We start from the raw sequence: 57,671 nt of genomic DNA on the forward strand, positions 1-57,671 counted from the left end.
AAGTGCGGGGTAGTTCTTTTAAATGATTTTTATTTAAGAAAATGGAACAAGCTGATTTCGCACGGCATATATGACTGCTTGTGAACGGCTTTTTACATTCAGTTTTCTGAAAATCTTATTAATATGGATTTTAACTGTCTTATCACTGATATATAGAGCTTCAGCAATTTCCTTATTGCTAAGACCTTTAACCAATTCAAACAGTATTTCTTTTTCACGCTCTGTTAGTTCATTTTCATTTGATTCTGATTTCGTTTGCTGATGATATGTAATCAACTTTTTAGTCATACGCGGATGAATCACAGAATCTCCTTGTAATACCATTCGGATTGCCGCCACTACCTGCTCGGATGATGAATCCTTCAGTAAATAACCGTCTGCACCTGCCCGAAGAGCAGCCATCAAGTATTCATCATGTTCATACATAGTCAATACGAGAACACGGCAGTTCGGATACTGATCTTTCACGAGTGCTGTAGCCTCAATACCATTTTTTCCTGGTAAATTAATATCCATTAAGATACAATCAGGCCTACACTCTTCCACTTTTTTTACTACTTCATCCCCGGAAACAGCTTCTCCAACTACTCGCATATCAGATTCGAGTTCCAATATACTTCGAATTCCATCACGCAAAACAGTATGATCATCCACTACTAATATTCGAATCATGATAATCCTCCCCCATTTCTGAATCTGGAATTAACAATGTGATTTCTGTCCCTTTTCCTGCTGAACTATCAATCTGAAGGACAGCCCCTAGCTGTTCAGCCTGTTCATTCATATGTAATATACCATAGTGCGGCTCATGCTTTGCTTTAATCATCGATTCAAAAAGAGAAAAACCAATTCCGTTATCCTTTACCTTTAAAAGTACATGTTCCCGTTGATAGCTTAATAAAATGTCAACTTTATCTGCCTTTGCATGCTTTATAATGTTCTGCAAGCTCTCCTGCAAAGTATCGAAGATAACTCGTTCTTTCGTAAAACTAAGTTTTCGAGAACGGCCTCTTTCATGATATGTAATGGCTAGACCATATTCTTGTTTTAAGGATTGAACTTTATTTATAATTGCTTGTTTTAGTCCTAATCTTTGTGTTGGATATGGCTTTAAAGCATAAATAGAATAACGAACTTCACTTAAACTCTTCCGTAATTTTTTTATGCTTGTATCTACCACTTGCTGCATGTCTTTTGGTCGATCTGCATATTTTTTCTGAGCTGACTCCATCTGAAATATCACTCCGGCCAATGCTTGTGCGATTCCATCGTGGATTTCACGAGCAATTCGATTTCTTTCTTCTAAAATCGTTCTTTTTTCCTGTTCAGAAATGAGTGTCCGTGTTTTAAGCAAGCTACCTAATTGATTGGCAAACGTAGCTAAAGTTTGCACATCTTCAGTAATAAAACTCGCACTCCTGCTTTTCCCTGCCACAAACATTCCAACTAATTCATGATTTACCTTAAGAGGTAAATACACAAGAGAGCGCATCGTATTTTCAAACACTTCATCTCCCGGAGCCATACCTGTTTTCCAATCAGTAACAACAACAGTTTCTGATATCTCTTCAAACTCCTTATGTAGGTCAGAATAATTAGAAATATCACGATGTACTTTTCCATCCTTTAATAAAAGTGTCCATTTCTCTTCATCTTTCGCCCATAAAACATATGCCTGTATTCCTAGAAATCCTTTCAGTGATTGTTTCATCTGCTGTAAGTTGCCGGCAGATAGTCCACGACTTAATTCCGTCGTAATGGAAAAAAGCTTATATAATCGTTCTTTTTCCACCCGTATTTGTCTAACGAAAGAGCTAATGATACAGATTGCCACAAGCGGGAAAAAGAAGAACAGGACCATAATTTCATCCATCACTCCGCGATATCGGTAATCTAACATGTGTATCAGTGAAGAATAAAATAAACAAAAACTCAAACTCAAGAGTACTAACATATTCTTTTTACGCCACTCTTCTAGTGGATAGGGCTGAGGAAGCAGTATGATTAAAAGATCGTAAAATAAACTGTTAAAAAGGCAAAGGAATGCGCTGAATAAAAACAAAATTATGAATTTTTCATATAAAAATGAAAGATTCATTCCAGAAATAAACAATGAGAAACATCCACTGGAAAACCATTCTGCCAATACGATACTAAGAGCAAGTTGCGCACAATTAAATACCGTCCTTTGCATAGGTAATCGGCGCAACAATTGGATACATAACATCACACCCACACACGAAACAACAGTTATATGTATTCCAAACTGCCAATTCATTGTATAAATAAGCGTAAGACTGAGTGTGATCCCCCCTCTCCAAATGCGGATAGGAAAATACTCAGTAATTCCCATAAACATAATTAACAACAAAAGTAGTATAAAATGGGAAGGCATTTCACTTAAAAATAAGGAAATGACAACAGCAATTAAACCAAGAAAAGAGATAGAATAAATATAAAAACTAGCTACTTTCTCTCTCATAGAAGTAAAATCTATCTTTTTCAAAACGATCCCTCCCTCAAAAAATTTATTACCATCATTATCTAATAAAAAACCGGCACTGGCAAAATGAGAATGTTCCCATTAGCCAATCACCGGTTGTGCACTGTCCCTTAGAAGGGGTGACACAATATTAGTATAAAACAGGACTCTCCATTCAGCTACCCATCAAATGTTATATTTGTAAATATATTCTATGTCTATCGTATAGAACTAAAGATGTATATGAATCAATTTCATAACAAAAAACTCCCTTCAACTAGACAGAGGGAGTTGATTACACACTTATAAAATTTCGTTTACTAAATGATACATAAGGTGAAATATCGCTTTATTTCTATATTCATTATATCAAAAAGACATATAAACAAACAGACTTGTAATAAAAACCCATAAAAATTAATATATGGTTATACAGTAATTTTTACTGTACGATGATTTTAAGAAATTCCCCTTAAAATCAACTTACTCACATACCTTTATACAGTAATTGTTCCCCAATTTCTGTATATCAAAAAAACCTTTCATTCATTTAAAAGGTTTTTTTGAGCCTGTACATACTCTTCTTTCGTATTCACATTCATAAACCAATCTGCATTCGCTTGTACATCTTCTCCAGCAACATATTTCACATTACATTGTGATAAAAGCTGCCCCATACTTCTTTTCTCTTCTTGAAGTAAAGTGTAAATCTTCTCTTTCACACGGTTATGATACGCTGCAAGTAACGGCTGTTTTCTTCCATTAATAATAGGTACAACCGCATCATACTCATCACTCGTTTGCTTTAATAAAATAGGAAACCACTCTTTTGAAACATTTGGCGCATCGCAAGGCATAATCACGTACCAATCTGCTTCGATATATTCCATTCCTGATACAATTCCAGCAAGTGGACCGTTTCCTTTATAATGCGGAATATCTTCTATAACAGGAACTTGTACGAATTGCTCTACTCGCTCTTTTATATCGGAGTGACTAATGACTACAACTTCTTGCATCGCAGTTATCATCCCTTTTAAAATATGCTCAATAAAAGTACTCCCTTGCCAGCTCGCCAACGCTTTCGGTTCACCGAATCTACTCGACATACCACCCGCTAATACAATTCCAGCAAACTTACTCATTGGCGATGCAACTCAAATGTAATATGACCTAATTCCGGTAAAATTAACTTATTCATTGCAAGACGAACTGCTCCGCTAGACCCTGGCATTGAGAAGACTACTTTGCGTCCAATTGTGCCGCCGATTGCTCTACTTAACATGGCGCTACTTCCGATATCTTCCAAATAACTAATCATGCGGAACAACTCACCAAATCCGACAATTTCTTTATCTAATAGAACTGATACTGCTTCAATTGTGACATCACGCTTCGTAATACCAGTACCGCCATTCGTTAATACAACATCTACATCTTCCTTATGATAGCCAGCTAACACTGCTTGCTGAATGCTTTCTTTATCATCTTTTACAATTTCATAAGAAGTCACTGTATGGCCTGCTTCTTTTAACAATTCATGTAATAATTGTCCACTCTTATCTGTCTCTTCCGTACGCGTATCAGAAATCGTAACGATCTTGCAGCGCACTTCTTTTGGCGCTTGTTTTTTATGTTCGGTTACGCTCATTTTTCATCTTTCCTTTCATTTAACTTTGTAAAATTATGTATAAATTAAAGAATTCAATATGATACAATATAAGTATATTTATCCATATAAAGGAGTTTTTTTATGTTTTATAACATAAAACGATATGTACCTATTATACCATTCCTTATTATTTTATCCCTGTTTCAATGCATCGCTTACGGATTTGATATAAATTTCTTAAAATTGTATGTACTGATGCCTGATGGTGGTATTCGTTACTATTTGACTAGCACGGCCATTCCACTTGCCCTTGCCTATATAGTAGATTTTATTTTTAAGCGTTCTATTTCTAAATAAGGAGGTCTACCTATTATGGAACTTTATAAAAAATTAACAACAACATTCATCCTCTTATTCGTCGCTTCCATTACTGTTGGCTTTTCTCTAAAAGGAGCAATTCCATACGCCACATTAGTGAGCATTATATTCGCAACACTCTTCTTACTGAGCAGTGCATTTTGCGCGGGCAAAGCACGTCAAATGAAAGGTTGATCTCACATGTTTCAAAAAAAGCCAACTGTTTGTAAATCATGTGAAAAAGAAATACAAACGTACGAAAAAGCATGGATTCATATGCCCTTTCCAGGAAGCGGCATGACGAATATGAAAAAGTATATTGAGCTAGAAGGAAAAACATATTGTAATTCATGTATCCAAATAATAAGTAAAACAAAATAAAAAAAGCTTTGCGCTCACCGCGCAAAGCTTTTTTTCATATATTATAGACCAGCTTGCTCTTTTAAAGCTGCAGCTTTGTCTGTACGTTCCCATGATAGATCTACATCAGTACGTCCGAAGTGGCCGTAAGCTGCTGTTTGCTTGTAAATTGGGCGACGTAAGTCTAGCATTTTAATAATACCAGCTGGGCGAAGATCGAAGTTGTTACGAACTAGTTCTACTAGTACGTCTTCAGATACTTTACCAGTGCCAAATGTATCAACTGAAATTGATACTGGTTGTGCTACGCCGATTGCGTATGCAAGTTGTACTTCTGCTTTTTCAGCAAGACCAGCTGCTACGATGTTTTTCGCAACATAACGAGCTGCATATGCTGCAGAACGGTCAACTTTCGTTGCATCTTTACCAGAGAATGCACCGCCACCGTGGCGAGCGTATCCACCGTAAGTATCAACGATGATTTTACGTCCTGTTAAACCAGCATCACCTTGAGGTCCACCAATTACGAAGCGACCAGTTGGGTTAATGAAGAATTTCGTTTCTCCATCCATTAATTCAGCTGGAACTACAGCTTTAATTACATGTTCTTTTAAATCGCGATCGATTTCTTCCCATGTAACATCTGGATGATGTTGTGTAGAAATTACAATTGTATCTACACGTACAGGTTTACCATTTTCATCATACTCAACTGTAACTTGCGTTTTTCCATCCGGACGTAAGTATGATAATGTGTCATCTTTACGTACTTCAGTTAAACGGCGAGCTAATTTGTGAGCAAGCGAGATTGGAAGTGGCATTAATTCTTGTGTTTCATTACATGCGAAGCCAAACATTAAACCTTGGTCTCCCGCACCAATTGCCTCAATCTCAGCGTCAGTCATTAGACCTTCGCGTGCTTCTAGCGCTTGGTCAACACCCATAGCGATGTCAGCAGATTGCTCATCGATAGATGTTAAAACTGCACAAGTTTCTGCATCGAATCCATATTTTGCGCGTGTGTAACCAATGCCTTGAATTGTTTCACGAACGATTTTCGGAATATCTACATAAGTAGAAGTCGTAATTTCCCCCGCTACCAATACTAAACCAGTTGTTACAGTTGTTTCACAAGCTACACGTGCATTTGCGTCCTTTGATAAGATCGCATCTAAAATTGAATCAGAAATTTGGTCACAAATTTTATCTGGATGTCCTTCAGTTACAGACTCAGATGTGAACAGATGACGTTTTTTTGTCATGTGGTAAACCTCCCTACAGTAATTGTATATATTGTACGGAACTCATCCTTAATTTGCCACAAACTGCGACATACATTTATTCTCCCACACAAGCATACAGAAAAACCTTTCCCACTTAACATAGAGGAAAGGTTTAATTTGCTACTTGCATACTGCTTTTTGCCCTTTGCTCTTATCGTTCGAGACCATTAGCCTCGCACAGGTTTTAGCACCTATTCACCTGTATTTACCACTACAAGTGAGGTTGCTGGGCTTCATCGGGCCTGTCCCTCCGCCAGCTCGGGATAAGAGAGTATCCGTCCCAACCTATACTAAAGAAATGATATTCATTTGTCAATTAATATTCACATTTTCCTAAAAGTTTTTCTCCATAAGTATAGAATGAAATATAAATAAGGAAATAATACATTCACACAAACAAAAATAAATAAATAGTATACATTATTTATATAATTGTGTTATACTCTTGCTAGGGATTACGAGAGAAATATTTCATTAAATGAAAAGGATGGTATATAAATATGAGTACTGTGAATGTCCAAATTGGTTTACATGAATTATTGAACGGAAGCAATGCACAGATTCAATTAAGTGTTCCGCAATTAGTGGAAAAAGTATTAATGCGAAATGAAGGGAAATTAACTTCTACTGGTGCAGTTTCTGCTTCAACAGGAAAATACACAGGACGTTCTCCTAAAGATAAATTTATTGTGAAAGAAGCATCGGTTGCTGACAAAATTGCTTGGGGTGCAGTGAACCAACCGATTTCTGAAGAACATTTTAATAAATTATATACGAAAGTTTTAGAATACTTAAAGGAAAAAGAAGAGTTATTCGTCTTCAAAGGATTTGCCGGCGCTGACCGTAACTATCGCCTACCAATTCAAGTTGTTAACGAATACGCATGGCATAATTTGTTCGTACACCAATTATTTATTCGTCCAACTGAAGAAGAATTAACAAATCATGAATCAGAATTTACAATTGTTTCTGCACCGAACTTTAAAGCAGATCCAGCAATTGACGGTACAAATTCTGAAGCATTCATTATGGTTTCATTCGAAAAACGTATCGTACTGATCGGTGGTACAGAATACGCTGGTGAAATGAAAAAATCAATCTTCTCTATCATGAACTTCTTACTACCTGAACAAGATATTCTTTCTATGCATTGCTCTGCAAACGTAGGCGAAGAAGGCGACGTAGCACTATTCTTCGGTTTATCTGGAACAGGTAAAACAACATTATCTGCTGATCCAAACCGTAAATTAATCGGGGATGATGAGCATGGCTGGTCTGATAACGGCGTATTCAATATTGAAGGCGGTTGCTATGCGAAATGTGTAAACCTTTCTCATGAGAAAGAACCACAAATCTTCGATGCAATCAAATTCGGTTCAGTTTTAGAAAACGTTGTCATTAATGACCAAACACGTATCGCTGACTATAACGATACTACTTTAACAGAAAATACACGTGCTGCATACCCTATGCATGCGATTGACAATATCGTACTGCCAAGTGTTGCAGGACATCCAAATACAATTATTTTCTTAACTGCTGATGCATCTGGCGTATTGCCTCCAATCAGTAAGTTATCAAAAGAGCAAGCTATGTACCACTTCTTAAGCGGTTATACTAGTAAATTAGCGGGAACAGAGCGCGGTGTTACATCTCCGCAAGCTACATTCTCAACTTGCTTCGGTTCACCATTCTTACCACTTGATGCATCTCGCTATGCTGAAATGCTTGGTGAAAAAATCGAGAAACATGATGCGAAAGTATTCTTAGTAAACACTGGCTGGACTGGTGGCGAATACGGCATTGGTAAGCGTATGAACTTAGGTTACACTCGTGCAATGATTCAAGCAGCGCTAAGCGGCGAACTTGCAAAAGCTGAAACAGCTAAACATGACATCTTCGGTCTTGAAGTTCCACTTCACGTACCAGGCGTACCTGACGAAGTGTTAATGCCTGAACAAACTTGGGATGATAAAGCTGCTTACAAAGTAAAAGCACTTGAACTTGCAAATGAATTCAAAGAGAACTTCAAAAAGTTCGAAAGCGTTTCTGAAGACATTATTAACTTAGGCGGTCCAATCGCTTAATTACAAGTTTTCTGTTGAAATAACCCTTTACTCATATGAATAAGTGTCGTGTAACCGTAAAGTTTCGCGTACTCACCGACAAAACCCAATGCGGCTTAACGGTTACACACACTTACATAAAAAAGAAGCTTACGTTTGCACGTAAGCTTCTTTCTTTATATTTTTCATATTATATACTTAGATTTTCACACATACAAATCACAGCTTCAGACATATAAACTATCTTCCCACTCACTACATCCTTCCGGTTTTACACGGCATGGGGCGAAAATAAGCCCTAACCGCTTCTACCCATCGCTGGATCATCCCGTCTACAAAACCCAATTTATATACTCGGATTTTCAAACATACAAATCACAGCTTCGAACACATAAATTATTTTCCTACTCACTACATCCCTCTGGTCTCACACCGCATGAGGCTAAAATAAGCCCTAACCGCTTCTACCCATCGCTGGATCATCCCATCTACAAAAAACCAATTTATATACTTAGATTTCCACACATGCAAATCATGGCTTCGAACATATAAACTATTTTCCCACTCACTACATCCTTCTGGTTTTACGCCGCATGGGAACAAAAAAGGCTCTGACCGCTTCTATCCAACGCTGGATCCTCTGTTCCATCTAAAAAAGAAGCTCTTTTAGCTCTTCGTTAATTCCTTCTCATCCTTCATGCTGTAGTAACCTAAATTAACAACGATTAAGAAATAACCGCCCATAATCCCTACTGCGAATGCCCACATAACCATATGGTGCTCAATTTCGTACATAATCACAGCGCCCAAAATGGCAGCTGCAAAACGATTGAACATACCGAGCGTCGGTGCTTTCGTCTTCTTTACAATACTATCTCCAAGCTTCTCAATCCGTCTTCCTAAAAGCCAAACACAGTACATACTTACAATAAGTCCAATTCCAGCACCTAAAAAATGCGCTGAAAATGGTGTTAACATCCAGCCTAGTAATAGAATAGCTAGTAAATAATACGATTGAATTTTAAACGATTTTAATGACATACTAATCATGCTGTACTCCTCTTCAGTAGTTTTCATCTATCCAACAAAAGCTGTATAACTCATTTTTTCGAGCTCATACTACTTAAAAATCCATTTCACTCAAATTAAAAACAACATAAACACGCTGTTTATGTTGTTTAAATGTTTTTATGAAATAATATTATACAAGATTTTAAACATCATACCCTCATAATTTGTGACGTTTTTCCAAACATTTTTCGTCCATTTATGAAAAAAGTGATATCAATCTATGAAAATACGGATATGATGTAATAAGCACACAAATAAAGGGGGCGTCTAATGACTTATTTTTTAATGGCTCTCATTCACCTCATTGTCCCTGCACTTATTGGACTTTCATTGTATTGGTACACAAAAAAACATAGTATTTTCTACGCTGTCCTCGGTGTCCTTCTTCCAGGCATTATTCTTATTACACTCTTCCGTCTTCCATTTTTAAACTTAATTCCACTTATTACTGCGATCTTATTTCTTATCTTCTTACCAAAAATAAAAAAATAGGAAAGCAGATCATTGGTGATCTGTTTTCCTATTTTGATATAGGTTCCCCCGCAGTAGCATGTACTTGTACCCTCTCTGATTTCACAAACCATAGACCGAAGAAAATGATAATTCCACCGATTATTTGTTGTAACGATACATATTCTTTTGTCCATACTGCAGCAAATAAAACAGCTACAAGCGGTGTAATATACATATATACCATCGTATGTGATGCTCCAATTTTTTGGATACCAACATACCACATCACTAAACCGAATACTGTTACAAAGAAAATAGAATATAGTAAGGCAAATAGTGTCATTCCGTGTGTAATGTGAAATGGCATGACAAATACATGTGGACCACTTAACAATACAAGCGGAATCGCTCCAACTAATGCCGACCATGCTGTAACACGAAGTGCTGAATATTTTTCAATTAATGGCCCTGCTAAAACGGGATAAAGCCCCCAACATATCGATGTAATTAGCCCAATTCCATTTCCGTAAAAAGAACTAGCGAGTGAATGCCCGGCTACTAAAACTAATGCAGCACCGGCAAAGGCAATGATAGAACCAATGAACTTTCGAGAAGAAAACTTTTCTTGTTTCAAGAAAATCGCAAATACAGTTGTAAAAATTGGTGAAATAGAAATGAGTAAAGAGGCATTTGTAGCGGATGTATATTTAACAGTTTCCATAAATAGCGTTTGATACAGTACAATCCCTACAACGCTAACAATGATTAATCTTGGTATATCTTTTCGCTCCATGTAAAGCGACTTTTCAATAAAAAATGTAAGTAATAACAGTAGTGGTGCCGCAGCCATCATTCGAAGCGCGGTAAACTCAATTGCGGTAAATTCTAAAAGTCCGTATTTTGCAATCGTATAGTTAATGCCCCAAATAATAACAACACTTAAAATTAATAATTCAATTCCCCATCTTCTCATGCGTATCCCCTCCGCAAAGAGTATTATACAGAAAATTCAATCATATGTACATTTCATTGTATTAAGTAGCTCATTTGGTAAACGAAATTATATCGGCGATTCAAAAAGGAATATCGATTTATCAACAAAAAAGAAAATAGTAACACCTTATATAATTAAAGAAGACCGCTTCAAAAATATTTTTGAACGGTCTTTTCTTTGTTACACTCGAACGTGTAACTTCATATTTGGATTATAAAACTGGCTCGGGCTTTTCAGCTGAAAAGTCCCTCCACCTTCATGCCAATCAACCGTTAACTTATCATCCATAAATACAAGCTTTGTACGATCTGCGATAAAGCTAAGTGTACTTGATTCAATATCTACATCACGCTCATCTTTTTCTGCTACAGCTACTAAATCGATAATTCCGCTCATAACACAACCGCAACCTTCATTATCGTAAAATAACTTTATATATTTCGCTTCGCTTGGAATCGTATCCATAATCTTTTTATATGCTGCTTCTGTTACAGTAACGTACATACGTCAATCTTCATCCTCTCTTCTCTTATCATTCATATATTGTACCATCATTTTTCTCGAAAATTATATAAAGTGAGCCTTCAATCAGTGACTCCCACATCACTCTCTCGTATCCACAAAGTTTGAAGATGGTCCGCAAATAGCGGGATAAAAAAAGGCCTCGCTACCGAGGCCAAAAAAATTACAAATAAATTAAAACAAATAACAGACAACTTTATTATACACTCTCATCATTATAATGCCGCACTTCCATCTACAAAAAAGAAAACACTCTCAAATAAGTGATTTCCCTTTTTAAATATTTTATCATTATGTCGGCAACATGATCTCAACAGTCGTTCCAACTCCAACTTCACTTTCAAAACTCATCTTACCGTTGTGGTCTTTAATAATTTTCTCTGTAACTACCAATCCTAAGCCTGTTCCAGTTTCTTTCGTTGTATAAAAAGCTTCATAGAGCTTTGGAATTTTATCTTTAGGAATGCCGCAGCCCTCATCTTTTATTTGAATGATAATAACATCTTCTACTAATACTTTTACAGTAATATTCCCACCAACTGGCATTGCTTCAATAGCATTTTTTATTAAATTAAAAAATACTTGTTTCAATCGTTTTTCATCGCATGTAATTGGAGGGATATCTTTACTATAAATAGCCTGTATGTGTACGCCTTGTTCTACTGCTGGCTTTTCCATAACTCGGATAACATACGAGATAATTTCTTTTATATTATAAGTTTCTGCTTCAATTGATTTAGATTTCTCAAATCCACTTAGCTCTGTAGCAATGGTATAAATTCGCTCTATTTCTTGCTTCATAATATCACTATAAATCTTATCTTCTGGATGCTTTTTTGCTTGCTTATCCACTAGTTTTTTCATTTTTTCTAGAGGTCTTCTAATTTTATAGCCAATTACTGTCGCCATTTGTCCAACTGTCGCTAGTTTTTTTACATTTTGTATTTCTTTATCCATCATTTCAAGTGTGCGAACATAGGACTGGAATCTTAAAAATATAATCCAGCATATAATAACAAACCCACTGCATAATGCCATTGGAATAAGAACAATAAAAGATTGAACAACAAATCCCATCAGTGCATATTTTCCAACAATAATTCCGGCAACTAACCAAAAGTATCTTTTATTCACAAAGATTGGTGCAAATAAAATAAAGAAGCCTTCTACTAGATTACCGCTATCAAATTCCGCATCACTTCCGTAATAAATAATGAAGTTATTAATAAAATCCAATATATTATAGCCAATTAAAATAATATACTTCACAACATACGGATTTTTCCATTTCAAAAAATAAAGTCCGATAAAGAATAATCCAACCATCAAACTATATAGCCCTACACCTAATCCTTCTCCTAAAACATCTGCTAGTTTTTGATTTTCATCGGATAAAAGGACAACAGCCTTTGCAGCAAAATCGTACACAAAAAATATAACAAAGAATAAGCTTAAAAATATTTTTAACGCCTTTATTTCTTCTTTTTTAAATATATAGCCTTCATTCATATGATAGCTCCTTTAACAACACCTCTTAATCTTGTATCCTATTATCCTCAAGTTTTTTCGGAAGCAGTATTTCTACCCTCGTTCCTTTCTGTACTTGACTAGAAATATGTAATTCTCCAAGATGTTCTTTAATAATTCGCTCCGCTACTGTAAGACCTAATCCAACTTTATCTTGCTTTGTTGTATAAAAGGCTTCTGTAACTCTTCCTAAATTCTCTTTTTTTATCCCGAAACCACTATCTACTATACTAACTAGTACGTAATCCATTTTTTTATCTTCAACTTGTATTTGTAATACTCCGCCATGTTCCATTGCCTCTAAGGCATTTTTGATAATGTATAAAAAGACACCTTTTAACTTCCTTTTATCACATTCTATTTCACTTTTATTATGCTCTTCATCAAAAGTTAAATTTATATGTGACTCTTTCATTTTTTCATGCATATGTTCTACTGCCTGCACTAAAACATCACTTACAATATGTTTTTCATATACAGAAGGTTTACATGTAGCAACCTCCATTAATTCACTAACCATATTATTCATATTTTCTATTTCAGTAATCATTTGTCCATAGGTTGCATCTTTTTCATGTTTCTCTTTTTGTAATTGTGTAAAGCCTTTTAATGAAGCAAGTGGATTTTTAATTTCATGTCCCACTGTCGCTGCCATTTTTCCGACAACCGCCAACTTTTGTGCCTGACTAGCCTCTGCAATACTTTTCTTTACCGCTGAAAAATATTGTAAAAAACGGTTTAACATAATATACGCTACAAAAAGCAACACTATATTTATAATTAGCGCAATAAACAAATTAAGTTCATCAAATACAAATAGGTATATCATATATTTTCCTATAAGAAACGGAGCTAACATAAATACATATCGTTTACTTAAAAATATCGGCACGAAGAAAATGAAAACAAATTCGATTATATTCCCTTCATCAAAAGCTATTTTATTATTAAAAGCATACCATCCAATATTAAAACTCTCTGCAATCACGTACGCAAATAAATATATATATTTAACTAAATGTGCTTTTCCTTGCTCAAATACGTACACACCTATACCTAATATTGTCATAATATATGTAATCTTCCAGAGTCCTTTATGCCAATCTCCTAACGGGATTGTGTCTTCTAACATAAATGCATATGAAACCTCGTAAACAATTAAAATAACATGCAATGTCCACAAGAAAATTTTAGCATTTTTCTTTTCTTCTTTAGCTGTTAAAAAGCTTTCTTTCACCTCAACACCCCTTCAAAATGATATTTCGAAGAATATACCATTGAATATACCATTGAATATACCATTATTATAATAAATGATTTTTCATAGACACACAAAAATAAATCGTACAATTAAGGAAAATCTCCCCAACACTGTAATATCACCATGCTATATGTACGCATAAAACTAACAAAATATAATACGTATATTATGGGAGGTGTTTTATATGGACGGTAAAAAAATAAAAAGACAGAACAACTCCAATCCTTTACACGTGAAAATGAAGGAAAAGAGATGACAACAAATACAGGTGTTAAAATTTCAAATGATGAAAACTCTTTAACCGTCGGCGATTGTGGACCTACCCTTCTAGAAGATTTCCTTATGCGAGAAAAGCTTGCTCATTTTGACCGTGAACGAATTCCTGAAAGAGTCGTTCATGCACGTGGATACGGAGCACATGGCGTTTTCTAACTATATGAATCCTTAGAAGAGCTAACCATGGCCCACTTTTTACAAGATCCTTCAAAAGAAACACCGCTTTTGGGATAGAGCATTTTAATACACAAAAGGGGGATACTTCATGTTTGTTACCGTCGAAAAAGATGTGCATATTTTCGTGCAAGATGTTAATCCTGGTCCTGGTAGTAAGACTGTTTTCTTCGTCCATGGATGGCCTTTAAATCACCAAATGTACCAATATCAACTCAATGTTTTACCAGAGCGCGGTTTTCGCTGCATCGCCATGGATATACGCGGAAATGGGCAATCTGATAAACCATGGACTGGTTACACATATGATCGATTAGCCGATGATATCGCAATTGTTCTAGAAGCACTCCAAGTAGATAACGCCACGTTAGTCGGTTTCTCAGTCGGCGGTGCTCTTTCCATTCGATACATGTCTCGCTATAACGGTCGCCGCATTTCTAAGCTTGCTTTAATTGATGCTGTCTCCCCCTCTTTCGTTAAAAATCAAGAATCTCCTTACGGTGTATCAAAAGAACAAGCAGACACCCTTATTAATCAAATGTATGCAAATTTACCTAAATTTTTAAATGATGTATCCTTATCATTTTTTAATAGAAACTTAGGCTCTGCTACGTTAGAATGGTTTTCTTATCTCGGTATGCAGTCTGCTTCTTATGCTCTCATCAAAATCTTACAAGCAGCCGCAAGCGAAGACGTAACGAAAGATTTAAGTAAAATTAACGTCCCAACAAAAATATTCCACGGTGTTCATGATCAACTGATTCCCTACAAAAGTGCCGAACTCACGCAACAAAGGATTAAAAATTCTCAGCTATATGCTCTTACAAATAGTGGTCATGGCTCCCCAATCGATCAAGCAGATGAATTAAATAAAGAACTTATAAAATTTTTAAATTCATAGTTCCTTTACATAAAAAAAGAATTTGCCCTTACGGCAAATTCTTTTTTTCTAGCTACCTTTTTCTATCGGTTTGGAAGTTACTGGAATGAATAATGATTTATCGATTTCCTTCTTCTCCTCTTTTAATTCATATCGCGTCTTCTTTTTCTTCCTATCCATAGAGTAGAGCTTTCCTTCCTGCTCTTTCTTTATCCCTTTAATCATCAAATGTAAAACGAATATCGAAACAGTAAAAAATAATAGTGGCGCAATGACAATCCACGGCGCTGTTAGCAGTTCGTTTTTGTTTAGTCCAATTAAACCTGCCCATTCATTCGTAAGCGAGAATGGCTTCTGTGTTTCATAATCTACACCTCTTCCGCCAATTAAAATCCCGAAAAATGCCAAATGAATTAATAGCGTAAATAATTGAACAAACTGCTGTAAAAAAAGAACGAGAAGAATTTCTTTTAAATACAACCATATATGTTTTCTAATAATACGAAACCTTGAAGCACCTAATATTCTCGACGTTGTAACAAACTCATTTTTCATAAATAAATTAATTTCTTGATTCACATAAAGAATAACAGCTGGTAACAGTGCAAAACAAAGAACAGCAAACTGCTTTATAATGATATCCATATTAAAACCCGTTAGTTGACTGTGAAACATGAGTGGGAACATCCACAAAATTGCCCATAACACTGTCGGAATAAAGAAATATACTTTACATACTTTTTGAAAGAAACTTTGAACTATAGATGGTGTATGCGATAATGCTACACCTAATATCGTACCGAGAAATACTTGTACAACACATATGCCAAATACAAATAAAATGGTAAACTTTGCCCCTACTAATAATTGAAAAAATAAATTAAAACCGTTACGATCTGTACCGAGTGGTGGTATTGTTAGTGGGCTAAACGGCGCTGCAGCAACAACATCCCCATTCGCATCTTTTAACCAGATTGTCTTACTCATATATAAGTCCTTACCAAACCACGTAATAAGATAACTAATTACAACGATCCCTACAAAGTAAAGGACACCAAACCAAAAACGTTTGGAGCGAAATTTTCTATATATCATGAGAAGCTCCTCCTGTAATACGATTCACCCTGTAATGCACAATAGTAAATAGAATATAAAATGGAACAAATAATAAAAGAATCCACCATGCCATCGTTAAAGGATTTAAGGAACCCGGCTTTAACAAGAAAGACATATATCCCGAAATATTAAATGCCCCCTCTACCATTAAGAGACTTGAAATCATGAACAAGAACAGCGGCTGCAAGTGATTTAATAGATGATACATGATATTACGTAATAAATGCACGTAGAGTATATACTTATCACTCAATCCTTTCGCACGGGCGAATTCCACATACGGCTTATTCTTTTCTTCCATTAAAAATAAAACGATAATACGGAAAAAATGAAGGGTTGGAACGATTGTCATACAAATAATAGGTAAGAAATAGGCACGTTCATCATTAAACGCATAAATGGTAATAATGCGATATCCTGTCTGTTTATAAATCCATACAACAAATAATTGTAAACTAAAAATTAATAATAAATCCGGAACTGATTCTATTAAAATTAAACAACGCTCAATCCAATTTTTAATTTTAGAAGAAACTAATAAGTACACGAATGAAAGTCCAACCGAAAGAACAATTGTTAAAGCTGTAGCGATAAAAAGAATGCTCATCGAATACTTATAAGGTTCAATAATACCTTCAAAAAAAGGAGCTGGGCGCATCGTAGTCATATTAATATGTGCAATGTCCTTTGGGGAGGCTAATTTCTCTAAATATGTAATAAAATCAAGACTATTCCCTAAAAACAAAGAGAATGGTAAATAGCTTACTGTAAGGATAACTGCGATACTAATAAGAAATTCTATTATTTTCCCACCAAGAAACTTCTTCAACATCTCACCCCTTTTTACAATTTTTTAAGTTCTCATTCATTTTAATTGATTTTTCCGATAATTTAAACTATATATGAAAAGTACTTTCCTAAAATCAAATTTTTAACTAGAAATTAAAGGGATTTATTATAGCTCTTTAATCAATAATTTTAAAAGAGGTGATAATTCACACATTTCTCACAAATCAACAAATAATACGATTACATTTTCATATATACTAAAGGCACAGGTAATACTCCCTAAACCCAGCTTGTCTGGTTACCCCGTTAAATACTATAAAAAAAGAACTTGTACCATGATACAAGTTCTTTTTGTTTCTTCTATTTAAAGAGTATATCTTTACTATACTGCTTTCCAGCGAGTAAATCATATTGGATCATTTTATACTGCTCTAGCATTTCTTTTTGTTTCTTAGTTAAATCTTTTATCTCTTCTCCATTTTTATTAACCTTTAATTCATCTCTAAGTACTGGTATTTCTTTATGCATTTCTGATAAAAATTGGTAGTACGGTGATTTATTTAATCCTGCATAATCAAAAACAAGATTAGAGAAATAAATTGGACTTACTAAACCTAAATTATCATTTGGCAAATCAAAATTTGCATACATTAACAAAGGTGTTTCTGCCATAGCTAATCTTTCACTTACAGTTTCTTCGTTATCTATATATCCTGCTTCTTTATAAATAGACTTATTAGTCCCTAACAAAGGCAAATGGTCTCCGAAGAAAACTACTAAAGTAGGTCTTTCTAAATCGTCAAGCTGCTCTACTAAATATTGCAGCGCTTCATCCGACAGTCTTACGCCTTCCGTATATGCTTCTAATTCCGCCTTCGATTCCTCTTCTGTTAACCCACTAATTTCTATTTTATTTTCTCCAAACATATTTGGTGTATATGGAAAATGATTTTGCATCGTCACCGCATGAATAAACGTCGGTTGTTTTCTCTTATTCAATTCATCTATTATTTCTTTACTCATAGATAAATCACCGATATTGTCTCCCACTACTTCTGTGTTTTTCATCGTGTCTTCTGCATTAAAATTATCGAATCCCAATGTTTTATATACATCGTCTCTTTTATAAAACGATCGATTAAAAGCATGAATGGCACTTGCATAGTACCCTTGTTTTTTCAATTCACTTGCAATAGATGGAATTTCTTTCTGACTTGGAATGGCTTGTTGATACGGTATAGAACCAGGCATTAAAAGACTCATCGAGTAACTCGTTAATGCTTCAAATTCTGTATTCGCTGTATTTCCTCCAAATGTAGGGGAAATCGTTTGTCCCCCTGGAAAATTCTCCATATAATGATGTAAATTTGGCACTGGATCTTCGCTAAACGAAAGATTCGTTAATTTTGTCGGATCCCAAAAAGCTTCACTCATAATAAATACAATATTCGGCTTCTCTACTTTTTTTTGTGCACTTATATTACTGCTATATTGTTTCTCTATATTCTTTGCAATTTGCTGCATATTTTCCTTTGAATATTCCTCAGGCTCTTTGATGACTGTCGTATCTAAGTTACTTATAAATCCTAAAACAAAACCATTCACATTATAATTTGCAGCTTGATTCCACGCACGAATGTCTACCCCACCTTTTTGGAATAAATTATTCATAAAGGTATTAGGATAATTACTATATGCATACACCATAAACGCAGATCCACATACTAAAATAATCCTTATAATAATATGAGATTTTATAACTGGAATGTACTTTCGTATATACATAACTACACATATAAGCAACCCAATACCAACTATTACGAGAAACATATTCCAAAAACTAAAGGATTCCATAACCATCGGTATAACGGAATCCATATGAGCGATCTGTGTGAAATCAGACGGATAAAATGGCTCTCCTCTAAACATGATTTTAAAATAGTTCACCATCACAAAAACAAGTAAGACTACACTAGTTATCGTTGTACTTAAGAAAATTCTTCCAAGCAAACTATACACAAAAATATATACCATATAAATAAACAATAGACTTAACATATACTGTCCATATTGTAAATAAACCCACGTATTTACTGATAGAAGATTCATATTTTCCTGTATCATAATATACAACCAATTCATTGTATGCGCGATTAAAAATAATAAGACGTAAACTCGAATAGCCGGCCTAAGCTTATGACTGATACCTTTATTTAAATGAATGGTGTAGAGTAGTACACCCCACAAAACAGTAATGAGTATACTGAGTTGTATTTTCCCATTAAAAAATTCCTTAGTTCTCTCGAATTCGAAAGACCTTAGCATAACAAAAAATAACGTTTCTAAACAAATTGCCCACATTCCACTCAGAATGATTGAAATTAATAGGTTATTTTTCGGTTGCTGAGCCGAGAAACTAAAATGAAATTCATCTCTTCTTCGTTGCTGTGTTAAAACATTAAAACGCAATTTATTCCCTCTTTCCTTTACCCCTTCGCCTCGCATCAGCAAACATACTGTCCTATACAAAATACCATATTTGTATGCATTTAGTCTCACGTTGTGTTTGTATTGTACACATGTATCTTTAATTTCCCCGTGAACTACCCACCACTTAGTATCTCTTACGAGCTTACCCCAAAGTGGGGGCTTCTCGGTTTATCGCTACTTTTGATAGCTAACGAATTTGTCCTAGGACAGCCGAGCTAACTCCCGTGTTCCAAAGGTTATTTCTTACGATTTATATCAATGCTAATAACCGCATGGCTTCCTTTTTGATATTGATAGCTGCGTTATAGTCACGACTGATTGTGAGTCCACACGAACACGCATACGTGCGTTCACATAATGGCATTTCTTTTTTGTTTCCACAACGACTACACATCTTTGTAGAAGGAAACCATTTATCTATTTTTACAAGCTGTTTTCCTTGTTCTTGTAGCTTATATGCTAAAAATGTCATGAACATCCTCCAACCGTTGTCCGCTACACTCTTACCAAAGCGAAGTGCTCGTGACATTCCTTTCATATGTAAGTCTTCGATTGCTACAACGTCAAAACTCGTAGCTAATTCTTTAGACTTGTGATGAAGGAAATTCTTACGTTGATTGGCGACCTTTTCATGCAACTTCGCTACACGAATGCGTTGTTTATTCCAGCGCTCTGAATCTTTTACACGTCTTGCTAATACTCGTTGTGCCTTTGCTAATCTGTCTAACATCTGACGATAAAAGCGAGGATAATTGGCTTTCTCATCTTCGCTACTCACGTACAATTCAGCCATTGCGAAGTCTAATCCAACTACACTTTCTACTTCTTTTTGAGCGATTTCTTTTTCATATTCGGTCAAAATAGACACGTAATACTTACCAGCTGGTGTCATCGAAATCGTGCACGATTTGATGATATGGTTTTGCGGTATCTCTCTATGTTGCTTCAATTTCACCATTTTCAATTTCGGTAATTTGATATAACCATGAAATAACATAATATTTCCGTTTACTCGATTCGTTGTATAAGATTTTCTACTTTTTCTACTTTTGAATGTAGGAAAATCACTTTGACCACTAAAAAAATTCTTATAGGCAGTTTGCAAGTTTAATTGAGCGTTAGCCAATGCTAAGGAATCGACTTCTTTCAACCATCCATACTCCACTTTGTATTTCGCAGGAGTAGGGAATTTTTGTTTCTTTAGCTCTTCCTTGTTCTCTTTGTATGTTTCGTATATTTCTTTCCGCTCAGCCAGCATTTTATTATACACAAAGCGTACACACCCGAAAGTTTTACGAATGAGATGTGCTTGTTCTTCTGTTGGATACAGACGAAATTTGTACGCCTTATTATGCTTTGTCATATCAATTCATCCCACTTTTCGCTTCATTTCCCATAAGCTATGACGGTGATCACACAACCTGAACAATAACATGATTATTATCTACTTTCATTGTTATACCAAACTTTACCTCTTATAAGACTGAGTATATCAGAGGCGAAATAAATAGGAAAATCAAATGTTTGGCTACGCCAAACCGAAATTCATCTCCCACCTACCGCTAGACTATCGTCTTTCACACGCCCCAGGAAGGAGACTTCTTTCGGATAATGCGTTAATCTCTATTCTACTAACATAAATGAACTATACTTCATACAAATATTGCTATAAGAAAAGAACCCGTCCACTGACAGGTTCTTTTTCATTCTAACAGACATTTGTGCATTCATTTTATGAAAGAATATACCGATACTTTCCATATAATACATACGAGTACTATACATACAAAATCAAAAAAATCTAATCTCGGCCCCTTTTTTCATCGTCATATCTAACCACATATGAACCCACTTTACTTCCTCGTATTTATGAATATTTTTCTTTGCAAATTGGTAACCAAGAAATTGCATCATGAAAAATCCAACTATAAACATGAACAATAGAATGAGAAAATCAATCACGAAATTCCTACCTATTTTTGCAGCGCTTTTTCTACGATATGGTTCTTCAAAACCCATTCTTCAAACTGTGCACTTCCAAATTCCCAGCTTAAATCACGAGCATGTACAGAAAAAACGTAATAACCGGCATATTCGTCCATAAACCTACCTGTCTCTACCTCATTTTTCTGAATACCATATACTCCGAAATTAAAATACACGTCCCATACGTCTTCATGCTTTCTCTTGTAAGCAATCGATTCCATATCACATTCAGTTCCAAAATAATCAAGATGTAAATGAACACTATCATCATATTCGTACTCCATTTTATCACCCCTTATATGTTTACTTCTTTATCACCCAAAAAATTCCTGCTATCTATCCTCACATATGGGCACTTACCTACATATCATGCTTGTAGATTAATTTCTAGGAGGTGCCATATAGTGAAAAAATTAATAGCTGTGTTTTGCATCATGTTACTAGCTGTTTTCACATTCGCTGCTTGTAGTAGCACAAAAGAAAATAAGAAAGAACAAACTCAAAACATTCGCATCGGTGAAGTTACCCATTCTCTCTTCTATGCCCCGTTATATGTCGGGATTGAAAAAGGATTTTTTAAAGATGAAGGATTAAATATTGACTTACAAACAACAGCTGGCGGAGATAAAACGATGACTGCCCTATTATCTGGCGGGATTGATGTTGCTCTTGTCGGTTCTGAAACATCTATTTACGTTCACCAACAAGGAGCAAAAGATCCTGTTATTAACTTCGCACAACTTACACAAACAGATGGTACATTTTTAGTTTCCCGTAAAAAATTAGACTCTTTTAATTGGAATGACGTAAAAGGCGTTACGTTTTTAGGACAGCGTAAAGGTGGCATGCCGCAAATGGTTGGAGAATATGTTTTAAAGAAAAATGGCATTGATCCTCACAAAGATACGAACTTAATTCAAAATATCGAATTTGCTAATATTGCAAATGCCTTTGCATCTGGTACAGGAGAATTTGTACAGCTCTTTGAACCGACTGCAAGTATATTTGAAAAAGAAGGAAAAGGTTATATTGTCGCGTCTTTCGGAGCTGAATCTGGCACTGTTCCGTATACAACGTTCATGGCAAAAGAAAGTTTCTTAAAGAAAGATAAAGCTGCTGCTGAAAAATTCACACGCGCACTATATAAAGCGCAGCAATGGGTTGATACACATAGTCCAGAAGAAATCGCTGATGCCGTTTCTCCGCTATTTAAAGACACTTCCAAAGACATTTCAGTAAAAGTAATTGAACGTTATAAAAAGCAACATTCTTATGCGACAAATCCACTATTAGATGCTGAAGAATGGAAACAGCTTCAAACCATTATGAAAGAAGCTGGCGAATTACAAAAAGAAGTCCCACATGAAGCGCTCGTCAATACAAAAATTGCCGAAAGCGTTATTAAGAAATAGAGGCGAAGTGTATGAGCTTTTTACAAATACGTAACGTTTCTCACTGCTTCTTTGCAAAAAAAAATGCCAAACTAATTCTTGAAGATATGAGTTTGCAAGTGGAAGAAGGAGAATTTATTTCAATCCTTGGTCCGAGTGGTTGTGGAAAAACAACACTCCTTTCCATCATCGCAGGGCTACTTGATCCAATAGAAGGTATCGTATTTTTAGATGGTGAACCAATCACAACGAAAACTTCATCAATGGGCTATATGCTCCAGCAAGATTACTTGTTTCCTTGGAAAACAATTGAAGAAAATATTATGCTCGGACTTCATGTTCGAAAGGTTTATGACGAATATACGAAAGAACACGCATTAAAGCTTTTAAAACAAGTCGGCCTGCATGATATAGAGGGGCAATATCCTCGTGAACTATCCGGTGGTATGCGCCAACGTGCAGCACTCGTTCGAACGTTAGCGACTGATCCGAAAATATTATTGCTGGATGAACCATTTTCCGCCCTCGATTATCAAACAAAGTTGAAACTAGAGGATCTCGTCTTCACATTACTACGTAACTATAAGAAAACATCACTACTTGTGACACATGATATTGAAGAAGCAATCGCGATGAGTGATCGTATTTATTTACTCCAAGCGAACCCTGGAAAAATTGCAAAAACGTTCATCGTCCCAGAAAGTATTCGGTCCCTATCGCCGTTAGAAGCACGCCACCACCATGACTTCCCACTCCTCTTCCAAGAAATATGGAAGGAGTTGGAACGCCTTGGATAATATAGAACAACTACATGAACAGTTTCGAAAAAAAGAACGCAGGCAAGCATGGTTAGCATGGTCTTTACAACTTTTACTGCTCATCCTCTTTTTTGCACTATGGGAAATAGCTAGTAAAAAAGAGTGGATTGATCCTTTACTCTTTAGCTCTCCTTCGAGCATTTGGGATCTCTTCTTAACGAAATGGATTGACGGTTCACTTTGGATTCACATATGGACGACATTACTTGAAACCGGAGTAGGTTTTATTCTCGGAACTGTACTCGGAGCGATTATCGCTACTTTCCTTTGGTGGATACCTCTTCTCGCTCGCGTGCTTGATCCTTATCTCGTCGTCCTAAATGCAATGCCAAAAGTTGCACTCGGTCCGATTATCATTGTTATTTTCGGTCCAAACATTTCATCTTCTATCGCAATGGGCGTGATCATTTCCATCATCATTACCATTCTCGTTATTTACAGCGCATTTCAAGAAGTAGATTCCAACTATATAAAAGTCATGGACACATTTGGCGCAAATAAATGGCAATGCTATAAGCACGTTATTCTCCCTTCATCCTTCCCAGCAATTATTTCAACACTAAAAGTGAACGTTGGATTATCATGGGTCGGTGTTATTTTCGGGGAACTCCTCGTTTCTAAACAAGGGCTTGGCTATTTAATTAGCTATGGATTCCAAGTCTTTAACTTCACACTCGTCTTACTGAGTGTACTACTCACATGTGTTCTCGCAACACTTATGTATGTATTTGTAGAGGCATTTGAAAAACTTCTAATCGGAAAACAAAAAAGAAGCTGACTTAGAGCGATACACTAGAGTCAGCTTCTTTCTTTTATCTTTTATCACACATCTTTGTTTCATTTGTAACATTTCCATCCGCAACCGTAACTGTATGGAAACAGTCTTTCACACGTACTGTAACGACATTATCTTTTCGATCTATCACATGATAATCATTGAACTTTTTATTTAATGCACTACGAATTTGCTCCCCTTCAAATATCGGAAAACTGTGAGACATTACCCAAATGAGACCAGCAACAGCAAGAATCGTTTTCATACGTTTCATTACCTCCTCGAGAGTAAACTTATAGCCCCTACAACACGCGCATTATAATTGTGTCTAATTTGTGACGTTTTTATACTAATTCTATTTTAAAGTGCCAGTTCCTTCTTCTTTCCGTTAAAAAAGACAGAATTTTCAATTTTATTAATGTAAAAAAACGCAAAGAACTAAATGTCCTCGCGTTTTCGTTGAATCGTTCAAAAATATATGAACATATAACCCGTATTAATCCCCACTTTGTTGTTCTATCGTTTTCGAAACATCATATAATCCTGATAACACTTCTGCACGCATTTTTACAAGCTCTGGGAATTGATAGAAGAATGCAATTTTTTTATACTTTAACTCTGTTCCTTCTTTCACCTTTTTTGAATCTTGTAATATGAACGCTGTAAATGTATCTGCAATATCTTCTGCTACATTTGTTGTTCCGTATTCAGATACAAACTCATCCTGTTTCTCCTTGAAAAACTGCATTTGAGCTTCTTCACTTTCTTCCACTTGCTTTTCTGTCCACTCCTGCTCAATTGGTTTCCAAAACGAATTATGGAATTGATTTATATAAGAATTCTCCTTCGCACACCCTTCTTGTAAGAAAAGAGATTTACATTTATTTTGGTATGAGGAAATATCTTTATCTTCTTCAAAATCCTTTAAGTATTGTTCATTTACTGGTATTTGTTTATGTCCGAGCGTCAATACGTGCGCGGTCTCATGAATTAATGTTTTCATCACTTCATCGATATTTACCGCAGAATCAAGCGTATCTAAACTAAGAGTCCACTCTTTCGGATACTCCATACTTGGCATAACATGAGCCACGATTCCATCGTATCCATCTGTTACCATGTCAAACTCTTTTATATCACTACGATATTTAGCTGGAATAAGAGTACTGTACATCTCCCATAACGATTCATGGTACCCTCTATCTTGACGTTGTTGTAGTACCTCCTCTTTCGCTTCCTTATCTTCAGCGAATGCTTTATTTAAACGTTTCCGTTCTATTTTTTCAAAATAAGGATCTACAATTGCGTCCCCATCAATATAATAAGAAGCTAAAAAGAAATAACTTTCATCATCGTCTTTTTTCTGCTCTGCTTTTTTCATATCATTACTTGTGGTATGTTGTTCCGTTCCATCCTCTTCTGGTACTTCAAGTTCTGAAAGTCCATCTATCTTTTTATATACTTTTTGGAGCGATTTATCGCCTATTTCTGTACATTCTTCTGTCGTTTCACACACATCTTTCTTCTCTCTTTTCGAAGTTTGCTCCGCCATGTCACATCCGGCGACTAAACCAATTGAAATTATAAAACAAACTAATTTTCCATACAGTTCTTTCATTTGAACCTCCATCTTTACAGTCTACAAAAATATGATAATCATTTTTTAACAAGTATGCGATAATTATTTATAAAAACTTTGAGGAGGTTACATATGATTCATGCTGTGCTATTTGATTTAGATGGGACACTATTAGATCGACGACAATCTTTAGAGCGATTTATTCATGACCAATACAATCGCTTTTCTCTTCATTTTATGAACATTGAACAATCCGAGTATTGTTCTCGTTTTCTCGAACTCGACAACAATGGCTACACCTGGAAGGATAAAGTATATGCTACTCTCATTTGCGAATACGGCATTACTACTTTAACGCAAGAACAACTGCTGCATGACTACACTACAAACTTTCAACATCACTGTATTCCTTTCCCAAACATGCATGAATTACTTCAACGACTAACTCAGCAAAATATAAAAATCGGTATCATTACAAACGGCTTTACTAATTTTCAAATGAACAACCTTCGTGCCTTAAACATACATACGTATACAAATACAATTCTCATTTCAGAAGCAGAAGGAATTAAGAAACCACATCCTGAAATTTTCGAACGAGCTTTGCAAAAGCTAGGTGTTAAGGCAGAAGAATGTATTTACGTTGGAGATCATCCAGAGAACGATGTAATGGGCGCTGAACAAGTAGGGATTCTTGGAGTTTGGAAAAAAGATTCGTTTTGGGGTGACTTTGAACATTCACGTATGGCGGATGATTTACTGGAGGTTCTCTCATTTTTAGAGGCAGAGATTAAAACAAGACAATAGTAAAAGGAGGCTTCGTTTCTCGAACGCCTCCTCTTCCTTTATTATTCATATACTGTAAACTGTGGTTTACTCGGATGATCTTTAACTAGCGCATCATCTGGAAACTTTGAAACTTTTTGATATAGGGCAATATCACCGATACAACCTGCTGTTAGTAGAATCCCTAAAAATGAGAGCGATTGAACATTCATAGCTAATCCGATTACGATTGGCAAAATTCCAGTCGGTAAAAACGGAAGCATTAACACTTTCTTCATTTGCTTTACTGTAATCGCCTTTTTAGAATGCGCATATGCAACACCTAATTTCCAATTGACGCCCCATTTCAGCTCACTCCACGGAACGCCTCCGATATAGCGAAACCCTATTAAATGTATCGCTTCATGAATACAAACGAGAACAATCATTGCGATAATAAAAAGAAACATGATCGGTAACGTAATTTCAATTTGAAACTCACCTGAAATAAGAGTATGCAAATAACTAATACCAAACGCCAAAGCAAATATTATAAGAAGCGAATAGACATTTAATTTAACCATAGAAACAGAAACTGTTGTTTCTTTTCCTTTATCCATATTTCTCCTCCTAAAACACAAATATATCTTTACGAAATTGTATAATATACCCAAATGAATTTAAAGATATATTTACATTTTGAATACAAAAAAAGAAACCGGCCATTTTACTTCGTAAAACAGCCGATTTCTTCTATATGTTTCATCGTACGCGCTAGTACATCGTCGCGCATAATAAAGCTAAATTTTCTATCCGTTTTAATGTTGTCAGGAATGTCTGTTAATAAAACAGATCCTTTCGTTTCTTCGTAATGCGTATGTGCTTCTACCGCACTAATTGTTGCAAAATAAATGTTTTTAATGATTATTTTGTCTTTTCCAGATACTTTGTATTGTCCTAAGTAAGTTAAATCAGAAACTATGCCGCCGGTTTCTTCATGAACTTCTCGAACCGCCGCTTCTTCCGGTGTTTCCCCTAATTCTACCTTACCACCTGGAAATTCAAGACCGCGACGTAAATGGTGCGTTAATAACCATTGATCCCCGTACCGGCATACAACCCAAACATGCTTTGGCTCAGGAGAAAATGGATAACGTTCAAACGATAATTGTACAGTGTTGTGGTAATAATCTTTAAATTTGTACATGCCATTACTCCCCTATTGATGGTTACAAGTTTTTCCTACCACAAATTGTAGCATATTCTCGCTTTTCTGCATAATATTATCCAATTATAATCCATTGATTATTCCCATTTGCGCGACTAATTCTTTCGTCTCATGATTTCCTAAATCGTAAATCATTTTATATGCTTTTTGTAGTTGTTCATCATATCTGTCATTATTTGAATCGTGGTGATACTCAACAAATGGAACGTGGGAGCGTACAAATGAACCTAAATCCTCTACATATGCTTGATCGAAGTACTCTCTTAATTCCGTAATCTCCTCGTCATCTGCATAAATTTCAAAATTATACGTGTCTGCCGTCTTTACTTGTGAAATTTGACCATTTCCAACTGATATATAATATGTTTTTTTCTTCTCCATGTAACATCCTTCTTTCATCCTTTTAATTTCTATTGTTTTCAGCAATTACAAAATTATGTAAAATAAAGAAAAGGAGGGATTTTATGTTCAAAATATTAATTATCGGGATTATCATCGTCCTAGTCATACTAGTACTCTCCGTCATGACGATTAATAAAGGCTATGGCTACAAACATTCCGTTGATAAACCAGAAGATAATCCTTATGCAAAAAAGAATAAGGAGAATTCATAATATGCTTCGTGTACTTCGCATCGTAATTGCGATCACTGTGATCATTATGTCTGCAATCGGTCTATATACAGGTCAAAATAACTTTCTACCACTTTCACAATTTCTATTAGGAGTTTTAATGTTCCTCATTGCAATTGAACAAATAAAAAAGAAGGATTCAGGAACAGGAGTTATTTGCATTGCTGCTGGAGCTGGTGCTTTATTTCTTAGTTTGTCAGAAATCTTCCGGTAAATATGCTATTTAAAGGAGGTTGTAAAATGCTAACTGGCTTACGGATTTTTTTAGCACTTCTCACACTCGCTCTGGGCACTTATTCTCTTATTACCGATAATTTGACACTTCTCCCATACATGCAAGTTACTTTCAGTTGTTTCTTTATTCTTGTCGGAATTAACGAAATTAAATCCGGACGAAAATCAATGAGTATTCCGTTTTTTTTCATCTCTATTCTTATGTTCTTCGTTCTCATATCAAACTATCTTCACTACGTATAGAATGAAATCTTGAGCAATTTAGCATTTACAAGCACGTAATAAAATAGAGGATAATTTTAAAAAGGGGGATTCCATGTTAAAGAACATTCGAATAATAATAGCAACGATTGCCCTTATTCTCGCTCTATTTGGCTTCTTTACAAACTTCACTATACTTTTTTTACCATACGTGTTACTCCTTTTAAGTATGATGTGTATCCTTTTGGGAATCGATGAAATAAAGAAGCAGCAAAAAACGAAAGCCTTTGGTTATTTTTTCGGTTCCATCTTTATTTTATATGCTGGATTATCTAGTATATTTTCATAAAAAAGAAGCGTACGGAAGCTCTTAACACAATAAAAAAACTGCCCTTTCACAGGCAGTTTCTCTTTATCCAAACACTTTCTCAAGTTCGTCTTTATCTTGGCTTAACCAGAAGTTCATTAAGCGTTTTGCTCCTTCTAAGTCATGAAGCTTCGCTTGGCCACATTGTGTTTCATTTGCAGCTGGAATTTCTGTAATTTGAACCGCATCTTTTAAAGTTAGTTCTAATAAATCAATGATTTCTCGAACTGTCGGTGTTCCGCTTACTACAAGATAGTATCCTGTTTGGCAGCCCATCGGTGAAATATCAATAATATCGAAATGCGGATAACGATCAATATATTTACGTAAATTAAATGCTAATAAATGTTCTAACGTATGAATAACATCTGGCTTCATTGCTTGTTTATTCGGTTGGCAAAAACGAATATCAAATTTATTTACAATACCGTCACTACCTACATTGTGAACTCCGCAATGTCTTACATAAGGCGCCTTTACAATCGTATGGTCTAATTCAAAGCTTTCTACTGATGGCATACAACATCTCTCCCGCTTTTAATTTAATTCCGTTATATCCAATATGATATAACGGAAATCGACATTAGTAAAGAATTATGTACGGTCGTGCTATAATACTTTAAGACTATGCTGAAAAGGAGACCATTATGAAACAGATTTTTATTGGCATTATACGCTTTTATCAAAAGTTCATTTCTCCGATGACACCACCAACGTGCCGCTTTTATCCGACTTGTTCTCATTACGGATTAGAGGCGTTTCAAAAACACGGTGCCCTCAAAGGTTTTTGGCTGACTTGTAAGCGTATATTAAAATGTCACCCTTTCCACCCGGGAGGATTTGATCCTGTCCCAGATAAAAAGGATGACAAAGTAAATTCTTAATTGTCGTAACCATTCACAACTAAATCTAATTTTCCTGTGTCAGGATCTATAACAAGACCGTGAACAGGTACTTCTTCCGGAAGTAACGGGTGGTTACGAAGTACTGATACGCTATGTTCTACACTTTCTTCTACACTAGAGAAGCCGCGCAGGAATTTTTCTAAATCGATTCCTGAGTAACGAAGTGTATCTAATTTCTCTTCTGTTATACCGCGTTCTTTCATCTTCTCAATCGTACTGCTCGCTTGAATTTTTGCCATACCACAATCGTGGTGACCAACTACACAAACTTCATCAGCACCAAGTTCGTACACAGCAACTAAAATACTACGCATAATACTTCCAAATGGATGTGAAATAACTGCGCCTGCTACTTTAATAATCTTCACATCACCGTTACGCATATTCATCGCTTTCGGTAATAATTCAACAAGACGAGTGTCCATACAAGAAATAATCACCATTTTTTTGTTTGGGAATTTCCCTGTTTCATACTCTTCGTATTTTTTCTCTTCAACGAATTTTTCATTGTATTGTAAAATCTCTTCTAATGACTTCATAGTAAAGGACCCTCTTTTCTCTCATTTACATTACATATATAGTGTACCAAAATTTAAAAAACTCAAAAAGGATATTGTTTTATTATAAAAGCAATATATTTTCAGATAACCGACATAATTCTTTCAAAATATACACACAGCTTTGTAACAAGTCTCACATACCTTACTCCTATTTTCACTATAAACTAATTGTAGATAATGTAAAAAGGAGTGAGTATTTATTATGTCCGACGTTCTGTTACTGAGTCGTTTTCAATTTGCAATTACTATTTTTTATCACTTTTTATTTGTACCTTTGACAATCGGACTTGTTATTTTAGTAGCATGTATGGAAACTCAATACGCTCGCACATTGAATCCAACATACCGCAAAATGGCAAATTTCTGGGGTAAATTATTTACAATTAACTTCGTTATGGGGATTATAACCGGGATTACGATGGAGTTCCAATTTGGAACAAACTGGTCTGAGTACTCCAAATATATGGGAGATATTTTCGGATCACCTCTCGCAATCGAAGCACTTGTTGCCTTCTTCTTAGAATCTACCTTCATGGGGATATGGTTATTCGGTAAAGACAAAATTTCACCAAAGTTCCGTGCCTTCTGTATGTGGATGGTCGCACTTGGAACAAATATTTCTGCCCTTTGGATTATTACAGCGAACGGTTTCATGCAAAATCCTGTTGGCTACGTAGTACGTAACGGCCGCGCTGAATTAAATGACTTCTGGGCTCTTGTTACAAACCCATATGCATGGAATATGTTCTTCCATACTGTAATTGGTTGTTATATCGTTGGTGCTTTCTTCGTTATGGCAATTAGTGCATATCACTTACTACGTAAAAATGAAGTGGAATTTTTCAAAAAATCATTTAAGTTTGGTTTAATGTTAGGATTATTCGCCGCAACTGTTACACCTTTTATGGGACATCAATCAGGGGTATCAGCTGCTAAATATCAACCAGCAAAAGGTGCTGCAATGGAAGCAGTTTGGGAAACTGGCAAAGGACAGGGCTTCTCAATCATTCAAATTCCTGATGTAAAAAATGAAAAGAACTTTGAATTCCTTACTATTCCAAAACTAGGAAGTTTCTTCTATACAAACTCATTTGATGGTGAAATTACTGGTTTAAAAGATATTCCGAAAGAAGATCGTCCAAACGTTAACCTCGTGTACTATAGCTTCCGCTTAATGGTTGCACTTGGTATGTTCTTTATGGCATTAACTTGGTATGGTTTCTATTTAAATAGAAAAGGAAAACTAGAAAACTCAAAACGTTATTTAAAAATTACAATGTGGTCTGTCTTACTTCCATACATTGCGATTAATGCTGGTTGGATTGTCGCTGAAGTAGGTCGCCAACCATGGACAGTATATAAACTGATGCGTACAGCAGAATCTGTATCACCTATATCCGTTCCACAAATTTGGTTCTCACTAATTAGTTTAATCTTGTTCTACACTTTACTTTTAATTGCAGACGTATACTTAATGCTGAAGTTCGCGAAAAAAGGACCTGCTGCATTAGAAGAACCTGCTGAAGGAGGTGCGGCTCATGTCTCATGATACACTTGCAATCATCTGGTTCGGTTTATGGGGTGTGATTTGGACAGTTTACTTCATTCTTGATGGCTACGCACTTGGTAACGGGATGATTTTCCCGTTCGTTGCGAAAGACCGACAAGAGCGAAATCAATTACAAGAAGCAATTGGCCCGTTCTGGGGTGGTAATGAAGTATGGTTAATTACAGCGGGTGGCGCAACATTTGCTGCCTTCCCAATCACATATGCAAATATGTTTAGTTACCTATATACACCACTATTTTTAGTATTACTTGCACTATTCGCTCGTGCCGCTGGACTCGAATTTATGCATAAAGACGATTCACCAATTTGGCAAAAAACTTGTAAGTGGGCATTTACAATCGGTAGTTTCTTAATCGCTTTCTTATTCGGTGTTACATTCGCTAATCTATATTACGGACTAGAAATCGGAAAAAACGGTTATGAAGGAAACTTACTTAGCTTATTAAATCATTATGGTATTTTAGGTGGTCTTTTCTTCACCGCTATATTCGTCGTATCTGGTGCCCTTTGGGTTATGATTAAAACGACTGGCGAAGTATCTGATCGCGCTTATAAAATCGCACGACCATTTTCAATGGCAGCTGCTATCATTTTAGCTATCTTCTATGTAGCAACTGCAAACCGTACAAACTTATTCCAAAACTTCACGGAATATCCTGTACTATTCATTCTTCCAATACTTGCAATGTTAATGAGTGTACTCGCACTTATTATGGTGTACAAACATAAAATCGGCCTTGCATTCACATTCGTTTGCTTAACAATCGCAATGTTTATGACAACTGGCTTTGCAGGTATGTTCCCAAGAATGTTACCATCTCGTATTAACGATGCGTATAGTACAACGTTATACAACGCAGCAGGTAGTGAATTAAACTTAAAAATTATGTTCTTCGTTGCAATGGTCATGGTACCAATCGTTATCGGTTACCAACTTTGGAGCTACAGCATATTTAAAAATAAAATTCATAAAGACTCTGCTAAAGGATATCACTAAAATGAAAAAAGACACTTCGTTTTGAAGTGTCTTTTTTTACGTATGATTTTCGATAAGATGTTATATTTACAATCTAACAACTATGATACAGAAGAATCACTAACAGCTCACAGCTAGATTGTAGCACACAATAAATTCATCATTTTATGCAATTTTGCATATTGCACTATAAAGTAAATTGTATTTCTTGGTCATTCACATCATTATCCCCTACATCTGCTGTACTAATACCACTAAATGTTTGGACTTTTATTCCTGTATTCGATGATCCCGATCCATTATAAGCTTTCGTCTTTTCAATCGGCTGTACGTTGTATTTATCACCTAAATTAATTGTCCCATTGCAGTTTTCAATAATAACACCTTCCACGACTGCCGGCATTTTGTCACCTACTTTCGTTTCGTTACTTTCATTTTATGAACATCGCCTACAAAAATAGCATGTATAAATAAGAAAAAGCACTCAGGCTGAGTGCTTTTTTCAACCATTTTACTTTTAATATATCGCCTTGAATATGTTTTAACATATGTATCCATATATTTAATTAAGAAAATTCAAAATCCTTTTTCTTTCATTTTCAATTATGAAATCATGTAATATAAAAGATATGTCAAATTCTTATACAAATTGAGGTGTACTATATTTATGTATTTTGGAATTATTCCTCTTATATTGTTTATTATTTTTCTTATCTCATATTTAAAAGATCCACGAAAAATAATCAACGGCTTTTTATTTAATGCCTTTTTCTGTTCATTTCTATTATTTTGTGCTATAGCCTCATTTGCATCTGGTAATAACGCTTTACGTTTTATCGTTATTATTCCGATGATAGCGCTAATTTTAATGATACCTTTTGCTATAGTCGCTTTAATGTTTGGACTATTTCTTAATGCGAGGATCTTGATGAGGCGCGAAGGACGACGCTTCACAAATTCTTTAACTTTAATTGCTGCTTTAGGGATTTTATTCTGTATGCTAATCCCTATCATAAATCCGGCAAGTTTATTCTCAGAGCATTTTCAATTTATTTTTGCTGCTATTTCTCTTATAACTATGTATTTCTTTGTACATTTATCTAACTTCTTAAGCGCATATTTTTTATATCAATTCAATAGACCGAGACGTAATCAAGATTTCATCATCGTTCTTGGCAGTGGCTTAATTAATGACAAAGTACCCCCTTTACTTGCAAGTCGTATTAATAAAGCTATCGACTTTTATTGGAAACAAGCTACTGTGAATACACCACCAACAATCATTTTCTCTGGCGGACAAGGGCCAGATGAAGGCCTTCCAGAAGCGGAAGCAATGCAAAATTACGCTATTGAAAAAGGAATTCCAATTGAACATACAGTGCAGGAAAATCGCTCTGTCAACACATATCAAAATATGTCGTTCTCTAAAGAAATCATGGATTCTTTAAAACCAGAAGGTAAGTATAGAAGTATTTTTACAACGAATAATTTCCATCTTTTCCGCGCTGGCATATATGCAAAACAAGCTGGTCTTAATAGCCAAGGAATCGGATCAAAAACAGCCTTTTATTATTGGCCTAATGCAATGATTCGCGAATATGTCGCAATCGTCGTGATGGGACGTAAGCGACATATGAAAGTGTGCGGAACAATCTTAGGTTTCGCTTTATTCCTAACAGTCATTAGTTTTTTATTTTCATAACAACTATTAAAGTCCCCTTCTATGAAAAGGGGACTTTTTTACACCTTTCAGTTCATCAAATTTAAATCAATAATATAACAGCGTACAAAACATTAATAATTCCAGAAACCATTCCAACAATAGCAAATGTTTTACTCGTACCTGTCACTTGTTTATTTAAACCTAATATAGAAAATACAATAGCTATAGTGCCAATAAGTCCCCATAAGTTAATAAACCATGATATCAATCCAGTAATGAAACCAACTAAAGAAAAAACTTCTATACTACTATTAGAATTACTATTTACAAAACTTCCCTCTACCGTTTTATAGCTAAGACTCTCCCCACACTGTCCGCAAAACTTGTTATCCTCATTCGTTTCATTCCCACATTTCGTACAGTATCTCAAAGAACCTCCCCCTTAAGATCAGTAGCCAAAACATACATATCATCCTATTATTTTTTAATTGAAAACATTCCTATTTTTATACGTATTAATCATATACGAGTGTATTTCAAATAATAATATCTCCTGTATACACCCAGTAAAGGAGAATTTTTTCAAATATAATGTTAAAATAAAATTTAAGTGTGAATGATGTAACACATAAGAAACTAGTTTGAAACGAGGAAATTATATGGAAAAAACTATCAAAAACAAGCCCAATAAGCTAAAATTCGCTTCAAAATCTTTGATGATTATTATTGGGGCACTTATCACAGCGTACGGATTAGAAGCGGTATTAATTCCAAATAACGTATCCGACGGTGGTGTGACTGGTTTAAGTATCGTTAGTTCAAGATTATTTGGATTGCCATTAGGGGCTCTAATCGCAGTTATTAACATTCCTTTCGTTTGGTTAGGATATAAGCAAATCGGTAGAAGCTTTGCAATTTATTCCATTATTGGGATTGCTTCATTAGCAGTAGGTACCGTTGTCATGCACGGAATACCAACTATTATTGAAGGCGATACATTATTAGTTACAGTTGCTGGCGGTATTATTATCGGTTTTGGTATGGGACTAGCATTACGTAACGGCGGAGCATTAGATGGAATCGATATGCTAGCTGTATTACTTTCTCGTAAATTACCTTTCGGAACAAGTGACCTTATTTTATTCTTAAACATGTTCGTATTTATTTTCGTATCAACAGTATTCGGTCTTCAAGGCGCTATCCTTTCGGCAATTGCTTACTTTATTGCTTCAAGAGTGATTCATATCGTTGAAGTTGGTTTAAGTGGTTCGAAAACATTTAAAATCATCACAAAAGAGCCTGAATTAATGGTAGAAACCATTCGCGATCGTTTAGGCCGAAGTGCAACATACAATGAAGTGTATGGTGGTTATTCAAGAGAGCAATTTAAAGAAATTTCTTGTGTAATTAACCGTTTAGAAGAAAGTAAAATGAAAGACCTTATTAATGAAATTGATCCCAATGCCTTTATTACAGTTTATGACGTAGCAGAAGTAAAAGGCGGTAACTTTAAGAAACGTGATATTCATTAATCATTATGAAAAACGAGGGTGTGCCAATATGTTGGCACACCCTCTTCTGTTATCGTTGTCAGTTTTTGTCGGTAAGTCGATATATTTCAATAATCGCTGATATATTTCGAGTTGCGGTCGATATATTCCGATAATCGCTGATATATTTTTACTCTCCCCACCGACTCCCCCGTTTAATCCATGCTACGTATTTTTGAAAGGCGGGCACTTCCTGTTGAAAGCGAAGCGGAATATATAGAAAGAGAGTACATGTACATAATATCCATAGAATACCTACTACAAAGTGAAATTTCATCGTTGCGCTAATAAACAAACTGAGGAATAAGACGAGGAACATAATTACACTAAATCTTTTATACATAGTCATAACAATCTCCTCCTTATACATTAATTGTAGCAATCATAAACGAAAAGGAAAATACATTTACAGGTAGACTTTTCCAAAAACTTCATAATATGATTAACAAGAGTGTACTAAAGAAGGCTGCAAAAAATACATTTCACCTTTATATAAATCGAACCTTTAATCAATAGGCGTTTTTGTCCATCTTAACCGATTATCAGCCCTCTGCTGTCCACCAATAGCGGGATAAAAATAAGAAATGGAGATAATTTGATAATGAAAAAACAAAAAGCTAAAGGAGTATTAAAAAAAAGGATTATCATCGCTCTTCTAATTATTTTAGGACTCATTCTCTTAGGACTAAGTTATTGGTTTCTTTCACCAAATCCAAAAGCATTTATTATAAAAAAAGTCTTTGAAAAAGGCCTGATGTTTCAATCTGATAACTATGAAAATGCTTTAAAAGAAACAAAAATTATTGAAGATATTGACTATCATTCTAAATTTCCAGATGGCACATTAGATATTATTTATCCTAAAAATCATACGAAAGAAACACCTGTTATTTTTTGGATGCATGGTGGTGGATTTGTAGGTGGAGATAAATCGCAAATTACTGGTTATGCAGTAGAATTAGCAGCTCGTGGTTATGCCGTAGTAAATATTAACTATGCCCTTGCTCCTAAAAGAAAATATCCTACTCCTGTACTCCAGCTAGGTGAAGCTTATACATATATAAAAAATAATGAAGAGAAATATAATTTAAAACTAAATACTATTTATTTTGCGGGGGACTCTGCTGGGGCACAAATATCTGGTCAATTTGTTACAATTCAAACTTCCTCACAATATGCAAAATTAACAAAGATTGATGCTATTATTAACCCTTCTACTATAAAAGGTGTTTTGTTATATTGTGGTCCTTATAACATGCCTGCATTAGCTAAAATGGAAACATCTAAACAAATACAAGATTTTATGCGCACGACTGGTTGGGCATACTTTGGAACAAAAAACTTCGAAACATTACCAGAAATGAACATTTCTTCAATTTCAAAACATGTAACAAAAGATTATCCGCCAACGTTTATTACAGATGGTAATACCGCTTCGTTCGAAGATCAAGGTAAGGAATTATTCTCAACCTTACAAAGCAAAAATGTAGCTGTAGATGGTCTTTTCTTTGATAAAAGTATTTTTGGCGAGTTAGCACATGAATTTCAGTTCAACATGAATACACCAGCAGGAAAAGAAACATTCGATAAAACCATACAATTTTTAAATAAAAATAAATGACATATAAATAATAAAACCCAAGAAGCGCTTACCTGCTCCTTGGGTTTTCCTTTATCTTCTCTTCGTAACTTTCCCTGAACCACCAACCCTTGTTTTCGGGGGAGATGTATTCTTTGGCGGCGTTTTAATAGATGATTTCGGCTTCACATCTGATCCGCTTGAACCACCTGGATTTTTCGTGATTTTCCCTTTGCTTCCAGTAGAAGGCGGAGGCGTGTTACTTCCTTTTTTCGTAATACTTCCTGTATCTCCTACAGAAGATTTCGAATCTACATTATCGCCTCGCTTAATAATAGATCCTTTCCCTTCCTTCGTAATTGGAGGCGGGGTTTTCTTTTCTTCTTTCGTAGGTGGCCTTTCCGGGATAACTGGTTTATGATTTTGTCTGTCATTATATCCTCGGTAATCACCAGATGATGATTTTTTTGAACCGAATATATCGTTTAATATACTTCCCATAAGATATCCTTGCAGGAAGGACGGTTGGTAATTTTGACGGACAAATTCTTCATTACTTATTTCAATTAACGTATCAGATGGTTTCTCTTTATCCTTTTGAAGGTTATACATTTTATCCGAATAAACGAGAAACATTTGATTTTCGTCTTCTTTAGATGCTTGCTTCGGTTTCCTTTCGGCTATAAGTTCCTTCGCGACTTCAGGAACTGACCGATTGGCGGCCCTATACACGTAAGATTCTTGTTTACCTTCCTTTGCGACAGATTCAAGTGGGTAACGATCTTGAATCGACTTTGTCTGCCCGCCTTGACAACCTGATAAGGCATAACCAGCAACAACAAGTAATGTAACGATAGCAAGTATAGGGATCACAAACGATTTAATCATGGTAAACAATCGGTTTGACATGATTACGCCCCCTTACGTTGCTCTTATAATTTGTACATCAGCAGGAATGATTGCTTCTCCCTCATACATCATTGTGCGACCATTTTGCCATTCAATACGTAATAATTTTCGGTTATCAGATTGGAATTCCCATACGTACTGTTCCTCTGAAGCAGAAAATGGTGTTTTCCCCATCACAACAACACGTCCGTTATATTGTTCTTCCATATGGTACTCCGTATCATCCATTTCAATTGTCGTCGGAATTTCCTCAATTGAATCTAAACGACCATCAATCGGCGTATATAATTTGTAATACGTATTTTCACGATCTTCAATTTTTAAATAACGAATATCTTTCCCGTCCTGCAACGTTAAAACAATTTCCTTGCGAGAATGCATACTCGTTTTCCCAGTTAACTCGTACATGACTAACGAAACTTCAATCATATCGCCAGGAGCTAACGTTAAAAGACTCTTTTCTGGTTTCGGCGGCTCTGGGCTTTTCATTATATTTTTAATACGTTTAAATAAACTCATGATTTACCCCTCCTTTTCTCTTTATAAACAAGCACCTAAAATAAGTGCCCCAACGATATGTAATGATCCAGCTAACATCGCATGTGCTACGCTGCCTTCTTTCGTACCTTCTTCTAAATCAAGACCAGCCATTTTCTTTAATACAAATTCAATAAACATTTCGACCACTAATAAAATAACGAAAGAAACTGCTGAAGCAAGAAGTGCTTGCCATAAGTCATTTGCCTTCGTTATCGATTGAGATAAAATGTACCCTTGCGCGAATAATTTCATCACGAAACGAGTAGCTACAGCGGTATTCCCATTTTTTATTTCTTTTAAATCATTGTATTTTGTAAAAATCGAATCAACCCACATAATTGCAAATAAAAGTGCTGCACTCGCTCCAGTCCATACAAGCATGGCTACTACATTCATCCATGTCATTGCAAAACCTCCTCTAACTGTAATAGAAAACCGACATGAATGTATTTAGACATGTCGGTTCATTTGTCTCTATTCTATATTATTTCTCGTACTGCTTCATAATACGAGCTAATTCATCGTCAACAGCAGAATTTTTGTTTAAGCTTGCGAATTCATCATCTAATGATTTTTCTTTTTTGTAAACTTCACCGCTTGCTTCTGCTTCAGCCTCTAATTGAAGAGCTTTCTCTTCCATACGGCTTAAACCAGCTTTTGCTGAATTTGAATCAAATCCAGACATCGCCTGGTTAATATTCTTTTGAGCTTTCGCTGCATTTACACGCGCTACAAGTGTTTCACGTTTATTTTTTAGCTCTGTTAATTGCTTACGCATCTCTTCTAACTTCGCACGAAGATTATCCGCAGCAGCTTTGTTTTGTTCATAGCTTGCTTTATACTCATTCATCTTTTGCTCTGCATTTTGTTTTTCTTCTAGTGCACGGCGCGCAAGGTCTAAGTTGCTAGCTTGAACAGCCATATGAGCTTGTTCTTCACGTTTTTTCACAAGTGCTTCTTGCTCTTCAAATAATAATTTGAACTTTTTCTCAAGTGCGATTTGAGCTGCTACACTTTTCTCAGCTTCTTGTACATCCGCTTGCATATCACGTAAATATTGATCCGTCATCTTAACTGGATCTTCCGCTTTTTCAATTAATGAATACACATTTGACATTGTTAAATCTCGTAATCGTTTAAATACAGACATCCGAATTCCTCCTATGATATACCTCATATTTCAAATTCACTACTTGGAAAACGTAAAAATCTTCCTTTTCAGTAAAGAATATTCATTTTTAAAGCCTATGTGTTCATTATAACAAAACGAAGATGTCCTTACATGTTATTTCCAAAATACATCCAATATAATATGACATTCCATACATAATATTGTATTCCTAATATATTCTCATTATTTCTCTTTAAAATTAACTTACTTTTGTGCCCTTTCACTAAATGATATAAATGTAATTTAGTGAAAGCTAATTCGATAATTACGTTTCCATATTTCTTATACACTAATACGAGAAGCAACAAACAATCTCCTCAACTTATAAAATTTAAAAAGTAAAACAAAAAAGCTTTGCGAAATCGCAAAGCTTTTTTCTATTTGTGAGCAATTTGCTCCATATCCGGACTACACGTTTGTGACTGACATGACTTATTTAAAGAACATGCTGCGCATTTTCCTTTTTTACTTCTCTTTACAAAATTCACTAACGTATATGCTGCATAGCCAAAAATGATAGCTCCAATTATAATATTGACCATCACCTTAATACATCTCCTTCTAGAATCCGAGTAAGGATCCAACTTGGTATATAATGAGCGTTAATACATAAGCAACAACTAATGGATAAACGACAGAGAAAATTGTCCATTTCACCGATCCAGTTTCACGTTTAATGACAGCTACTGTCGCTAAGCACGGAACATATAATAAAATAAAGAACATAAATGCATACGCTGATAGCGCCGTATAATGTGCCCCCATGACATTACCAAGCACATCTTCTTTCACTGCATAAATAATTGCCATTGTAGAAACGACAACTTCTTTCGCTAAAAATCCTGTTAAAAGAGATGCTGCAGCTTGCCACGTTCCAAAGCCGAGCGGTGCGAATAGTGGCGCGATAAAACCACCAATCATCGCTAAGAAACTGTCTCCCATATCAACACCAAATCCTGATGGACCTGCATAATTTAATAACCAAATGACAACAGAACCACCGAAGATAAATGTACCCGCTTTACGAACAAACCCTTTACCTTTCTCCCAAGTGCTCAGCCATAACGTTTTCGCTTGCGGCACGCGGTAAGGAGGTAATTCAATTACGAAAATAGATTTTTCCGCTTTTAAAATAGTAAGAGACATAATTTTTGTAACGAGTAATGCAAGAACAATACCTGCAACATATAAAGAAAACACAACAGTTGCCTGACTATGAGGGAAGAACACTCCTGCAAATAATGCATATACAGGTAAACGTGCTGAACAAGACATAAATGGTGTTACTAAAACCGTAAGTAAACGTTCTTTCTCTTGTTCAATCGTTCTCGCGGCCATAATACCTGGCACATTACATCCAAAACCGATAATCATCGGAATGAACGCTTTTCCATTTAAACCGAAAAACTCCATAATTCTATCCATAACAACTGCAATTCGCGCCATATATCCTGAGTCTTCTAATAATGAAATGAAAAAGAATAGTGCAAAGATTTGTGGAACGAATACTAATACTGCACCAACACCGGCAATAATACCTTCTGTAACGAGCGCTTGAATAAAATCAGAAGCCCCAACAGTTGTGAGTCCAGCTGTTACCCAATCCGTAAGCTGCCCACCAAAAAAACCATCTAACATATCAGATAACGGTGTCCCAATCCACGTAAACGTAACCTGAAAAATAAAAAACATAACTGCTAAAAAGATTGGAAGTCCTAAAATTTTATGTGTAATTAACCTATCAATTTTTTCCGAAAAAGGAATTTTCCCTTCTTTCTCATGCTTCATAACATTTGTTTTTAACTTTTCAATATACGCTTCACGAGTCTTATAAATATGCTCCTCCAACGTACAATCAAGTTTTCCTTCTAAGCGAGATCGAACGGCTACAAGTTCCTTATAAATTGGCAGTGCTTTCATTTCTTTTTCTACTACTTCGTTATTGCTTAGAAATTGAAGGGCTAACCATCTTGGATGCTCATAATTCGCTGTCTCTAAAAGAGAAATTACCTCGCCGATCCCCTCATCCATTTGTACACCATATGAAATAATGAATGGCTTTTTCTCTTTTTGTTTCTCTTCATGAAGAGTAGTAAGTAATTCTTCACAGCCTTTTCCGGTTCTTGCGATGACAGGAACGACTGTTACACCTAATATTTCTGATAATCGTTTTACATCAATAACAATTCCTCTTTGCTTTGCCACATCAACCATATTTAAACCAATTGAAACCGGCTTACCAAATTCAAGTAATTGCAACGTTAAATGCATATTTCGCTCAAATTGCGAAGAATCCACTATATTTAACATATGATGAAATTCGTCTGTTAGTAGAAAGTTTGTAACGACACCTTCATCACGTGAAACTGGATTTAAATCATAAACGCCTGGTAAATCAATTAGTGTCCCTTGCTTATCTTTTAATTTACCAACCTTCTTTTCTACTGTTACACCGCTCCAGTTTCCTACGTATTCATAAGAACCAGTAAGCGCATTAAATAATGATGTTTTCCCTGTATTCGGATTTCCTAACAAAGCTACCTTATTCACGCTAATTCCACCTTTATCATTTTCGCGTCACAATGACGAATACTAATTAATTGTCCGCGACACTCCAATGTACAAGGACCTTTAAACATCGCTTTCTGTTTTATGCGAAGCTCGCTTCCTTCCGCGAGACCGAAAGCAGCTAGTCTTCTCTTTAGTAAATGATCTAACGACTGAATACTTTTTACTAATACTTTCTCACCAATTTTAATATCTACTAAACTCATAACCTTCCCCCTCAGAAGAGAATGATAATTATTTTCAGACAAATTATATCATACTCTATTTCACTTGGACTATATCTTTTTGCTTCATATTTATTAACATTTCAATACAATTATATTGCAATAATTGTCATAACAGATTCGTTTGCCATTCTCATCCATTTCGCTTACAATAAACAATAGCAAATAAAGAATCTCGTTATCACAGGGGGAGCCATGCTGCTGAGAGGGAACATTTCCGTTCCGACCCTTCGAACCTGTTAGTTAATGCTAACGCAGGGATTGTGCAAACGTCCGAAATACACACCTCTTTTTTATTTACGTATTTCGTATCCTCCTATGATAATGTTCTTTTTTGTACAACTTGGATTTAGGGGGAAACAACATGCGTAACACCAATTTACAAGCGATGATCGAATCTGCTATTCTTGCAGCCTTCGCCATGATTATCGACATTTTACCATTATCAATTAAACTTCCAACAGGCGGTTCCATCTCATTTGCTATGATTCCTATTTTTATTATCGCATACCGCTGGGGCTTCAAAATGGCTTTCTTAGGAGGCTTAATTTGGGGACTATTACAAATCGTCGTAGGTGATGCTTACATTTTAACACCTATTCAAGCATTCATTGAATACTTCATTGCCTTTGCTTTTATCGGATTTGCTGGACTCTTTTATAAGCAAATTCAGCAGACCTTAATTAACGGTGAAAGAAAGAAAACAATTTCCTATATTATCCTTGCTACATTTATCGGTAGTCTAGCTCGCTACTTCTGTCACTTTATCGCCGGTATTATTTTTTGGGGACAATATGCACCGAAAGGTCAATCAGCTGTGCTATATTCATTAATTGTAAACGGTAGTACAATGCTTGCTTCTTTCGCCTTATGTACAGTATTACTATTCCTTTTATTCAGAACTTCACCACGCTTATTCAAAAGCATCGGTGCTTCTCAAATAAATGCAAACAAAAAAAGCGCTTAATAAGCGCTTTTTTTTCATATCGTAATATTAATTAAAAATACAATAAATGCACAAAAGAAAATAAATACCATTATACTTAGCCACTTGCTATGCACGGTTTATCGACTCCTTACATAACCTCATTTTCTAACTAAATTATATCCTTTAAAAATAAAGATTAGATAAAGATAATATAAAAATAAATAAAAAAAGCGTAGATCATATTGGCTACGCTTTTTTCGGTAAATAGAAGTAAAATAACACACCATCCCCTGTATTCTCTACCCCCTCCCGCTTTCAAAAACTACAATTTTATTTTGAATAACTAGCAGTTAATTTCGCATCAATAATATATCTATCTGGTGCATCCCCTATATAATCAAATGGATAGCAAGTCGTCAGTGTTAATATTGGTTCTTCTTTTTTTATAATAACAGTACGATCATCCGCATGGGTAATCCATATTTTTTGAATTTCATATGTGTAAGTTTTATTATCATACTCTAAAATAAGGGTATCCTTTTCTTTCAACTCCCCCAAATCCGTAAATACAGTATCTCGATGCCCACTCAGTACAGTATGTCCTCCTCCAGATGGCGTTGTCGTTAAATCACTAACGAACATACCAACTCCTTTTTTCAAAGTCACATCATTCGCTTCCCAATATATAGAAAACTTCTTCTTTATTTTCGGTATATTTAGCATCGCTACCTTTTCTCCTTCTTTATGTTCTGTTTGAGAAGAAGGCACTTGGAAAGTTACAGGTTCTTCATGAGAAAGTTGATTATGTTGTATATTTTCAAGGTTCTTTATTTCTTCTTTCGTTAATTGTTGAGCAGAGCTTTTTCCTTTAGACCACTCCAAAGCGTAATACGATCCCATGAATAGCCCTATAGCCATCAATATGATACCGATATAATTGCATAACTTCATGTTTCATCCCTCCATGCAAAAAATGGTAGGAATAACCTACCATTTTTAATATGTGAAATTATCCCATTCTTTATAGGACAATATTTTATCCCGCATTAACTTTATTGCGACGATTCAAACCAAATAATGTACCTATTGCGACAAGACAAGCGCTCAATGCCATCATTGCTACATTATATTTTATTCACATCAACTCGCATCGGATGTATCACTAGAACAAACAACAGATATAAATATAAGATGCAGATGAAATATATTTCATTTAAAGATTTCATTGTAGAAAAAAAGGTTATCCAAAATATTCTTTGGATAACCTTCTAAATTTAATCTACACTTAAAGCCTTCTTGCCCATTTGGTTATAAATACTTGCAAAGCGGCTCTTACTCACTTTTACATTTTTCGTCCCATAAAATGGATCATTATAATATACGTAATTATCATCCACTCCTGTTAATACTACTGCATGCGTATTCATTCTTGCATAAATTGTTTTTCCACCTGCTGTTTTCCACGTTGTAATTGGTCTTGGATTATTTAGTGCTACAGTTACCCATGTCACTACTGGTTTTCCATTTCTTACATAGTCTTCTAAAACAGAAAGATCGTTACCGGTTAAATTCGTTCCTCTTGCATATTTATCTAACAATCGTTTTAATGGTTCTGGATTAATAGAATAACCTGGCGTATTGCCTGTTACATCACCTACAAATCCTACATCTGGATCTCCCCAAATTTGTGATGACGTTTTATAATTTTTTAACTTCGTTTGATCAAACGGCATTTCAAACGCAAACGTCACTTTGTTTAACGAGCGACCAATTTGATGTTCCACAAGCATTTGTAAAGAAACGACTTCACATCCATTATGCAACTCTGGGAATTGATACAGTGACGGAACGTTTAATATTACTTGACTACTATTAATATTTCCTTCATTAACCCACTTTAATCCATTACTAGTTTGGATTTGAATCCAGCCACCATTTCTTTCACCATAAACCTCTACTGTCTGCGGTGCATACTTTCCTGATACACGGGATACAAAACTCGGGCTATCATAAGCAAAGAATACTTTAGATAAATACTTCGCTTCTTTTTTCGTATCTAACCATTGATAGCCTGCATATGTACGTATACGAAGCCACGTACCTCTTTCCTCTACAACAGTTACTAATTGAGGCCCATAATAATCTAGTATATTCGCAGAGCGGGAAGGAGCATCATAAGTAGTAAAGTCTCTTTCAATCTGTATTTTCTTTTCTGTTAGACATACCCACTTGTAACCTAAACTAGTATAAATTTTAATCCAATTGCCTTCTCGCTCTTCAACAACCGTTACTATTTGCGGAGCATACTCACTTGAAATACCAGAAGATAAGGATGCCTCATTGTATGTCAAAAAGTTATTATTCATATTTATTTTCTTTTCAACTAAACAAACCCACTTAAAACCTTCTTCCGTATGAATTCTAATCCATCCGTCTTCTCGTTCTTCATACACTGTTACTTCCCTAGGTCCATATTCCTTTGAAATTCCAGATGATAAAGATGGTCCATTATACGTAAAGAATTTTTTCGAAATGTTTATCTTTTTTACCTTCACTTCATTGTCTTTAGACTTATCTGTAACTGCGACGAGCTGTGCTGCCTCTGCACGCGTAATGGATCTATCCGGTTGCCAATGCTTTCCATCAACACCACTGGATATACCCATGCCTACTAAAATATTAATGAATTTCTCACCCCAATGATCTTTCACATCAGCAAATAATGTTGGTAATTCTTCATTAACCTTTTTGTCTAATTGATACGCTTGGACTAGCATCGTTGCCATAGCAGCTCTTGTCATTTGACCATTCGGATTAAATTTCCCATTTCCTTCACCTTTAATGACACCTGCTTTTTCCACCGCAGCAATATAAGAAGTTGCCCAATGGTCTTGAGAGTCTGTAAAAGTTGGCTTTTCACCTTCTTTAACTTCTAATCCTAAAATTTTCGCCATAATTGTAGCTGCTTCAGCTCTGCTTAATACTTGGCTTGGTGAAAATGTTCCATCCGGCATCCCAGAAATCACCTTTTTATTAACTAAATAATAAACAGACTCTTCCGCCCAGCTTGGAACATCAGGAAATGATTGCGGCGCTGCTTGCATTGTAACAGCTTGTTTTAATTCTGCTTCTCTCTTTTCCTGTTCTTCCTTTTGCTTTAATTCAAGTTCTTGTTTTGCTTGTTCCTCTTTTTGCTTTAATTCAAACTCTTGTTTTGCTTGTTCCTCTTTTTGCTTTAATTCAAACTCTTGTTTCGCTTGTTCCTCTTTTTGTTCTCGTTCAAGCTCTTGTTTTGTTTTCTGCTCCAATTCTAGTTGTTGCTTCTTCAATTCTTCCTGCTGTTTTCGTAATTCATCTTGTTGCTTCTTTAGCTCTTCTTTCTTTTTTTGTTCTTCTAATTCTTCCTGAACTTTTTCTTCGTGGCTATTGTTTTCTTTTACTTCTAATGTATTTTTCTCTTCAAGCACTTCTTGTTTGTCTAATTCAGCTTTCCCTTGATCGTCACTCTTTACCTGTAACGGGTTCTTCCCTTCAAGTTCTGCTTGCTGCCTTTTCAATTCATCTAATTTTCGCTGTACTTCTTCCAACTGTACTTTATGTTCACCATCTTGTTTCGATAGCTCTTCTTTTTTCTGTTTTAGTTCATCTACCTTAACAAATAATACTTCCTGCTGTTTTAAAATTTCTTCTCTTTTTTCTAATTCTATTTGTCGCTCGTTTACAGCTTCTAATTGTTTTTGTAGTTCACTTTTCTCATTGCTATGTATATGTGGTAGAGTTTCTATACTATTTCTCGTTTTATTTTCAATTTCCGCTAGAGAACTAGAAGGAAAGGTTAATAGATTTGTTGCTAACAAACTCGCTACTGCAATTACACTATACTTTTTCATCATACACACACCTTTTTAAATTTTATTACACTCATATTTCCGAACTATATGTAAAATGTAAGATTCCTCCATAATCATAGCAAATTTTTCCTCAAACAAAAGACTTTTTACAAAAAAGAAAAAGAGCACTGTATCATACAATGCTCTTTTCGGGTGTGTGTCTCAATATTTACATGTTACTTTCGCGTGATTTAGAAGTAGAATTGGCCGGAGCGATAACTAATTGTCTCGGCTCAGTTTTCTTGAAGTGATTTTTGACGTTACACTTACTACGTTGAGCAACCCACGCTTTAATAGGATTTGTTAAAATAATTTTTTGCTCTTCGTTAGGGGTCTCTTCTTCCAATCTACAACTTTCGCTCCATTTACACCATTTCATTGTAAATTTTGAAGAAGAATGATCGTCTTCTTGATCAAACAAGTGCAAAAAATCCATTTCTCCAGCTAGCATTACGGTGTTACTAGTCGCTAAAAAAGAAAAGGTTGTCCAACGTTTCTCCATGCCCTCCTACTCCTTCTTCACATATAGAGTGCCTAAAACTTAATTTACCTAAAATATGCTTGCCTTTTACCTTACACTTATAGTTTATACAAAACACTACTATGCAACTATCGATTTGTCTTACAACTACCTTACATTTTTGTAAGAAACGAAAAAACCTTCACTCTATATATGTGAAGGTTTCTTATTTCTTATCTATATGATCTTTCATATTATTAAGTTCAGCTTCTTTTAGCTGCGACATCATGCCATGAGAAATTGCGCCTAATACTAAAGTCATTCCAATTAGTGAAATGCGAATTGCAGGTACATCAATTATGTAAGCCAACAGGCCAAGAACAATTGTTAAAAGTAATGCTTTTATAAATGTTACACTTGTGTACTGTTTCTTTTTCATCATAATCACCCTTTTATGGAAGCGTTTTCTTAATGTGATTAGTATATCATATCATCAGATGATTTTGTCGTTGTTTTTGTAGAAAAATACTATCCTCTTTGACTTTTTCTATTCTATCCTTTACAGTCGAAATGTTCACAAGTTTTACACACTGTAGGAGGATTCCAATGAATATTGAAATAAAAGACACTTTAATTTCTGAAGAACAATTACAAGCAAAAGTAAAAGAACTAGCACTTCAAATCGAACGTGACTTTGAAGGAGAAGAAATCGTAGTCATCGCAGTATTAAAAGGTTCATTCGTATTTGCTGCTGATTTAATTCGTCACATTAAAAACGATGTAACAATCGACTTTATCTCTGCATCTAGCTACGGAAATCAAACAGAAACAACTGGTAAAGTAAAGCTATTAAAAGATATCGATGTAAACATTACTGGAAAAAACGTAATTGTCGTAGAAGACATTATCGATTCTGGTTTAACACTTCATTTCTTAAAAGATCATTTCTTTATGCATAAACCAAAGGCATTAAAATTCTGTACATTACTTGATAAACCTGAGCGCCGTAAAGTGGACTTAAAAGCTGAATATGTTGGCTTCCAAATTCCAGACGAATTTATCGTTGGCTACGGTATCGACTGTGCAGAAAAATATCGTAACTTACCATTTATCGCTTCAGTTGTAACGGAATAATATAACAAAATAAACTTCCATCAATTACTGATGGAAGTTTATTTTCTATCACGATTCGTAAAAGACAAAGTGAGAGAACTTCACTTGTGAAATATCCATATATTCATTATCAAAGGCAGGAAATTCATAATCACTTTGCTTTGTATCTAATAACTTTAAAATATCTTTTTGCATATACATCACCTTTTCCTCAATATAAACATGTTTTAATTTCACTAGAGTATAACATAGGCATATTTGTCTGTGACATTCTAATAATACTACTAAAAAATAGAAGAATAGTCTGTTTGCATGCCCTAGTTATTTTTAGGTACAATGAAGGAAAGAAACAACCTGAGACAAGGGAGAGGACAAACTGTGTTCAACCAACAGTTAGTTAATTTACGCATTGATTTTGCATTTAAACAATTGTTTGGTACGAATGGTAGTGAAGATATTCTAATTGCATTTTTAAATGCTATGTTACAAGAATCTTTAGAGTCACCCATTGCTTCTCTACAACTAGAAGATCCACATTTACACAGGGAACACGAAGAAGATAAGTTATCTATTTTAGACATTTCAGCGACATTAAACACAGGTACAAAAGTAAATGTAGAAATACAACTCAATAATAATCACGATATGATTAAACGCAGTTTATATTATTGGGGGAAACTATACACATCTCAATTACAAAAGGGCATGCCATATAGCTCACTCCATAAAACCATCACCATAAACTTATTAAACTTCATAATGTTTTCCGAACAAAAATCCTTCCATACAACGAGCATATTATGGAATACTCAACAACAGAAACTCTTAAGTGATGACATAGAAATTCACATTGTAGAAATTCCAAAGTTAACCGAACAATGGCATGAAGAAAAAGTAAATCCGTGGAAAGATCCGTTTGCTCGTTGGCTTTTATTGCTTTCAGCAAATGAGGATGAGCACTTAACTAAAACATTGGAGGACATTGCTATGAATCGAGATCCTATTTTACAAAAAGCAATAAACAAGTGGGAACGTATGAGTCAAGATTCCTCTTTCCGACAAGCCTATGACGCAAGAGAAAAGGTTTTAATGGATGAGGCTGCAAAATTCGCCCACGCAGAAAAAGAAGGAATGAAAAGAGGCATGGAAAAAGGGATGAAACAAGGCTTGGAAAAAGGCATAGAAAAAGGCTTGGAACAAGGCTTGGAAAAAGGCATGGAACAAGGACGAAAAGAAGGGATTCTACAAGGAAAAATACAAATGATTAAAGATATGTATGAACTTGGTGTACCACTTGAAACGATTGCTAAAGCCAGTCAATTAAGTATATATGAGATTGAACGTATTTTAGAGCATAAATAATCATGAAAAAGAGCTTGAATTATTTCAAGCTCTTTTATGTATTCTTCCACCCTTTTAGCACACTCCCAAACTTCTGAAATATAGATTTCTTTGCCGAAGCACTCTCTAACTTCCATACACCGCACGGATTATAAAATGGATCCTCTTGTTCATAGCGATTATCTATATCATGAGATAGACGATACACTGGAGAATTTTCTGTGAAGCTAATTGTATCTCCATCTTTCAAATTAGGTTTTTCAAATATATTATGTAGGTTAAAATCATTTAATAAATCTACAGCTACTTTCGGATCTATTCCTCCATCTAAAACAACGTCTGGCAGATTAAACGCTTGCATTCCACATGAATAATAACCGTCCTCTTCATCTTTTATAAACTGAAAAATAGAGGATTCTCTTTCTCCTTATCTACAATGTGAATCGAAAGAAAATAAAATATAGAAAAAAGCTTTGCGTATCCTCGCAAAGCTTTTTCAATAGCTCAAACTCATCCCTACTATCATCATTTACTAAAAAACACCCACCGATCTAGTATTTCGATAACTATTCATCTATTATATTTATTTATTTGATATAATAAATATAATAGAGAGCTTTTATGGGATACGCTATCTCTACATTTATTGTCATAAAGCACCTATGTAAATTAATCTGTAAATATATACAATCCTTTTATGCAAGTAAAAACAATTAAATACTAAGAAATTTGTATCTTATAGAAAAGGATGTAGATTTAATGTGGTATTTCACGAACTATTTAAAAGGAGAAAATAATGAATAATTCCATCGACCTACAATACTTATGTGATCTTGTGCATAGAACTTTTCATGTACCTGTTCAGTTTTTATCTACTGACAAAAAAATTTTATATGAAGCTACTTCTCATACTATTGGTAGTCCTTTTTATGCTTCTAAGGAAGAACATCTTAGTGAGATGTATCAAGAAAATGCTCCTTGTAATTTCCCACTTTTTAAAGGGAATAAGTATCTTGAAAATTTCATCATCATCCATATAACAAATCATGAACATATAAAAGGAACGATTATAATCGGCCCTACTACCTATCCAAAAGTATCTGATGAAATGGCGATTAAACTTATGAAGTATTTCAACTGTACTAATAAAATGCAACAAGGAGTAGACTACTATCAATTTCTACCTGAGGTGAAAAAAAGCACTCTAATTGATATAAGTATTTGGTTATATTACGTAATCTTCAATGAAAAATTAGATAGCGATATTGTTTGGAAAAAAAACAAAGTGCTAGAAGATATTGCTTACAAAATTGTAAATCCTGATCTATATATTTCAAAACGTCGCCGAAACGACCCGCAAAATTACAACATATCATTAGAACGTAAATTTTTCTCAGCAATTAAAGAAGGAAATAAAGAAAAAGTAATACAATATGCGTATTCATTTCCTCAGGAAGATGCGGCAATTGTATCAAAAGGAGATCAACTTAGAAATCAAAAAAACAATGGAATTATCGCGATTACGTTAGCTATTCGGTATGCGATAGATGGCAACCTTCCGTCAGATATTGCTTTTTCACTCGGTACTTTATATATCCAAACCATTGAAAAGCTAGATAACATGTATTCCGTAAATAGATTAATTGAAGATGCATTATGTACTTTTGCAGAACGTGTTAAAGAATATAATAATCAGGTATATTCTAATTCTATTACTACATGCCTAAATCATATTCACAAACAAATTTACGATGAAATATCTCTTAATGATCTTGCTAATCTTTTACATATTTCTCCTACTTATTTATCAAAAATATTTAAAAAAGAAGTGGGAATTCCTTTAAGTGAATACATCCAGAGAGAACGAGTAGAAGAAGCAAAGAAGTTATTAACATTAACGACATATCCATTATCAGATATTTGTACATGGCTTAATTTTAATGACCAAAGTTATTTCACACGAGTTTTCAAAAAAATCACGAATATGACACCTAGACAATATCGTGAAAATCATACCGTTATATAAAAACGTTTTCTTACTATGAGGTGAGATAAGTATAATACTTATCTCACCTCATATTCATTTTATTCTCCTTCCTCCCAAATAAAGTTTTAACCCCATTCAAAAAAGTACAAAAATGACAAATAAATTACTATAAATACGGTAATGAATTTGGTAATTTTTTAATACTAAGCAAATTACTCTTCCAATAATCCATAATCTTTTCGTTCTATACATGGTAAAGCTAAAATAAAGTACTTACGAATTATCAGTAGCAGCTACTTCCATAGTAATTAACCTTCCTATATAGAAAATATATTGTTAGGAGAATAGAAAGCATGAGCAGTACAAATATATCCAAGTCGCCTCAAATGACTATTATGTCTAAACAATCTGCTGACATGAAAGAATCGCGGAAAGTATCACCATACGATGATAGAGAAAGAATTGAAGACACTTTATTGCGCTCCTTCATTTCAGAAGTAGAAGTATTAATCACGTATTATAAAAATGGTTATTTTCCTACAATGTACATGACCGTATTGGAAATACATCCTTTAAAACGTACTGTAATATGCATAGATATCTTTGGTCATAAACATGCTTTTAGTCTTATAGACATAATTGATGCGCGTTAATTATGTCTCCCTCTTAGTCGCACTTATATACAAAAGCAAAAAGCCATTCACCTCATAAAAAAATTGGGTGAATGGCTTTTTAGCTTCTTACAGTTATCTCCTATTACTTCGCGCTCACAATCTTATAATAAGAACGAATTGTTATGAAGTAATATCCAATATAAATAACACTGTACACTCCGATACTAATTAGGAGCGGGATCATAATCTCAAATGGTAATAAGTTTGCTAAACCTTTTAATGCAAATAAGCTGTGCAGAATTCCGATTACTAACGGGATTGCAAAGATAAAGCTTACTTGTTTTGCGATAGCTTTTTTCATTTCTTGTTTCGTTACTCCGACTTTACGAAGTACAACGTAGCGCTCACGATCTGCATTCGCTTCTGTTAATTGTTTAAAGTAAATGATAGAACCTGTTGCTAGTAGGAATACGAGTCCTAAGAACATTCCGATGAACATCATTAGGCCTGTTCCTTCAAGCCCCATATGGAAACCAGTATAGAAATCTCTAAACGATGGTACCATTTCTGATTCACTAGCTGGCATCACTTTTGTTAATTTTTCTGTTAACACTTTACTATCTTTTTCATCTTTTACATCAATATTTTTTACAACGCGTGTTCCAAATGCTTGCTTCGCCTGTTCATACATTTCATCTGATACGATAACAACTAATTCACCTAAATTTGTAATTGCAATATCGTTTGCACCTTGAATCTTTAATTGCTTCGTTTCGTTTCCAATTTGGAATACCGCTTTATTTCCTTTATATTGTGGGCTAAACTCATGCCCCTCGATATACGAACTATCATATATAAATGCTTCACCAGTAGCTACATTCACTGTTTCTGCATCGATTTTTTTAGCTAGTTTGTTAAATTCAGACTGAGACATAAACTGATATTTCTCTGAAATCGTGTAATTCATATTAAGAATGAAATCAACTTTTTCTCCTTCGAACTTCCCTTTTACAGGAACTGTCTCAATCTCAAATTGATCTTTTACAGGATGATTCTGCTTCTCTCCCGCAAGAATCTCGTTTACTTTCTTATCTAGTGCTGCATCTTTCTTCTCATAAGAATAACTGTACGGTGCAACTGCTTTTGATTGCGTGAATGTGTTGTAATACATCGTAACGGACGTACCAACCGCTGTTAACGTCACCGCACTTAAAATAGAAATTGTTGCAAGTGACTTTGCATTTCCTTTAATACGATATAGTAACTGTGACGTTGTTACCATATTCATACCGTTATAAAACGACGATTTATTATTTCGTGCACGTTTTAATACGAATACTGTAAAGAACATAAATAGTAAGTACGTACCTAATACTGTCGCCAGCAAAATGTAAAGTGCGACTGCCATAAAGTCTGCATACTTAAGTGCCTTCACATACATTAACGCTAAGAAATAACCTGAACCGATTAAGAACAATGAAATTAATGCCATAACGACTGATCCCTTTGGCATTGCTTCCCCTTCGCGTTCTGCCCGGAAAAGCTCAATTAACTTAAAGCGATAAATTAAACGATATCCTTGAAGTGATGTATATAAAATAATCACAAAGAAAATAATTGTTGTATCAATAATCGCACCCATCGGTACTTCAAAATGAACATTTAAGTTTAGTCCCATCATACTTACTAATAACTCAAGGAATAATTTTGAAAGGACGCTACCGATCGCAATCCCGATAATTAAAGACATTAACCCCATTAACATATTTTCATAAAAGAGCATTTTACCAATTTGTCTTTTACGAATACCTAGTAAAGAATATAATCCAACTTCTTTTTTACGTTTACGTGTAAAGAATCCGTTTGAATATATAATAAACACTGCTACGAAGATGATAAGCATCACACTGGAAACTTGAAACGCACCGCTAATCTTTTTAGAGGCTTCCGCTGCTTTTTCCATTTGTGAATTATATTGCAGTGCTTTAAATGTAAAGTAAATAACGATACTAAAAATCATAGATGCAAAATATACAAAGTAGTCTTTAAAGTTCCGCTGTATGTTGCGGAGGGCAATGCTAGATAAGGTCATCAGCCATACCTCCAGAAATAGAAGACATTACGTCAACGACTTGTTGGAAGAACTGTTTACGTGTTAATTCACCGCGGTGCAATTCTTTATATAACTCACCATCTTTAATGAAAATAACTCGTTTACAATAACTTGCCGCAAATGCATCGTGCGTTACCATTAAAATTGTTGAGTTATCATATTCATTTAACGACTTCATACTTTCAAGTAAATCTGTTGCAGATTTAGAATCCAGCGCTCCAGTTGGCTCGTCCCCAAAAATCATACTCGGATTTGTAACGATTGCACGTGATGCCGCGCAGCGCTGCTTCTGTCCACCTGATACTTGATATGGGAACTGACTTAAAATATGATCAATACCGAACTTCTTGGAGATTTCAAGAACACGGCGGTCAATTTCGCTTGCTTTCACCTTCGATAATGCAAGAGGTAAAGCAATATTCTCTTTCACCGTTAACGTATCTAATAAGTTATAATCTTGGAAAATGAAACCTAAATGATCGCGGCGGAACAACGCTAACTTATCATCATTCATCTTCACGATATCTTTTCCATCAATTAAAATTTCACCGTCCGTCGCATTATCAATTGTAGAAAGAACATTTAAAAGAGTCGTCTTACCAGAACCAGAAGGTCCCATAATTCCAACGAACTCTCCTTCTTTTACTTGTAAGTTAATACCTTTTAACGCTTCAAATTTATTTCCACCTGTGTCATATACTTTTTTAATATTTTTTGCTTCTAACACTGTTTTCATCTCGACATCCCTCATTTCTTCTATTCTCTATTTTCAACTATATACACTCTCTACCCTTGCCACTATCGATGTTTCTTACACAAACATGACAGTTATGTAAGGCGCATAAGTAAAGACATCAAAATTTAACCTCATGAATGAAAGTACTTTGTTACTATAACATTGGGATAACATACCATCCATTCATTCTCCTTACAGGAACATTACATTTTTGTAAGGTGAAAAAACTACCTACAAAGTTGTGCACGAAATGTCGGATGGGGCTATTTCGTTCCTGCTATTCTATGTACAGAGGAGGTCATAGTATGGATTCACTTAAAAATATGAATGCAGCAATGCAATATATTGAAGACAACCTGACAGATGAAATTGATTTTAAAGAAGTTGCGAGGCTAGCTCTCTGCTCTGAATATCACTTTAAAAGAATGTTTTCTTTTCTAGCTGGCATATCACTATCTGATTATATTCGCTGTAGACGTCTTACTCTCGCTGCCTTTGAACTAAAAAACAGCAATGTAAAGGTCATTGATGTCGCTATAAAATATGGATACAACTCACCAGATTCATTCTCTCGTGCATTTCAAA

63 protein-coding genes, 5 pseudogenes and 2 riboswitches (1 of these 70 cut by a window edge) are annotated in these 57,671 nt (G+C 35.0%); of the genes and pseudogenes, 26 read left to right on the top strand and 42 right to left on the bottom strand.

Annotated features, from left to right (window positions below):
* Positions 1-33: 33 nt before the first annotated feature.
* From COC96_RS13785 to COC96_RS13800, 4 genes are all read right to left on the bottom strand, one after another.
* Positions 34-672 carry a response regulator gene (locus COC96_RS13785; protein WP_098269401.1) on the bottom strand — a complete coding sequence of 213 codons (639 nt, stop codon included), beginning with the start codon at positions 670-672 and terminating at the stop codon, positions 34-36.
* Positions 647-2,506: a GAF domain-containing sensor histidine kinase gene (locus tag COC96_RS13790; protein ID WP_098269402.1), complete on the bottom strand. Its 1,860-nt coding sequence runs from the start codon at positions 2,504-2,506 to the stop codon at positions 647-649. The genes COC96_RS13785 and COC96_RS13790 overlap by 26 nt, the downstream gene beginning before the upstream one ends.
* Before the next feature lie 518 nt (positions 2,507-3,024).
* The gene (locus COC96_RS13795) at positions 3,025-3,627 is read right to left on the bottom strand and encodes a molybdenum cofactor guanylyltransferase (RefSeq protein WP_098269403.1); all 603 of its coding nucleotides are present in this window, start codon (positions 3,625-3,627) and stop codon (positions 3,025-3,027) included.
* Positions 3,624-4,133, bottom strand: coding sequence for a MogA/MoaB family molybdenum cofactor biosynthesis protein (locus tag COC96_RS13800; protein ID WP_098269404.1), 510 nt, complete (start codon positions 4,131-4,133; stop codon positions 3,624-3,626). Before COC96_RS13800 ends, COC96_RS13795 begins: the two co-directional genes overlap by 4 nt.
* Before the next feature lie 102 nt (positions 4,134-4,235).
* Between COC96_RS13800 and COC96_RS13805 the strand changes: the two genes are divergently transcribed.
* The 3 genes from COC96_RS13805 to COC96_RS13815 are packed head-to-tail and all read left to right on the top strand — an operon-like array spanning position 4,236 to position 4,832.
* The gene (locus COC96_RS13805; protein ID WP_098269405.1) at positions 4,236-4,451 is read left to right on the top strand and encodes a hypothetical protein; all 216 of its coding nucleotides are present in this window, start codon (positions 4,236-4,238) and stop codon (positions 4,449-4,451) included.
* Positions 4,452-4,466: 15 nt separating this feature from the next.
* Positions 4,467-4,646, top strand: a complete 180-nt coding sequence (locus COC96_RS13810) for a hypothetical protein (protein WP_000424805.1) — start codon at positions 4,467-4,469, stop codon at positions 4,644-4,646.
* A gap of 6 nt (positions 4,647-4,652) precedes the next feature.
* Positions 4,653-4,832 (top strand): hypothetical protein, encoded by a 180-nt coding sequence (locus COC96_RS13815; RefSeq protein ID WP_098269406.1) that lies wholly within the window; start codon positions 4,653-4,655, stop codon positions 4,830-4,832.
* 41 nt (positions 4,833-4,873) lie between these two features.
* On the opposite strand, the gene metK is transcribed toward COC96_RS13815, so the two are convergent.
* Positions 4,874-6,073: a methionine adenosyltransferase gene (gene metK / locus COC96_RS13820; protein WP_088232311.1), complete on the bottom strand. Its 1,200-nt coding sequence runs from the start codon at positions 6,071-6,073 to the stop codon at positions 4,874-4,876.
* Between the two features lie 169 nt (positions 6,074-6,242).
* A riboswitch (SAM riboswitch) is annotated at positions 6,243-6,364 on the bottom strand.
* 230 nt (positions 6,365-6,594) lie between these two features.
* On the opposite strand from metK, the gene pckA reads away from it, so the two are divergent.
* Positions 6,595-8,181 carry a phosphoenolpyruvate carboxykinase (ATP) gene (pckA, locus tag COC96_RS13830; RefSeq protein WP_098269407.1) on the top strand — a complete coding sequence of 529 codons (1,587 nt, stop codon included), beginning with the start codon at positions 6,595-6,597 and terminating at the stop codon, positions 8,179-8,181.
* Between the two features lie 645 nt (positions 8,182-8,826).
* Here the strand turns inward: pckA and COC96_RS13835 are convergent.
* A complete protein-coding gene (locus COC96_RS13835) occupies positions 8,827-9,210 on the bottom strand; it encodes an ATP synthase subunit I (RefSeq protein WP_098269408.1) in 384 nt (127 codons plus the stop codon).
* Between the two features lie 291 nt (positions 9,211-9,501).
* On the opposite strand from COC96_RS13835, the gene COC96_RS13840 reads away from it, so the two are divergent.
* Positions 9,502-9,723, top strand: coding sequence for a hypothetical protein (locus tag COC96_RS13840; protein WP_097904695.1), 222 nt, complete (start codon positions 9,502-9,504; stop codon positions 9,721-9,723).
* A 28-nt stretch (positions 9,724-9,751) separates the two neighbouring features.
* On the opposite strand, the gene COC96_RS13845 is transcribed toward COC96_RS13840, so the two are convergent.
* From COC96_RS13845 to COC96_RS13860, 4 genes are all read right to left on the bottom strand, one after another.
* Positions 9,752-10,657: a DMT family transporter gene (locus tag COC96_RS13845; protein ID WP_098768926.1), complete on the bottom strand. Its 906-nt coding sequence runs from the start codon at positions 10,655-10,657 to the stop codon at positions 9,752-9,754.
* A gap of 201 nt (positions 10,658-10,858) precedes the next feature.
* Entirely contained in the window at positions 10,859-11,182 is a 324-nt protein-coding gene (locus tag COC96_RS13850) for an iron-sulfur cluster biosynthesis family protein (RefSeq protein ID WP_098269410.1), read from the bottom strand.
* A gap of 309 nt (positions 11,183-11,491) precedes the next feature.
* Positions 11,492-12,709: an ATP-binding protein gene (locus COC96_RS13855; protein WP_098269411.1), complete on the bottom strand. Its 1,218-nt coding sequence runs from the start codon at positions 12,707-12,709 to the stop codon at positions 11,492-11,494.
* Between the two features lie 25 nt (positions 12,710-12,734).
* Positions 12,735-13,964 (bottom strand): ATP-binding protein, encoded by a 1,230-nt coding sequence (locus tag COC96_RS13860; protein ID WP_098269412.1) that lies wholly within the window; start codon positions 13,962-13,964, stop codon positions 12,735-12,737.
* A 219-nt stretch (positions 13,965-14,183) separates the two neighbouring features.
* Between COC96_RS13860 and COC96_RS13865 the strand changes: the two are divergent.
* Positions 14,184-14,489: pseudogene (locus tag COC96_RS13865) on the top strand (catalase); the annotation flags it as partial.
* Between the two features lie 40 nt (positions 14,490-14,529).
* Positions 14,530-15,339, top strand: a complete 810-nt coding sequence (locus COC96_RS13870; protein WP_098269413.1) for an alpha/beta fold hydrolase — start codon at positions 14,530-14,532, stop codon at positions 15,337-15,339.
* Between the two features lie 48 nt (positions 15,340-15,387).
* Here COC96_RS13870 and COC96_RS13875 read toward each other — a convergent pair whose 3' ends face one another.
* The 6 genes and pseudogenes from COC96_RS13875 to COC96_RS13905 all read right to left on the bottom strand — a co-directional run bounded on the left by COC96_RS13875 (position 15,388) and on the right by COC96_RS13905 (position 21,983).
* Positions 15,388-16,413, bottom strand: a complete 1,026-nt coding sequence (locus COC96_RS13875; RefSeq protein WP_098269414.1) for an ABC transporter permease subunit — start codon at positions 16,411-16,413, stop codon at positions 15,388-15,390.
* A complete protein-coding gene (locus COC96_RS13880; protein ID WP_098269415.1) occupies positions 16,403-17,263 on the bottom strand; it encodes an ABC transporter permease subunit in 861 nt (286 codons plus the stop codon). The genes COC96_RS13875 and COC96_RS13880 overlap by 11 nt, the downstream gene beginning before the upstream one ends.
* Positions 17,264-17,583: 320 nt before the next feature.
* Positions 17,584-19,728: an LTA synthase family protein gene (locus tag COC96_RS13885; RefSeq protein ID WP_142340002.1), complete on the bottom strand. Its 2,145-nt coding sequence runs from the start codon at positions 19,726-19,728 to the stop codon at positions 17,584-17,586.
* Between the two features lie 235 nt (positions 19,729-19,963).
* Positions 19,964-21,076, bottom strand: a complete 1,113-nt coding sequence (locus COC96_RS13890) for an RNA-guided endonuclease TnpB family protein (protein ID WP_098768927.1) — start codon at positions 21,074-21,076, stop codon at positions 19,964-19,966.
* Between the two features lie 364 nt (positions 21,077-21,440).
* Positions 21,441-21,675, bottom strand: a pseudogene (locus COC96_RS13900) (hypothetical protein).
* An 11-nt stretch (positions 21,676-21,686) separates the two neighbouring features.
* A complete protein-coding gene (locus COC96_RS13905; protein ID WP_098269416.1) occupies positions 21,687-21,983 on the bottom strand; it encodes a DUF3986 family protein in 297 nt (98 codons plus the stop codon).
* Between the two features lie 120 nt (positions 21,984-22,103).
* On the opposite strand from COC96_RS13905, the gene COC96_RS13910 reads away from it, so the two are divergent.
* Genes COC96_RS13910 through COC96_RS13920 form a run of 3 tightly spaced genes read left to right on the top strand, consistent with a single transcriptional unit; the run spans position 22,104 to position 24,686 of the window.
* A complete protein-coding gene (locus COC96_RS13910; RefSeq protein WP_141536002.1) occupies positions 22,104-23,111 on the top strand; it encodes an ABC transporter substrate-binding protein in 1,008 nt (335 codons plus the stop codon).
* 11 nt (positions 23,112-23,122) lie between these two features.
* A complete protein-coding gene (locus COC96_RS13915) occupies positions 23,123-23,887 on the top strand; it encodes an ABC transporter ATP-binding protein (RefSeq protein ID WP_098768928.1) in 765 nt (254 codons plus the stop codon).
* Entirely contained in the window at positions 23,880-24,686 is an 807-nt protein-coding gene (locus COC96_RS13920; RefSeq protein WP_098269418.1) for an ABC transporter permease, read from the top strand. The genes COC96_RS13915 and COC96_RS13920 overlap by 8 nt, the downstream gene beginning before the upstream one ends.
* 34 nt (positions 24,687-24,720) lie before the next feature.
* Here the strand turns inward: COC96_RS13920 and COC96_RS13925 are convergent, their stop codons facing one another.
* Positions 24,721-24,948, bottom strand: coding sequence for a hypothetical protein (locus tag COC96_RS13925; protein ID WP_098269419.1), 228 nt, complete (start codon positions 24,946-24,948; stop codon positions 24,721-24,723).
* A 231-nt stretch (positions 24,949-25,179) separates the two neighbouring features.
* On the bottom strand, positions 25,180-26,301 hold the full coding sequence (locus COC96_RS13930) for a hypothetical protein (protein ID WP_098269420.1): 1,122 nt from the start codon (positions 26,299-26,301) through the stop codon (positions 25,180-25,182).
* Between the two features lie 93 nt (positions 26,302-26,394).
* On the opposite strand from COC96_RS13930, the gene COC96_RS13935 reads away from it, so the two are divergent.
* Positions 26,395-27,069 carry an HAD family hydrolase gene (locus COC96_RS13935; RefSeq protein WP_098768929.1) on the top strand — a complete coding sequence of 225 codons (675 nt, stop codon included), beginning with the start codon at positions 26,395-26,397 and terminating at the stop codon, positions 27,067-27,069.
* 41 nt (positions 27,070-27,110) lie between these two features.
* On the opposite strand, the gene COC96_RS13940 is transcribed toward COC96_RS13935, so the two are convergent.
* From COC96_RS13940 to COC96_RS13950, 3 genes are all read right to left on the bottom strand, one after another.
* Positions 27,111-27,647, bottom strand: a complete 537-nt coding sequence (locus tag COC96_RS13940; RefSeq protein ID WP_098768930.1) for a DUF3267 domain-containing protein — start codon at positions 27,645-27,647, stop codon at positions 27,111-27,113.
* A 107-nt stretch (positions 27,648-27,754) separates the two neighbouring features.
* Positions 27,755-28,234: an antimutator 8-oxo-(dGTP/GTP)ase gene (gene mutTA / locus COC96_RS13945; protein ID WP_000276383.1), complete on the bottom strand. Its 480-nt coding sequence runs from the start codon at positions 28,232-28,234 to the stop codon at positions 27,755-27,757.
* An 84-nt stretch (positions 28,235-28,318) separates the two neighbouring features.
* Positions 28,319-28,636, bottom strand: a complete 318-nt coding sequence (locus COC96_RS13950) for a hydrolase (protein WP_098768931.1) — start codon at positions 28,634-28,636, stop codon at positions 28,319-28,321.
* An 83-nt stretch (positions 28,637-28,719) separates the two neighbouring features.
* On the opposite strand from COC96_RS13950, the gene ytzI reads away from it, so the two are divergent.
* From ytzI to COC96_RS13965, 3 genes are all read left to right on the top strand, one after another.
* Positions 28,720-28,869 carry a YtzI protein gene (gene ytzI / locus COC96_RS13955; RefSeq protein ID WP_142340001.1) on the top strand — a complete coding sequence of 50 codons (150 nt, stop codon included), beginning with the start codon at positions 28,720-28,722 and terminating at the stop codon, positions 28,867-28,869.
* A gap of 1 nt (position 28,870) precedes the next feature.
* Positions 28,871-29,101, top strand: a complete 231-nt coding sequence (locus COC96_RS13960) for a DUF3953 domain-containing protein (RefSeq protein ID WP_098269423.1) — start codon at positions 28,871-28,873, stop codon at positions 29,099-29,101.
* A 336-nt stretch (positions 29,102-29,437) separates the two neighbouring features.
* Positions 29,438-29,671, top strand: a complete 234-nt coding sequence (locus tag COC96_RS13965; protein ID WP_098768933.1) for a DUF3953 domain-containing protein — start codon at positions 29,438-29,440, stop codon at positions 29,669-29,671.
* Between the two features lie 63 nt (positions 29,672-29,734).
* On the opposite strand, the gene luxS is transcribed toward COC96_RS13965, so the two are convergent.
* Positions 29,735-30,208: an S-ribosylhomocysteine lyase LuxS gene (gene luxS / locus COC96_RS13970; protein ID WP_001141369.1), complete on the bottom strand. Its 474-nt coding sequence runs from the start codon at positions 30,206-30,208 to the stop codon at positions 29,735-29,737.
* Positions 30,209-30,336: 128 nt separating this feature from the next.
* Here luxS and yidD point away from each other — a divergent pair, with 128 nt between their 5' ends.
* The gene (gene yidD, locus COC96_RS13975; RefSeq protein WP_000809334.1) at positions 30,337-30,573 is read left to right on the top strand and encodes a membrane protein insertion efficiency factor YidD; all 237 of its coding nucleotides are present in this window, start codon (positions 30,337-30,339) and stop codon (positions 30,571-30,573) included.
* Here the strand turns inward: yidD and COC96_RS13980 are convergent.
* Positions 30,570-31,133, bottom strand: a complete 564-nt coding sequence (locus tag COC96_RS13980) for a beta-class carbonic anhydrase (protein ID WP_088232341.1) — start codon at positions 31,131-31,133, stop codon at positions 30,570-30,572. The two genes, yidD and COC96_RS13980, sit on opposite strands and share 4 nt — an antisense overlap.
* A 223-nt stretch (positions 31,134-31,356) precedes the next feature.
* On the opposite strand from COC96_RS13980, the gene cydA reads away from it, so the two are divergent.
* On the top strand, positions 31,357-32,703 hold the full coding sequence (gene cydA, locus COC96_RS13985; RefSeq protein ID WP_098269425.1) for a cytochrome ubiquinol oxidase subunit I: 1,347 nt from the start codon (positions 31,357-31,359) through the stop codon (positions 32,701-32,703).
* Entirely contained in the window at positions 32,693-33,721 is a 1,029-nt protein-coding gene (cydB, locus tag COC96_RS13990; protein ID WP_098269426.1) for a cytochrome d ubiquinol oxidase subunit II, read from the top strand. The genes cydA and cydB overlap by 11 nt, the downstream gene beginning before the upstream one ends.
* Positions 33,722-33,887: 166 nt before the next feature.
* On the opposite strand, the gene COC96_RS13995 is transcribed toward cydB, so the two are convergent.
* The gene (locus tag COC96_RS13995) at positions 33,888-34,103 is read right to left on the bottom strand and encodes a spore germination protein (RefSeq protein ID WP_098269427.1); all 216 of its coding nucleotides are present in this window, start codon (positions 34,101-34,103) and stop codon (positions 33,888-33,890) included.
* A 264-nt stretch (positions 34,104-34,367) separates the two neighbouring features.
* Here COC96_RS13995 and COC96_RS14000 point away from each other — a divergent pair, with 264 nt between their 5' ends.
* Positions 34,368-35,402 (top strand): YdcF family protein, encoded by a 1,035-nt coding sequence (locus COC96_RS14000; protein WP_098269428.1) that lies wholly within the window; start codon positions 34,368-34,370, stop codon positions 35,400-35,402.
* A gap of 61 nt (positions 35,403-35,463) precedes the next feature.
* Here the strand turns inward: COC96_RS14000 and COC96_RS14005 are convergent, their stop codons facing one another.
* A complete protein-coding gene (locus tag COC96_RS14005; protein ID WP_098269429.1) occupies positions 35,464-35,793 on the bottom strand; it encodes a zinc-ribbon domain-containing protein in 330 nt (109 codons plus the stop codon).
* Positions 35,794-36,022: 229 nt separating this feature from the next.
* On the opposite strand from COC96_RS14005, the gene COC96_RS14010 reads away from it, so the two are divergent.
* Positions 36,023-36,895, top strand: coding sequence for a YitT family protein (locus tag COC96_RS14010; RefSeq protein ID WP_097904723.1), 873 nt, complete (start codon positions 36,023-36,025; stop codon positions 36,893-36,895).
* Positions 36,896-37,043: 148 nt separating this feature from the next.
* On the opposite strand, the gene COC96_RS14015 is transcribed toward COC96_RS14010, so the two are convergent.
* A complete protein-coding gene (locus tag COC96_RS14015) occupies positions 37,044-37,262 on the bottom strand; it encodes a hypothetical protein (RefSeq protein WP_098269430.1) in 219 nt (72 codons plus the stop codon).
* Between the two features lie 252 nt (positions 37,263-37,514).
* On the opposite strand from COC96_RS14015, the gene COC96_RS14020 reads away from it, so the two are divergent.
* Complete coding sequence (locus tag COC96_RS14020) at positions 37,515-38,534, top strand: alpha/beta hydrolase (protein ID WP_098269431.1); 1,020 nt, start codon at positions 37,515-37,517, stop codon at positions 38,532-38,534.
* Positions 38,535-38,585: 51 nt separating this feature from the next.
* On the opposite strand, the gene COC96_RS14025 is transcribed toward COC96_RS14020, so the two are convergent.
* The 7 genes from COC96_RS14025 to COC96_RS14060 all read right to left on the bottom strand — a co-directional run bounded on the left by COC96_RS14025 (position 38,586) and on the right by COC96_RS14060 (position 43,886).
* Positions 38,586-39,401 (bottom strand): DUF4247 domain-containing protein, encoded by an 816-nt coding sequence (locus tag COC96_RS14025; RefSeq protein ID WP_098269432.1) that lies wholly within the window; start codon positions 39,399-39,401, stop codon positions 38,586-38,588.
* A 12-nt stretch (positions 39,402-39,413) separates the two neighbouring features.
* Complete coding sequence (locus COC96_RS14030; RefSeq protein ID WP_000051755.1) at positions 39,414-39,920, bottom strand: DUF4178 domain-containing protein; 507 nt, start codon at positions 39,918-39,920, stop codon at positions 39,414-39,416.
* 21 nt (positions 39,921-39,941) lie between these two features.
* Positions 39,942-40,346 carry a DUF350 domain-containing protein gene (locus COC96_RS14035; protein ID WP_098768934.1) on the bottom strand — a complete coding sequence of 135 codons (405 nt, stop codon included), beginning with the start codon at positions 40,344-40,346 and terminating at the stop codon, positions 39,942-39,944.
* 79 nt (positions 40,347-40,425) lie between these two features.
* A complete protein-coding gene (locus COC96_RS14040) occupies positions 40,426-41,091 on the bottom strand; it encodes a PspA/IM30 family protein (RefSeq protein ID WP_071710946.1) in 666 nt (221 codons plus the stop codon).
* A 398-nt stretch (positions 41,092-41,489) separates the two neighbouring features.
* The gene (locus COC96_RS14050; protein ID WP_000989597.1) at positions 41,490-41,657 is read right to left on the bottom strand and encodes a FeoB-associated Cys-rich membrane protein; all 168 of its coding nucleotides are present in this window, start codon (positions 41,655-41,657) and stop codon (positions 41,490-41,492) included.
* A 16-nt stretch (positions 41,658-41,673) separates the two neighbouring features.
* A complete protein-coding gene (gene feoB, locus COC96_RS14055; protein ID WP_098269436.1) occupies positions 41,674-43,662 on the bottom strand; it encodes a ferrous iron transport protein B in 1,989 nt (662 codons plus the stop codon).
* Positions 43,659-43,886 (bottom strand): FeoA family protein, encoded by a 228-nt coding sequence (locus tag COC96_RS14060; protein WP_097904728.1) that lies wholly within the window; start codon positions 43,884-43,886, stop codon positions 43,659-43,661. The genes feoB and COC96_RS14060 overlap by 4 nt, the downstream gene beginning before the upstream one ends.
* A 194-nt stretch (positions 43,887-44,080) precedes the next feature.
* Positions 44,081-44,183: riboswitch (TPP riboswitch) on the top strand.
* A 64-nt stretch (positions 44,184-44,247) separates the two neighbouring features.
* Here COC96_RS14060 and thiT point away from each other — a divergent pair.
* On the top strand, positions 44,248-44,871 hold the full coding sequence (gene thiT, locus COC96_RS14065; RefSeq protein ID WP_176538820.1) for an energy-coupled thiamine transporter ThiT: 624 nt from the start codon (positions 44,248-44,250) through the stop codon (positions 44,869-44,871).
* Positions 44,872-45,162: 291 nt separating this feature from the next.
* Here thiT and COC96_RS14070 read toward each other — a convergent pair whose 3' ends face one another.
* From COC96_RS14070 to COC96_RS14090, 5 genes and pseudogenes are all read right to left on the bottom strand, one after another.
* Positions 45,163-45,783, bottom strand: coding sequence for a class D sortase (locus tag COC96_RS14070; RefSeq protein ID WP_098768936.1), 621 nt, complete (start codon positions 45,781-45,783; stop codon positions 45,163-45,165).
* A gap of 85 nt (positions 45,784-45,868) precedes the next feature.
* Positions 45,869-45,958, bottom strand: a pseudogene (locus COC96_RS14075) (LPXTG cell wall anchor domain-containing protein); the annotation flags it as partial.
* Positions 45,959-46,106: 148 nt separating this feature from the next.
* On the bottom strand, positions 46,107-48,725 hold the full coding sequence (locus tag COC96_RS14080; RefSeq protein ID WP_098768937.1) for an S-layer homology domain-containing protein: 2,619 nt from the start codon (positions 48,723-48,725) through the stop codon (positions 46,107-46,109).
* Between the two features lie 166 nt (positions 48,726-48,891).
* Positions 48,892-49,224: a hypothetical protein gene (locus COC96_RS14085; protein WP_098269442.1), complete on the bottom strand. Its 333-nt coding sequence runs from the start codon at positions 49,222-49,224 to the stop codon at positions 48,892-48,894.
* A 184-nt stretch (positions 49,225-49,408) separates the two neighbouring features.
* Positions 49,409-49,624 carry a hypothetical protein gene (locus COC96_RS14090; RefSeq protein ID WP_098768938.1) on the bottom strand — a complete coding sequence of 72 codons (216 nt, stop codon included), beginning with the start codon at positions 49,622-49,624 and terminating at the stop codon, positions 49,409-49,411.
* Between the two features lie 164 nt (positions 49,625-49,788).
* Between COC96_RS14090 and hpt the strand changes: the two genes are divergently transcribed.
* Complete coding sequence (gene hpt, locus COC96_RS14095; protein WP_001019294.1) at positions 49,789-50,316, top strand: hypoxanthine phosphoribosyltransferase; 528 nt, start codon at positions 49,789-49,791, stop codon at positions 50,314-50,316.
* A gap of 66 nt (positions 50,317-50,382) precedes the next feature.
* On the opposite strand, the pseudogene COC96_RS28045 reads toward hpt, so the two are convergent.
* Positions 50,383-50,490, bottom strand: a pseudogene (locus tag COC96_RS28045) (DUF7003 family protein); the annotation flags it as partial.
* A 183-nt stretch (positions 50,491-50,673) separates the two neighbouring features.
* Between COC96_RS28045 and COC96_RS14105 the strand changes: the two are divergent.
* Positions 50,674-51,657, top strand: a complete 984-nt coding sequence (locus COC96_RS14105; RefSeq protein WP_098768939.1) for an Rpn family recombination-promoting nuclease/putative transposase — start codon at positions 50,674-50,676, stop codon at positions 51,655-51,657.
* A 34-nt stretch (positions 51,658-51,691) separates the two neighbouring features.
* Here COC96_RS14105 and COC96_RS14110 read toward each other — a convergent pair.
* Positions 51,692-52,030 (bottom strand): annotated as a pseudogene (locus COC96_RS14110) (DUF4261 domain-containing protein); the annotation flags it as partial.
* A 402-nt stretch (positions 52,031-52,432) separates the two neighbouring features.
* Here COC96_RS14110 and COC96_RS14115 point away from each other — a divergent pair.
* Both COC96_RS14115 and COC96_RS14120 read left to right on the top strand, forming a co-directional pair.
* Positions 52,433-53,662, top strand: a complete 1,230-nt coding sequence (locus tag COC96_RS14115; RefSeq protein ID WP_098768940.1) for a helix-turn-helix domain-containing protein — start codon at positions 52,433-52,435, stop codon at positions 53,660-53,662.
* Between the two features lie 314 nt (positions 53,663-53,976).
* Complete coding sequence (locus COC96_RS14120; protein ID WP_098269446.1) at positions 53,977-54,276, top strand: YolD-like family protein; 300 nt, start codon at positions 53,977-53,979, stop codon at positions 54,274-54,276.
* 103 nt (positions 54,277-54,379) lie between these two features.
* Here COC96_RS14120 and COC96_RS14125 read toward each other — a convergent pair whose 3' ends face one another.
* Together COC96_RS14125 and COC96_RS14130 are read right to left on the bottom strand one after the other, a co-directional pair.
* On the bottom strand, positions 54,380-56,329 hold the full coding sequence (locus COC96_RS14125; RefSeq protein WP_098768941.1) for an ABC transporter permease: 1,950 nt from the start codon (positions 56,327-56,329) through the stop codon (positions 54,380-54,382).
* On the bottom strand, positions 56,316-57,086 hold the full coding sequence (locus tag COC96_RS14130; protein WP_097904741.1) for an ABC transporter ATP-binding protein: 771 nt from the start codon (positions 57,084-57,086) through the stop codon (positions 56,316-56,318). The genes COC96_RS14125 and COC96_RS14130 overlap by 14 nt, the downstream gene beginning before the upstream one ends.
* Positions 57,087-57,391: 305 nt before the next feature.
* On the opposite strand from COC96_RS14130, the gene COC96_RS14135 reads away from it, so the two are divergent.
* On the top strand, positions 57,392-57,671 hold the start of the coding sequence (locus COC96_RS14135) for an AraC family transcriptional regulator (protein WP_098269448.1). The gene runs 593 nt beyond the window's last position; only the first 280 of its 873 coding nucleotides appear in the window; its start codon is at positions 57,392-57,394; its stop codon lies beyond the right edge, outside the window.

It is taken from the genome of Bacillus cereus (genome assembly GCF_002577405.1).
Lineage (GTDB): Bacteria > Bacillota > Bacilli > Bacillales > Bacillaceae_G > Bacillus_A > Bacillus_A cereus_AU.

Bases quoted from the DNA above. Each gene is read 5' to 3' on its own strand.
- COC96_RS14015 (WP_098269430.1), bottom strand. From the start codon at position 37,262: ATGACTATGTATAAAAGATTTAGTGTAATTATGTTCCTCGTCTTATTC.
- cydA (WP_098269425.1), top strand. From the start codon at position 31,357: ATGTCCGACGTTCTGTTACTGAGTCGTTTTCAATTTGCAATTACTATT.
- COC96_RS14035 (WP_098768934.1), bottom strand. From the start codon at position 40,346: ATGACATGGATGAATGTAGTAGCCATGCTTGTATGGACTGGAGCGAGT.
- COC96_RS13855 (WP_098269411.1), bottom strand. From the start codon at position 12,709: ATGAATGAAGGCTATATATTTAAAAAAGAAGAAATAAAGGCGTTAAAA.
- COC96_RS14000 (WP_098269428.1), top strand. From the start codon at position 34,368: ATGTATTTTGGAATTATTCCTCTTATATTGTTTATTATTTTTCTTATC.
- COC96_RS13885 (WP_142340002.1), bottom strand. From the start codon at position 19,728: ATGCGAGGCGAAGGGGTAAAGGAAAGAGGGAATAAATTGCGTTTTAAT.
- COC96_RS13840 (WP_097904695.1), top strand. From the start codon at position 9,502: ATGACTTATTTTTTAATGGCTCTCATTCACCTCATTGTCCCTGCACTT.
- metK (WP_088232311.1), bottom strand. From the start codon at position 6,073: ATGACAAAAAAACGTCATCTGTTCACATCTGAGTCTGTAACTGAAGGA.
- COC96_RS13845 (WP_098768926.1), bottom strand. From the start codon at position 10,657: ATGAGAAGATGGGGAATTGAATTATTAATTTTAAGTGTTGTTATTATT.
- COC96_RS13810 (WP_000424805.1), top strand. From the start codon at position 4,467: ATGGAACTTTATAAAAAATTAACAACAACATTCATCCTCTTATTCGTC.
- COC96_RS13930 (WP_098269420.1), bottom strand. From the start codon at position 26,301: ATGAAAGAACTGTATGGAAAATTAGTTTGTTTTATAATTTCAATTGGT.
- hpt (WP_001019294.1), top strand. From the start codon at position 49,789: ATGAATATTGAAATAAAAGACACTTTAATTTCTGAAGAACAATTACAA.
- COC96_RS13890 (WP_098768927.1), bottom strand. From the start codon at position 21,076: ATGACAAAGCATAATAAGGCGTACAAATTTCGTCTGTATCCAACAGAA.
- COC96_RS13965 (WP_098768933.1), top strand. From the start codon at position 29,438: ATGTTAAAGAACATTCGAATAATAATAGCAACGATTGCCCTTATTCTC.
- COC96_RS13935 (WP_098768929.1), top strand. From the start codon at position 26,395: ATGATTCATGCTGTGCTATTTGATTTAGATGGGACACTATTAGATCGA.
- COC96_RS14080 (WP_098768937.1), bottom strand. From the start codon at position 48,725: ATGATGAAAAAGTATAGTGTAATTGCAGTAGCGAGTTTGTTAGCAACA.
- COC96_RS13980 (WP_088232341.1), bottom strand. From the start codon at position 31,133: ATGAAGTCATTAGAAGAGATTTTACAATACAATGAAAAATTCGTTGAA.
- COC96_RS13795 (WP_098269403.1), bottom strand. From the start codon at position 3,627: ATGAGTAAGTTTGCTGGAATTGTATTAGCGGGTGGTATGTCGAGTAGA.
- luxS (WP_001141369.1), bottom strand. From the start codon at position 30,208: ATGCCATCAGTAGAAAGCTTTGAATTAGACCATACGATTGTAAAGGCG.
- COC96_RS14085 (WP_098269442.1), bottom strand. From the start codon at position 49,224: ATGGAGAAACGTTGGACAACCTTTTCTTTTTTAGCGACTAGTAACACC.
- COC96_RS13805 (WP_098269405.1), top strand. From the start codon at position 4,236: ATGTTTTATAACATAAAACGATATGTACCTATTATACCATTCCTTATT.
- COC96_RS14040 (WP_071710946.1), bottom strand. From the start codon at position 41,091: ATGTCTGTATTTAAACGATTACGAGATTTAACAATGTCAAATGTGTAT.
- COC96_RS13850 (WP_098269410.1), bottom strand. From the start codon at position 11,182: ATGTACGTTACTGTAACAGAAGCAGCATATAAAAAGATTATGGATACG.
- yidD (WP_000809334.1), top strand. From the start codon at position 30,337: ATGAAACAGATTTTTATTGGCATTATACGCTTTTATCAAAAGTTCATT.
- COC96_RS14125 (WP_098768941.1), bottom strand. From the start codon at position 56,329: ATGACCTTATCTAGCATTGCCCTCCGCAACATACAGCGGAACTTTAAA.
- COC96_RS13800 (WP_098269404.1), bottom strand. From the start codon at position 4,133: ATGAGCGTAACCGAACATAAAAAACAAGCGCCAAAAGAAGTGCGCTGC.
- COC96_RS14025 (WP_098269432.1), bottom strand. From the start codon at position 39,401: ATGTCAAACCGATTGTTTACCATGATTAAATCGTTTGTGATCCCTATA.
- COC96_RS13870 (WP_098269413.1), top strand. From the start codon at position 14,530: ATGTTTGTTACCGTCGAAAAAGATGTGCATATTTTCGTGCAAGATGTT.
- COC96_RS13960 (WP_098269423.1), top strand. From the start codon at position 28,871: ATGCTTCGTGTACTTCGCATCGTAATTGCGATCACTGTGATCATTATG.
- COC96_RS14030 (WP_000051755.1), bottom strand. From the start codon at position 39,920: ATGAGTTTATTTAAACGTATTAAAAATATAATGAAAAGCCCAGAGCCG.
- COC96_RS13915 (WP_098768928.1), top strand. From the start codon at position 23,123: ATGAGCTTTTTACAAATACGTAACGTTTCTCACTGCTTCTTTGCAAAA.
- cydB (WP_098269426.1), top strand. From the start codon at position 32,693: ATGTCTCATGATACACTTGCAATCATCTGGTTCGGTTTATGGGGTGTG.
- mutTA (WP_000276383.1), bottom strand. From the start codon at position 28,234: ATGTACAAATTTAAAGATTATTACCACAACACTGTACAATTATCGTTT.
- COC96_RS13875 (WP_098269414.1), bottom strand. From the start codon at position 16,413: ATGATATATAGAAAATTTCGCTCCAAACGTTTTTGGTTTGGTGTCCTT.
- COC96_RS13925 (WP_098269419.1), bottom strand. From the start codon at position 24,948: ATGAAAACGATTCTTGCTGTTGCTGGTCTCATTTGGGTAATGTCTCAC.
- COC96_RS13835 (WP_098269408.1), bottom strand. From the start codon at position 9,210: ATGATTAGTATGTCATTAAAATCGTTTAAAATTCAATCGTATTATTTA.
- COC96_RS14010 (WP_097904723.1), top strand. From the start codon at position 36,023: ATGGAAAAAACTATCAAAAACAAGCCCAATAAGCTAAAATTCGCTTCA.
- ytzI (WP_142340001.1), top strand. From the start codon at position 28,720: ATGTTCAAAATATTAATTATCGGGATTATCATCGTCCTAGTCATACTA.
- pckA (WP_098269407.1), top strand. From the start codon at position 6,595: ATGAGTACTGTGAATGTCCAAATTGGTTTACATGAATTATTGAACGGA.
- COC96_RS14120 (WP_098269446.1), top strand. From the start codon at position 53,977: ATGAGCAGTACAAATATATCCAAGTCGCCTCAAATGACTATTATGTCT.
- COC96_RS13815 (WP_098269406.1), top strand. From the start codon at position 4,653: ATGTTTCAAAAAAAGCCAACTGTTTGTAAATCATGTGAAAAAGAAATA.
- COC96_RS14115 (WP_098768940.1), top strand. From the start codon at position 52,433: ATGAATAATTCCATCGACCTACAATACTTATGTGATCTTGTGCATAGA.
- COC96_RS14090 (WP_098768938.1), bottom strand. From the start codon at position 49,624: ATGATGAAAAAGAAACAGTACACAAGTGTAACATTTATAAAAGCATTA.
- COC96_RS13785 (WP_098269401.1), bottom strand. From the start codon at position 672: ATGATTCGAATATTAGTAGTGGATGATCATACTGTTTTGCGTGATGGA.
- COC96_RS14020 (WP_098269431.1), top strand. From the start codon at position 37,515: ATGAAAAAACAAAAAGCTAAAGGAGTATTAAAAAAAAGGATTATCATC.
- COC96_RS14130 (WP_097904741.1), bottom strand. From the start codon at position 57,086: ATGAAAACAGTGTTAGAAGCAAAAAATATTAAAAAAGTATATGACACA.
- COC96_RS13940 (WP_098768930.1), bottom strand. From the start codon at position 27,647: ATGGATAAAGGAAAAGAAACAACAGTTTCTGTTTCTATGGTTAAATTA.
- COC96_RS13995 (WP_098269427.1), bottom strand. From the start codon at position 34,103: ATGCCGGCAGTCGTGGAAGGTGTTATTATTGAAAACTGCAATGGGACA.
- COC96_RS14070 (WP_098768936.1), bottom strand. From the start codon at position 45,783: ATGAAGTTATGCAATTATATCGGTATCATATTGATGGCTATAGGGCTA.
- COC96_RS14060 (WP_097904728.1), bottom strand. From the start codon at position 43,886: ATGAGTTTAGTAGATATTAAAATTGGTGAGAAAGTATTAGTAAAAAGT.
- COC96_RS13905 (WP_098269416.1), bottom strand. From the start codon at position 21,983: ATGGAGTACGAATATGATGATAGTGTTCATTTACATCTTGATTATTTT.
- COC96_RS13950 (WP_098768931.1), bottom strand. From the start codon at position 28,636: ATGGAGAAGAAAAAAACATATTATATATCAGTTGGAAATGGTCAAATT.